The following is a 57,671-nucleotide window of genomic DNA, read 5'->3' as shown; positions in this document are numbered from 1 at the left end:
ACTGGTATGCAGTGGCTGCCCCTCCAGACAGACGATAGCCAGACTAATATGGCCTGGAATCCTGTGTTGCACTGGCTCGAAGGGCGGGCATTCGACCAGGCGGGTCAGCACCTCCGGCTGGTAATTGATACCGAAGCGTTTACAGTTCAATTTGTTGATGGACAGAACCGGGTTTTGGGCCTGTTTTCGCCAGAAGGCAAAACACCTGCCGATGCCCTGATGTGGTGGAACGATCAAATGCGCTCCTGGGAAATTTCGGCAATTCGGCCCCTGAACTACCATCTCGATCACGAACCCGTTGCACCCGATGCGGTGTATCAGCGACCATCGGCGCTGAGCGAGTGGAACCACTGGCGCACTGTAGCCAATGAATCCCTGCAAACCTTGAACCAGTGGAGTGACCAGCAAAGCGAAATCCGAATCTGGCCCCACCACTTCGATACGGGCGTTTATTACAGCCTGACCGATGCGCAGCAACACGAACGGGCGGCTATCTGGGCAGGCTATGCGATAGCGGATTCGATCTGTTCTGAACCTTATTTCTATCTGTCTGGCTACAATAGAACCCAGCCTATTAACTTCCTGAATGCGTCTACGCTGTCGGCAGGGGAATGGCGCACAGGAGCCGACTGGCAAGGTGCCTTGTTATCTATTTCGGGCACTCCTACCCACGACCGTATTGACGCTTTCTTCCGGGAAAGTTATGCCTGGCTTCATGAGTCCATTAACCCATAAATTGGTAGTTATGAAATCTCTTCTGTCTGTCAGTTTCTTGTATACATTGCTGGTTCTGGGAATCGGTGGATGCGTAAAAGACAAAGACCTGGTTCCGCTGGGGAGTTTGGGGATGCCTGTCAGTACAGTTGACCCCGTGCAGGTTTTTGACTCAACCGGCCAGAAGCTACTGGCCTCTGGCAACTTTCAGAACGGCGTTCATACCGTGAGCGGCCGGGTACGCCTGTATGGGCGAAACGGCAAACAGACGCTCGTTTTCGAGAATTTCAGGAGCGACACCGGGCCTGATCTGCGCATTTATTTAGCCAACGATACGCAAGCCAGCACCTTTACGGAAGTGAGTTTGCTGACAGCCACTGGCAACTTTTTTGTAGATGTACCGTCAACTATAACACTAAGCCAACAGCGTTATGTGCTGATCTGGTGTAAGCGATTTTCTGTGCATTTCGGGAATGCCGAACTGAAATAATCTGGAGTAATAAATACCTTCACTACCTATTTTTCTAAAAAGCTGATGACTAACTGCCTGACTTCTTTTCTAACGATATTCCTGCTTTTCGCCAGCCAGTTAACTACTCTGGCACAGGGGTGCAGCGACGCTGGCTTTTGCACCATTGGCGCACTTAAACAACACGCGACGGGCGATACGAAAGGCCAGAAAATCAGTCTCCTGCTTCCTGTTGGATTGGGGGACGAAGCGGTACTGGTTTTTGCACCAGGCCTTCAATACGACAATCAGTTGTCGGCCAGGTGGGCCGTTCAGGCAAAATTAACAGCCAATTATGCTAGTGGAAACTTAGGAAGTGCAGCCGGACCAGGCGACATTTTCCTGTCGGGTACATACACATTGCCAACGCAAGCCAAATGGGCAACGTCGCTCACTCTGGGCACAAAACTGCCCTTGAGCAACAGCAACCTAAAAGCCGATGGTCGTCCGTTGCCAATGCAATACCAGAGCAGCCTAGGTACGGTCGATCTGATTACGGGCGTTTCGGTAAGCAATCGCCAATGGCAACTTTCGGCAGGCTGGCAGCAACCCCTTACCAGTGCGAATAGCAACACATTTCTACCCAGCCTGAATGGCAAGCCCGAAGCCCCGGCCTATCCACCGTCCAACCAGTTTACCCGGAAAGCTGATGTACTGGTAAGAACTGCTTATACGTGGATGATAAACCCCAAATTTAGCCTGAACGGAGGTTTGTTAGGCATCTATCACCTGGCAGAGGACACCTATACTGATGCCAGCAGCAAATCGGTAAAGATCAATGGATCGCAGGGGTTAACCCTCAATGCCACCCTGGCCGGTTGGTGGAACCTAACGCCCAAAACGCGCATCGGCTTTACGGCTGGTACGCCACTGGTCGTTCGAGAAGTCAGACCCGACGGCCTGACCCGAAGCATCGTTTTTGCGCCCGAAATAAGCTGGCTGTTTTAACCCGTTTCTTTTACGTTTTTGGGTTCAGTATTCGCGGTTTTATAAGAGATAGCAACCACTACTCTTCACGTTGACTAATAGCCACCCCAACGGGCAGAACCTCTAAACTCCCCCGATCCAGTTGGGCAAGTACCTCCTCAAAACCATAGCGAGGTTGCCAATTTAAAGCAGTTTTTGCGCTGGTTCCGGCATAAACCCGGTCTATAGGTGTTGGTAAGGGCCACCCTCGCTCGTTAAAAGCCGTAAGTAAGGTTGGTACACGTTTGGCTAAGATCGTTGTGGGATTGGTTGCTAAATCGGCACAGTCTTCTGGCTGAAAAGGGGTATCTCCTGAGACGATAAATTCCTGATAAGCTTCTCCTTCATTGGTCAATGCAGCAACGTGAGCACGGGCCACATCGCGCACATCAACACCCCGCGTTAAGCGATAAATGGCCATCAGGTCGGCCGGTTCAGGAAAACAGCGCGACATACGGATCACACGAATAGCCAAATGGTCGTCGGCTACACGGCGAAGTAAAGCTTCAGCCTCCAGCTTCGTCCGATGATAAATGCTTCGAGGCTGAGGAATTGTTTCATCCGTCACCCAGGCAGAAAGACCATCCTCGATGCTCTTGCCAAAAATGGCGGTTGTACTGGTAAAGACAAGCCGCCTGACTTGTGTGGCCAAAGCTGCTTCTGCGACCAAACGGGTTCCATCAACATTAATCCGGGTAAACTCGGCATCGGATAGCACACCCACATGAGGAGCATGTAAGGCGGCCGTATGAATGACTGCATCTGCCCCCTTCATCACATCGGTCAGGAGGTATTTGTCAGCAAAATCAGTCACGATGCGCGTGGTTGAGAAAGCGGTTCGATCAATACCAACGACATCGTGTTCAGTGGCTAAAGCGTTATAAATAGCCCGCCCAACTCGCCCCGAACTTCCGGTCAATACGATTCTCATTACCTATTATAGCTTCTGGCACTACACTGTTCGGCTGAAAAGGCTCACCTACATAGTTTTGAAAGCTATATAGCGAACAGGTAAACTCATTATCTTTGTTATGAGTCAAATTAGCCCTAAACACAAGACGTATCTCCAACTGTATCAGAAATACCAGACTTTACCGCCTGTTTACCAAGCAGAGGTAGCTGACTTTGTTGATTTTTTGGCTACCCGTAAAACTACGGAGAAACCTCTTGAACGAAAAGCTCCCGTATTTGGGAGTGCCAAAGGCCAGTTTCAAATGAGTCCTGATTTTGATGCACCGCTGGACGATTTAGAAAAATTACCAGCACATCGCTACCTGCATGGACCGATCCAGCGGAGCCTGAGCCAGCGGCTGAACCGAATCGGTGTAAAGAATGAGCCAGTTATCGGCCTGCTCTAACCGGCCCCTCAGTTCAACCGAACGGCCTACATTGATTAATATAGATGCATTCAGTGGCTCTCCCATCGGTCCCACAACTAAATAGTAATTGCGCTGACCACTGCGATTCTGAACCGCCAGCAAGGGAGGAATACCCCCGGCAATGCAGCGCACGGCACACGACCGATGCGGGCGACCTTGGCCGGGTTTCATCACGCCAAGCATACACTTAGGGTCTGTAATTTCGCCGGTTAACCTGACGATACCCAAGCTACTCTGCCCCAGCGTTGAGGAAACGGGCGGTATTGATGACGGTTTTATACCAGAAACATCTATTAAAGCGTCGGCTTCCTCGGTCAGTTCAAGAGCAGCTTTCCCATCGTGGTAAATAAGCGTTCCCCGTACTTTCAGCCGTTTATTGGTCAATGGGCCGTATTTACGTTCCCATGCGTTCAGGGTTGAATCGGCCCCGCGTTTGTTGAAACCGATGAGTAATACCCGTTCAAAAAGTGGGGCATTATCGGCTGTTTGTTTCACAGGAACCCGCAAAAAAGGTACAGGCGTTCGGATCAGTTCACCTTCGAGTGTTGTCAGCGTACCATACTCGAATACAGCCCCCGAAAAACCGCGTTGCTGCCAGACGAGTAGCCCCGCCAGAATGGGCACAATTAAGGCTAGTGCAATCACGGCTCGCCAAACCACTTTTCGAATTGAAAGAGGTGCGTCGGACTGCCAGCCAATGTAAAAATCATCTTCTGGTTTCATAGCTATTAATGAAAAATTGATAATTAATAATGGGATTCTCTGCGGCATTATGCATTAGCCATTATTCATTGTCCATTAAGTAAAGCTGGCGTTTGGGGGGTGCCGGGTGGAGCCGGAGTTGGGTCAACCCAGACCCTTGTACTAATGCACTTTACAGCATAGGTTTCTACTTTTTCGGTGAACGGCGGGGGCGACTGACCATTGTGGGGCAAGTATTGATAACCATGCCAGGGGCAAGTAATGCAACCGTCGATGATCTTTCCTTCGCCCAGCGGCCCATTCTGATGCCGACACTGGTTATTGATCGCCGACACCTTGCCATCGTATCGAAACAGCGCAATGTTCTGGCCATTAATCATCAGGGTCTTTGCCCGGTTTTCGGCAATCTCATGCACATCACATACCTCCACAAACCCATCCATCGCCTGACCCAGCGGCCTACTATCCGTTCGCTGGCTGACAATCGCTGCGGCCAAATGCAAGCCAATTACCAAAGCCATGCCAATTCCTAGCACAACTGTGTAAACTGTAGCCGTTTCCTGCTGCAATACGCCAAGCAATACATGCATCACGAGGAGGCCATAAACGACATATACACCCATGTGCAGGGTTTTCCAGACTCGGGGGCTTAGGTTTTTTAGCCAGAAATCATGACTGGTGGCCGCCATCAAAAACAGAATCAGAAGGGCGAAAAAGCCCAGCGTCTGAAACGGGAATTGCGACAGGTGCTCATAGCCGGGTTCGGACGTAAAAAGCGACACCAGCGGATCGACATTGCCACGCGAATGAAACTGAATCACGCTGAAAATACCATGTACCGAAGCCACCAGAAACATGCTGACCCCCAAATGCCGCCGGTTATAAAGCAATGGCAAAAAACGGGTACTGAGCCGACACAATGGGCCAATAATCAAAATAACGTGAAGCATCAGAAAAGCCAGTGTACTGGTCGCCCGGATGATGATGGTTTCGGCAGTTACGTCGGGAAACAAAACAGCCTGAAGCCCACAGAAAATAACCAGATATACCGTGGCAAGTCCGGCAATGGTCCAATCATATAATTTTTTCTGACCATTCCAGGAAACGGGCAGGTAGTTTAGCGCCATACGATCTTAAAATTGAATGGTTTGAAGAACGCTGTGTTTGAGATCATCCACCAAGCTGATGGTTGGGTGCAGTGTTGAATCGGGTAACGCGAACCGATAGATACCCGCTACATCTACAGAGCCAATGGCCAGTTGGCGTGTGGGTGTAACCACGTTGACCACGACCGAAGGCGCTTCGTAAGGTTGGCGAACAACGAGTTCAAGCTGAGGATCGGCCGACTGATTACTACGGCGAAGCGTGGCCTGTATGCCCGGCTTTTCTACGGTTCTAACCACGATAGGAAGGGCGTCCGGCAAAGGCAAAGCAATGGTTTGTTGCTGGATAGGTGGGTCTCTGTCCAGGCTCAGTGTAGAAATAAACCCGATGGGTAACAGGATTGCCAGTAGCCCCCACATTGCCCGGTGTGTTTGTCGAAGTTTTGGTGTCATGGTCATACAGGGTTAGAATCAGTAGGTGAAGACGACCGATGCCGAAGTAGTTTTTGTAAAAGCAACGGCCAAAGGGCAACCGAACCAGGCAACAGCAACAGCCGAACAGCCAGGCTCATGTCTTTAGCTTCGTGATCAATACGGGCAGCTCCCCAGCCAATAAAATACACCCCAAAAACAACTCCGGCCCTTACGTAGCCATAAAACAGCATAACCAGTAGTTCAATCATGACTTTAGGGGTTAAGCCCGGTTATAGATTTTCACGACGGTTTCGCGCGTCATTCGGCCCGTATCGCTGATCAGAAAGGTAATCAGGTCGGCAATGCGTTCGGTCGGCACCCAGTGGGCCGGGTCGGCATCGGGCATGGCTGTCCGGTTGGCGGGCGTATCGAGGGTGCTGGGCACCACTACGGTGGCGGTCGTATGCGCGTGCTTACCCTCGGCATTGATCAGCTTGGCCAGTTCAAAAACAAGGGCTTTGCTCATGGCGTAGGCAAATACATCCTTCCCTTCAGTCGGGTTGAGCGTAGGGCGTGAACCGATCAGCACAAACTGGCCTCCTCCCCGTTGTTCAAAGCGACACATCAGCGGTTTGACGAGGTTAAAGGCTGACACAAAATTGAGGTCAATCATTTTTTCGAGCAGCCGAACGTCGGTTTGCTGAATACGTCCCATAGCAAATCCTCCGACGAGCAACACAGCCGCACGTATATCAAAATCCGACGTATCGGTCATGAAAGTTGTTATACTAGCTTCATCCAGCACATTGACCACGTAAGGGCGCACATTGGGCAGATGGTCATACAGGTGAAGGTCGCGGTCAGAACTGAACGTGGCCAGTACCAAATAGCCTTGCTGCTGCAAGTGTTCAACAACCGATTTTCCCAGATTACCGGCAGCTCCGGTTACAAGAATTGTTTTCATAAAGACTTGATTTCAACTGTTTTTAGTCGCTTTTGTCATGTTGTCCTAACTTTCATCTTCGCTCCACCAGAGCACTTCATACGTCTGGCAACCGCTTTTCTGGCCGGATAGGTGCATGGCCATTGTACGACACTCACCCTGCCGCCGTCGGTAACGGCGTCGGTAGAGCCAGCCTGCCAGCCACATACCCGTAATGGGACCGATGAAATAGAGCCACCAGCCTGCCCAGACCTGTGCCGACAAGGCCGAGCTAACGGTGCGGGCCGGGTTGATGCTCATCCCGGAAAAAGGAGCTTCAAACGTGATGTACAATGCCACAACCAGCCCCACAAAATAGCCCGTGTAGGGAGCCAGCCGAACCGAATTACTGAGGATCAATACCAGCGTGAGCATGCCAAAGGCCAGTAAAAATTCACACGCCAGCGCCACCCAAACACCCGTTGGACCGGGTTGTGTTGTTATAAAATTGACGGCTGGGTGCGCCATGTAGCTCGGCATAAGCCAGGCCAGCAGGGCAATAGCCAGCGAACCGCCCACAAATTGCGCCACGATATAAGCCAATGCATCAATGGTCGAAATCCGGTTCAGCCGCCACTGGGCAATGGTAACGGCTGGATTCAGGTGTGCACCCGACTGTTTGCCCCATCCCGAATAAATCAGCCCGATGGCCGTTAGCCCCATCGCTACGCCAATCAAGGCCCGCCGAACAATCGATGAATCAATAACCTGCCGAATAGGCGAAGCCGGATACTCGACGGCAATGACAACCAGCGAGGCCGACACCATAAACGTACCTAAGGCCCAGGCTTCAATCAGGTAGAGTGGCCAATTTTTTTGTAGTGTTTTCATCCTTTGTGCGCGGTAACCGAGCCGGGTAATCGGTCAATAGTTTGATAATGGCTCCCACCGACCAGGCCTGATTGGCAGTGCCTCGTCCGTGTTGCGGGTGCAAGCCGTCGAAAATTTCGGAGATACCAAAGAGGCAGTCGTTTTCGTAAAAGTGCTGTTTCAGCGTTGCCAGTTCGCCATTCATACGCTTTCGGGTAGCTACTGTGTCGCCATGTACCCGTACATAGGCGGTCCAGTATTCACCCAGCAAAAATGGCCATACGGTTCCCTGATGATAGGCCGTATCGCGCAGCCACTGATCGCCCCCATAAACCGCCACAAACGCCGGATCGTCGGGCGAGAGGGTTCGCAGGCCATAGGGTGTGTATAGATGAGTCTCTACCATCTTGAGAATTTGTTGTTGGTCAGTTTTGTTTAGCAAGGGAAATGGTAGGCTCAAGGCATAAATCTGGTTGGGCCGGATGCTGGCATCGGGTGCGCTGCCAGGAAGAACCACATCGTTCAGATAGCCTTTTTCATTCCAGAATGCCGACCGGAAACTTTTCTCAAACCGCCGAAGCATCAGCCCATACATATCGGGTTTTCGACGTAGTTGCTGGGCAAAGTAAATCGTGATTTTCAGCGCATTGTACCACAACGCGTTCACTTCAACCGGACAGCCGTGGCGGGATGTTACGACATAATCGCCTACGCGGGCATCCATCCAGGTGAGCTGGGCGGTGCCTCGGCCGCCGTACAACAGCCCCTCATCGGTCACATGAATACCGTAGCGGGTGCCGTTCTGATGGGCATCCAGTATGGTTAGCAACTGCTCATAATATTGCTCCACAAACGCCAGGTCGTTGAACCGTTGGTGGTATTCGTAGAGGGCCACAAACAGCCACAGCGTCGCATCGATGGTGTTGTATTCAACCGGGTCCTGGCTGTTGTCGGGGAAGCGATTGGGCAGCATACCATCATCCAGATACTGAAAAAACGTAGCCAGAATTCGTTTGGCCGTTTGCTGATGACCGAGCGAAATACACAGTCCCCGCAAGGCAATCATGGTATCGCGGCCCCAATCGGTAAACCAGTGATACCCGGCAATGATGGTCTCGCTACCTGTCGATTGCCGTTGTACAATAAACTGATTGGCGGACAGCACAAGGTCTTTCAAAAACGAGTCTGTTTGTGATTGGCGTAGGGCTTCAACTCGATTGATTTCAGCAGTACGTAAATCAACAGGGTTTGGAATCAGCAGATTTTCATCCATCGAAAACGTCAGAAAACATTCGTCACCAGCCTCCAGCCGTACCTCCACGTAACCTACTGAATACGCATCCTCGACAAAGTCCAGTCCCCGTTTCTGCTCTTCCCGATACGTAAACTGATGATACCACGCCCGACTTTCGACGAACGTTCCGCCCGAATAAGCCCAGTACACTGGCTGAGCGCCATAATGGGCATAGAGCTTCAGGTAAGGTTTGATCTGAGCGATGTAGTAGTCGTAAAAATCGGTCTGATGAAACAGGCTGTGGTAATCGCGCTGCACAAATAAGGGCATTAGTTGCAGGGTGACGGCAGTTTTGCCCCGGTTCTGATACGACACCAGCGTGGTGTTGGCGTTCTGAACCATCCATACGGTTTTGGCAATCTGGTGTTCGCCTACCTGAAAAGCCCAGGTTGGTAATGGCAATCGCTCAAACGAAACCAGATGCTGCCACCCCTGCGGATGCACAAACTCGCCATACCGATTGCTCGACAACGATACACTACCCTGTTCGGTCAGCACCGTTTCTTCTACCTTCGACACCACTACCTGACGGTCGGTTGGCGGATTGTGTGCCGCCACCAACAGTCCATGATACCGACGCGAATTGGCACCCGTCAGCGTACTACTGGCATAGCCACCCAACCCGTTGGTAACGAGCCATTCGCGGTCGGTGAGTTCATCAAAATTATTAAGGTTCATGAAGATAGTCTTTGGGTTATTCAGTTCACGATCCAATCAAATCCGCAATTACACCTGTCCAGCCGGTTTGGTGGCTGGCTCCAACACCCCGCGAGGTGTCGCCGTGAAAATATTCGTAGAACAAGACCAGGTCTTTAAAATGCGGGTCAGTGGCATATCGGCCTTCGTTGCCGTTGACAGGCCGATACCCGTTGGCATCGGGCCGGAAAATACCAACCAGCCGCTGAGCCAGCATAGAAGCCGCTTCACCCAGCGAAATTTGTTGCCCCGAACCAGTTGGAAACTCTACCTGCACCTGATTGCCGTAGTAGCTATGGTAGGTACGGAGCGCGCAAACCAGCAGATAGTTCATCGGCATCCAGATGGGGCCGCGCCAGTTGGAATTTCCTCCAAACAACCCACTCGACGATTCGCCGGGTTCATAACGTAACCCAAACTCCTGCCCGTCGATATGCACTGAGTAGCCGTGTTCGTGAATTTTGGAAATAGACCGGATGCCGCCCGGAGCCAGAAACTCACCTTCATCGAGCATGGCATGGAGTAGCCGTTCCAGCCGGTCCGGTGGAATCAGCGACAGCAGCAGATCCTGATTCTCGTCAATATCTTCGACCACAATGTGCATTTTCCCCTGCTTCTGATATTGCTGGAACCAGCGCATCCGCTTCGTAAAATCGGGTAGTTTGGCGAAGATGCTTCTCGGAATTTTCAGGACGGCAAAGAGCGTCGAAAGCCCCACCAGCGACCGAATTTTTAGCGGTATGTAGTGCTGACCGGGTAGTTCCAGAATGTCGTAGAAAAAGGCTTCGTTTTCGTCCCACGAACCATCCCAGTCTTCGCCCAGGCGGTTGAGCGATTCGGCGATATAGACAAAGTGCTCAAAGAACTTGGTGGCTACGTCTTCGTAAGTAACATCAGTTTTGGCAATTTCGAGCGCCATTTCAAGCATATTGAGGCAGTACATCGCCATCCAGCTTGTGCCGTCGGCCTGCTCTAATCGACCACCGCCCGGAATCTGATTGCTCCGGTCGAAAACACCAATGTTGTCAAGTCCAAGAAACCCGCCTTCAAATACGTTGTTGCCTTTGGCATCTTTGCGGTTGACCCACCACGTAAAGTTGAGCAGTAGTTTCAGGAAAACCCGTTTCAGAAAATCCACATCGCCCACGCCCGTCTGTGCCGCTTCGAGCTTGTACACCGCCAGACACGACCACGCATGAACGGGCGGATTTACGTCACCAAAGGCCCATTCGTAGGCGGGTAACTGCCCGTTGGGGTGCATATACCACTCGCGTAGAAACAGAATAAGCTGATTTTTGGCAAACTGGGGGTCAACCCGGGCTAACGGCACGCAATGGAAGGCCAAATCCCAGGCTGCATACCAGGGGTACTCCCACTTGTCGGGCATCGAGATGATGTCTTCGTTGTTGAGGGTTCGCCACTGGTGGTTCCGGCCGTGTTTGCGTTCGGCAGGTGGAGCAGGCTGGCCGGGGTCGCCGTCGAGCCATTGGGGTACGTCGAGGTAATAAAACTGCTTCGACCAGAGCATCCCGGCAAACGCCTGGCGCTGAATGTTTTTAGTTTCGGCATCAGCCTCCGGCGACTGAATGGTAGCATAAAACTCGTCGGCCTCCTGAACGCGCTGAGTAACTAGCTGATCGAACTCCGCACCAAGCGGTTTGCTGTTGGCACTGCGTGAGAGCCGCAGTTTGACCGTTACCGACTCACCCGCTGGTATGGTAAGCTGATAGACCGGAGCCGCTTTGGACCCTTCGACACGCTGGCTCAGACTATCGAACTCTCCGCCAATAATGGCCCGGTGGAAAGCGTCTTTGGTAAACGGATGGGCACTTGGATAACCAAAAACGCGCTCGGTGTTGGTCTCATTTTCGGTAAACAATACCGTTTGGGTCGGCTCAAAATAGAGCGTGTAGGGGCATTGTCCGGGATGTTCGGTCTGTAAGCTACCGGCCCCTTCGGTATCGGCACCACGTCGAATCCGGGGTTTGGCCGGAATCTGCCCAAACGACCAGTTGTTCCGAAACCAAAGCGTTGGCAACAGGTGTACAGGAGCGGCTTCGGAGCCGCGATTATGAACCGTAATCCGAATCAGAATATCCTGTTCCGACGCTTTGGCATATTCGGTAAATACGTCGAAGTAGCGGTTCTCGTCGAAAATACCTGTATCCAGTAGCTCATATTCGGGTTGATAACGGTCGCGGGAGCGGTTGGTCTCTACGAGGTCGGCATAGGGAAAAGCCCGTTGCGGATACTTATAAAGGTGCTTCATGTACGAGTGGGTGGGCGTGCTGTCGAGGTAATAGTACAGTTCCTTCACGTCTTCGCCATGATTCCCTTCGTTGCCCGTCAGCCCGAAAAGGCGTTCTTTCAAAATGGGGTCTTTGCCATTCCAGAGGGCGATAGAAAAACAAAGCCGTTGCTTTTCGTCGGAAATTCCGGCGATGCCGTCTTCACCCCAGCGGTAGGTTCTTGAGCGAGCGTGGTCGTGCGAGAAATACTCCCAGGCATTGCCATAGGGGCTATAATCTTCCCGCACGGTTCCCCATTGCCGCTCCGATAGGTAAGGCCCCCAGTGCAGCCAATCTTGTTTTCCGCTGTATTGCTCCTGCAACCGAACTCGTTCGGCCACAGTGTTTGGTTGTTTCTTTGTCGTTTTCATCGAGAGGTTGGTTAGCCGTTATCTTCAAAACCGGGGTACAGTGTCATGCCGCCATCTACTACCATCGTATGACCGTGAATGTAATCGGCTTCGTCGGAGCAGAGCCAGGCCACTGTTGAGCCAATGTCGGAGGTTTCGCCGATGCGTTTGTAGGGAATCAGCTTCATTAGGTTCGACAGAGCCTGTGGCGTTTCCCAGGCGGATCGGTTGATAGGTGTACGAATGGCGCCGGGTGCTACGCTGTTGACCCGGATCTTATACCCACCCAATTCCTGAGCGATAGACTTCATGAGCAGCATAACCCCACCCTTTGAGGCCGCATAATTGGAGTGACCCGCCCAGGGGATAATTTCATGCACCGAACTCATGCAGATAATCTTGCCGAGCGACTGCGACACCTCCGGCCGTGGCCCCCGACGCAGAAACTCACGGGTGGCTTCACGAGCGCACAAAAATTGCCCAGTCAGGTTTACGTCCAGCACAAACTGCCAGTCTTTCAGGCTCATGTCGATAAACTTGGCATCTTTTTGCAGGCCCGCATTGGCAACCAGAATATCGACCGTACCGAAGGCGGCAATCGTATCGGCAAACATTTTCTGTACCTGATCTTCCTTGCTCACATCGGCCTGAGCAAGCATGGCCTGACCGCCATTGTCCCGAATGAGTTGGGCGGCTTCTTCGGCTCCGACCGGGTTGCCGATGTAGTTGATTACGACGTGAGCACCTTCCATTGCCAGCGAAAGGGCGGTTGCTTTCCCGATGCCCGAACTGGCTCCGGTAATGATGGCCGTCTGGCCGACTAATCGTTGGTTGGGTTTTTGAAACATGTTACTGGATAGTTAAATAATGGTTTTACCAGCTTACCGCCGTTGACGGTTCTGATTTTATACAAGCCGGTGTGAGCGGGGAGGTATAGCGTCTTGGTATGATGAATATCCTGAATGTCCCGGTTGGAGACGTAGCGGTATTTTTCGTCAGGCGAAACGCAATGCCGTTAGGGCTGCCGAGGTTGGTAGCGAGTAGTTCAGCGGCCTGAAAAAAGGTATTGCCCATCCGTTCGAGGTAGAGCAGATGTCTGCCCGAATCCACAATGGCGATGCTACCGCCGGGTGCGCCGTTATCGACGGCGTATTTGATAGCAGCCGAAGCGGTGGTCATGGCCAGCAATACGGCCAGTACGGTGCGTGATGGTTTCATGGTTACGGGTTATTCTTCAGGCTACTTTTTGCTGACGGAGCAGGCTATACGCTTTGTCTATGTCACTCACCCCAATAGCCAAGTGCTGAAACCAGCGGTCGTTGCTCTGCGAATCGGTGGGTATGGAGTAGCCCGTTTCAGACTTACCGTCCGGCGGATCACTTCCCTAACTTCCTGCGCCTGTCCGGTCCAGAAAAACAAATTGAACAGAATCAGTGCACACCCAAAGTGGTTTTTTAGCAAATGGCGTTTCATAAAGTATCTTTATGGAATGCAGAATTGGAAATCGTAGCGAGTGAATAACCGGCAATAACCACGTGCCTATAGCACATTTTTCAGTAAATGATCGCCGACGCGCAGGGCATTGGCAACGGTAGTCAACGATGGGTTGTAAGCCCCCGATGAGGGGAAAAAGCTCCCATCGACCACGTATAGATTGTCGAGTTCATGCGCCTTACAATTCACATCAAGCACCGACGTAGCCGGGTCCGTACCAAACCGGAGCGTACCGCACTGGTGCGAAACCCCGCTGATTCCCAGATCGTAGCCTGCCCAGTATACGGTTTTGAGAGCGGGGTCTATATCGCCCAGTTTCACAAACAGATCTTTGAGTTTTTGTTTCAGGGCTTCAAAAGCGGCCACGTTATTCTGTTCGCGGTGATAGATGAGTTGGATAGCCCCATCGTGCGTGAGTGTTACCCGGTTTTCAGGGTCGGGCAAGTCTTCGGCGGTCAGCCAAAAGTCGATGCTGTGAGTCGATAGCCAGGCCGCGTCTTTGTCGGGCAGAAAATCAGCAGCCAGTTCAGCCACCGTGGGCGGGTCGTTTTTGCCCATCAACTGAATTTCACCCAATGGATACGGGTTTTCGGGCGTGGCTTCGTAATAGTCGCCGATGCAGAAATATTTCTGAAACGCAGCTGTATTCAGCTTGTCAGGCGTGTAGGCAATCAGGCAGCCGTTGATATGGGCCATATAATTTCGCCCGACTAGGTCGTTGCTATTCGCTAATCCGTTGGGGTGCTGCCCGTTGGCCGAGCGTAGTAGCAAAGCTGCTGAGTTGATAGCTCCTGCCGCCAAAATCACCAGACAGGCTTCAAACGTTTCTATTTGGCCGTTTCGCAGCACCTGCACAGCCGTAATGCCCTTGCCTGTATCATCCGTAATCAGTCGGGTAGCTACGGTGTTGGTCAGCAGCGTTACATTTGGGTATTGTAAAGCCACCCGGACACCCGTTACATGCGCATCGGCTTTGGCTTCAGACGGGTCGGGGAAGCCATCGAAATTGCCCAGCACCGTGGGCGCGTCAGGGCGTTCAGGTTTATCCTGCCCCAGCCGCACCGCCATCGGAATCGGAAACGGTTTCAATCCCGTTTTCTGGACGTTTTCGTAGAGTTCTTTGGCAAAGGGTTCGGGCGTAATGGGGGCATACGGATACGGCTGGCTGGTTGGGGGCTCAGTAGGATCGACACTTCGGATGCCATGCACGCTATAAAGCCGTTCGGCCTGATCGTAATAAGGCGCAAAATCGGCGTATGTCAGCGGCCAGGCTGGCGAGATACCCGTTTCGTGCTGTGTCTGTTGAAAGTCGGATTCGCGCAGCCGAAAACAGGCGGCTCCGTACATTTTGCTGTTGCCACCCACTACATAGTGCGTAAACGGCTTAAACGGCTGGTTGTCTTTATCGTACCAAACCTCGTCGGTGCGGTAGCGGCCATTGACCACTACTTGCATAACGTCCCAGTTCTCTTTCTCTTTGGGGATAAAATCACCCCGTTCCAGAATCAGAATTTTTTTCCCGGTTGGGGCTAAATGCTGGGCAATTGTTCCACCACCGGAGCCGGTTCCGATGATAATAATGTCGTAGGTATGTGTCGTCATGACTGGTATTGGGCCATTCGTTTTGTTTTCCGATGGTTCGGTGTACTGCCTTTAGCAGCCCATCGGATTTAAGAATGCCAACACCATACCAGTTGACCAGAAAGGCTCAAAATGCCATTTATGCCTCAAAAAGCCACTTTTTTGATAACCGGAGACAATGCCGATGGTAATTTAATTCCTGATATGTCGGGAGACTTTGGGCATATCGGGAGATGAAATTAAGTCTGGCCAAGCTATGGTATACGTCTGTATAGGGGTGGTTTAACAGCACAAAAAAGGCTAACGTGTACGCGATCAAACCGTGATTACCCTGGTTTATCGTGCTCCCAGCAATACGTTTTTGAGGTTTCCTTTTTCTTTGGCGACTTGATACAAGAGATAAGGTGCAAAAACAATAATACCCAGTATTGTAGCCACCAGGCCGACGACAATGGAACCGGCGGAGAATTTGTTTCGCCACATGATCCATAACCCCGATAATAGTAGATAGCAACTGAAATCAAGATTAAACTGCCCGTTCCAGTTGACAGCCTGAATGTTGGATAAAAAAATCCCTACTAGATCAGCACCATCATTTCTGAAGGCTAAAGCTGTGTAAATTAGTAGTAGTGTAGCTTGGGCTATAAGTAAGCCTTTCAGAAAATTGGTATTTCCCATCGTCAGTTTTGAATTAAGGTGTTGCCGGTTTCCAGAGCGGCCCCACGGCGATAAGTAGTATAAGGATGTTGATAAACGCATTGGACGGATTGCCGGAAGCAAGGCTACCGGCACTATCTAAAAAGAACCAGGCTAAAATTCCGGCCAATACAGCTTTCCTTACTTCTTCGGACGCTTTGTCGTAAACCCATTTTTGCAGAAACCAAACGCAAACGCCCCACCCAAACAGGAAGCCTCCGGTTAAAGCCGATAAAAACCGGGTGGTGGGCGCTTCGTAGTTCTGCACCCCATCGAGTGGTACACTCAACAGATCCAGCGTCCATCTGGCCGGTTCGGACGTGGGGAGCATTGTCCCGAAGAAAAAGATGGGCCCAAAAGAGCCGATGACGATAGCAGTGATTTTCAGGTAGAATTTGTGGGATTTGTGTGTCATTACTGAAGCTTTTCGCAAACGTAATCACACGACCTCTTACATTTTAGACGCTACCGTACAATGCCTATTCGAAGCGTTGGGCTATTTTTTTCAAGTTGATAAAATACGCTGTAAGCCATTCGACATTCAACTTGTCGTGGTTAATCTGAAGAAAGAAATTTTCTAAAGCCAGCTCGAAAAGCCCTTCTAGTTGTTTATGACTAAGCGTTAGATTCAAGTCTTTCGCCCAAAGCGCTACAAACCCGCGACCAATAATCTGATTGGACTTTGCCAGCGTTTTCTGATACAAGTCGATATCCTGTTTAATGCGAAGCTGTCGATTAAAGAGCAGGTCGATTTTGTGTTCCACTAAAATAGCGATCAATTCAGGATCAATTTTAGTGGCATTATTCTCCTTTCCAGCAATCACTCCTGATTGCGTTAAGTGGTAATCCAGCAAATGACCAACAAAGATGTCCATCTCTGCAAAGTGGTGGTAGAATGATGATTTGCTTATACCCAATCGCTTCGCCAATGTCTCAACTTTAAGCGCATTGTCGCCCGAAATGGCAAAAATTTCATACCCGGTCTTTATCCAGATTTCTTTCGTTTCCGTCATTCTGCTTTGTCAACATTACCTCTGGCCACACATCATATCATCTGCTTCAAATGTATAGCACTATCGCTCAGAAGCAACAGACTCCACAAATTTGCTGTTCAGTTTACCTACTCGCAAAGTCTATTAAGATTCACTAAAAAATGCTGAGTTCAGTTGAAAATTCACGATATATCATGATTATTCTGATATTTCGTGAACGAATCAGAACTTGACAGGTTGGATTTCTGGCGTATTTTCATAGGGAAATACGCATCTTACGCAACTAAGCCACTTACTGGGCCAACAGCTACAAGCGGAACGAAAATTGAGCGTATTCTCAGAGCGACTACGCTGTTTACATTACTAAAAAAACGTATTCGGTCATGGCAGACCGTATGAACACGGACGAGAAAGCCTTACACCTCTCGCACTTTACAGTCGAGGAGGCTCTTGAAGCTATTATTCTCATCGACCAACATGGACAAGTATACCGGGCTAATAAAGCCGCCGGGTTACTGTTACACTATTCGATTGATGAATTAAGGGGACTTGCCTTCCCTGATTTCAGCATCGACTATGATGCCGACAAATTTGCTGCACTGTGGCAATCGCTGGAAAACGTACAGACCCAGACGTTCGAGATCCGGATGCGCCGAAAAGACGGTAGCCTCCTGCACGCTGAAGTCGGCATCAATTTCATTTATTTCGAAGACGAGCAGTACCTATGCTGTTTTCTGCGCGATGTGACTGAGCGTAGTCAACTGGATGAAACGCTACGGCTGATTTCGGAAGGAACAGCGGGGGTAACGGGTATGGATTTTTTCCAAAGCCTGGTGCAACACATCACGGCTACGTTAGACGTGCGGTTTGCGCTCGTTACGGAATGTGCCAACGTCGAAAAAACGCGTGTGCGAACCCTGGCCTACGTTGAACACAGTCAATTGCTCGAAAACATTGAATACGATCTGGCTGGTACCCCCTGTAGCATTGTGATGCAGGGCCGGGATTTTTACTATCCCTACGATGTTGAGCTTAATTTTGTCAAGGACTCGGGTATTGAATCCTACGTTGGCGTACCCATTTACGACCGGGCGCAGCAGGTTATTGGGCATATTGCTGTCTGCGACCATCGGCCCCTGCTAAACCAGCAGAAGTATCTGAGTGTACTGCGTATTTTTGCGTCGCGGTCGGGGGCCGAAATCGAGCGAAAAGTGGCAGAAGAGAAGCTTCGCCACACCCAGGAGCAACTCGAAGCCACCGTGATTGAGCGAACCCGGGAGTTTCTGAAAGCCAGAGATGCCGCTGAAATGGCCAACCGGGCCAAAAGTGAGTTTCTGGCCAACATGAGCCACGAACTCCGTACACCCCTCAATGGCATTCTGGGCTATACACAACTATTTCAGCGCGACCTATCTCTAACCGACCATCAGCAGCAGGGCATCAACATTATTCATAACTGTGCCGAAAACCTACTGGTACTGATCAACGATGTGCTGGACCTCTCGAAAATAGAAGCCCAGAAACTGGAAGTCGACCACAAACCGTTCAATCTGAACGAACTCCTGACCAACATTGTCAGCCTTATTCGGGTTAAGGCTGAGCAGAAGAATCTGTCGTTTTACTTTCAGGCTCCAGCCTCCCTTCCCGAAATGGTTATCGGCGACGAGCGAAAACTTCGACAGGTGCTCATTAACCTCCTTGGCAATGCCGTCAAATTTACCGATCGGGGGGGCGTTTCGCTGAAAGTGATTCCGCAGCCCAACGATCAGCTAACGTTTCAGGTCGATGATACCGGTGTTGGCATCCCGCCCGACAAACTAGACCTGATCTTTTTGCCTTTTCAGCAAGTCCGGGACGAAAGTCGGTTTATCGAAGGAACCGGTTTAGGACTGACCATCACCGAAAAGCTTATTACCCTCATGCAGGGAACACTTCGGGTGGTGAGTACCCCCGGCGAAGGCAGTTCATTTCGGGTAACCGTCCAGTTGTCGCCTATTGTCGTATCCCGTCCATTGGGCTTAGACCGCCGGGAACCTCAGCAGATCAATGGCTACGAAGGCCGTCGGCGAACGGTGCTGATTGTGGATGACCATTGGGAGAACCGGTCGTTACTGACCAACCTGCTGGAACCGTTGGGCTTTCGAACTCTGGAAGCCGAGAATGGAGCTGTTGCGCTGAAGCGTGCCCACGAAAACCTGCCCGATCTGGTGCTTATGGACCTGGTGATGCCACGTATGGATGGGTTTGAGGCTGTTCGGCAGTTTCGGCGCGACGCAGCCTTTTCGAGCGTTAAAATCGTTGCCCTGTCAGCCAGTTTGCTCAACAGTCAGCAGGTAAGTCTCGATGCGGGTTGCAACGATTTTCTGCCTAAACCCGTCAATATGGACGAGTTGCTGAGTGTGATTCAGTTCCATTTACAACTAAACTGGACCTATTTCGCGGCTACCGAGACTAAAACCCATTCGGCAAAACCCCAGAGCAACCACCGGGCAACAATGGCCCAACTGCCTCCCATTCATTTGCTCGAAGACCTGTATGCTACCTCCTTAACGGGCGATATTCAGGGCGTACTCAGCCGACTGGATATGATGGCAACGACAACGAAGGAGTGGGACGATTTTATTCAGATCATCCGGGGAATGGCCCGTCAGTTCGATATGAAGCGAATGCGTGATTATTTGAAAGACAGTTTATCTGCTTAACTACGCTCCCCTTCTGAAAACACCTACTCGACCATTGAATCATGAAATTTACACTGCTGCATTATGTTGTCGGCTTCCTGATGAGCCTGCCAGCCATCGGGCAGGAAATGGGTAGCCCATTGATGGAGCATTTTAGTCCCAAAGACTACCAGGCACACCCCGAAAACCGAGCTATTGTACAGGATGGTCGAGGGATTTTGTATGTGAGCAATTACAATGGGCTGCTCGAATACGATGGGGCATCCTGGCAACTCATTGAGGTGCCGGGCCTGACAGTCAGATCGTTGGATGTCGATCAGCATGGAACCGTTTTCGTGGGTACCCAAACCGATTTCGGCTACCTGAAGGCTATGCCAACCGGCCTTATGAAGTATGTGTCGCTGTCGGATCAACTACCCGCTTCGGATCGGCACGTATCGCCCGTCTGGCGGCTGTATTGCACACCCGATGGTATTTATTTCTGCACGTTTGAGAAAATTATCCGGTATCGACCCCAACAACCGATGCGGGTATGGTATCCCAAGCGGCAGTTTCAGCTAGCACATTACGCCCGCCGAACACTACTGGTCCAGGATGAAGGCATCGGTCTGATGCAACTGGGCACCAACGAAACCTTTACGCTCGTACCCGGTGGCGCATCGCTGGTAGCTATGCCTATTCAATCCATTCTACCCTTTCAGCAACAGAAATTACTGCTAGTTACCCAGCAACAGGGACTGTGGGTTTACGATGCAGCCGATCTGCGCCAACCATCGGTTCGCTCATCCATAACCCCGCTTGTCACGTCGGAAGATCGCTGGCTTCGGCAAAGTGATATTTCTCAGGCCATCGCGCTACCCGATTCGGCTACTGGAGTGATGCGGTACGCCTTTGCGAGTTTACGAGGGGGTATTCGGATTCTGGACACCAAAGGGCAACTCATTCAGCGTATTGATGAGCAAAATGGTCTAACCAAAAACCGGGTGCATAGCCTGTTTCTCGACCACCAGCAAACCCTTTGGGCCGGGCTGGCCAATGGAATCGATAAACTGGAGATCAATAGCCCTATCACCCGCTTTGGCGAGAATATGAATATCCGCGCTACGGTTTGGGATGTGTATAGGCACCAGCGGCAACTCTATGTGGGTACCAATACGGGACTGGCGTATCTGGACAAACAGACCGGCATATTTCGGTCCATTCGCGGCTCGGAGTCCCCTTGCTGGGATATGCTATCGTTTGGGCAGGATTTGCTGGTGGGTTCAATGGATGCTGTATTGCGGGTTCGCGACGGGGTGTTGCAACAATCAGTAGCTATTCCGGGTGGTATGGCTTACGCATTGGCACGGTCACAAGTCGATACAACGGTTGTCTTTGCGGCCATGTTCGATGGGGTCAATGTTTTACGCTATCAGCAGGGGGAGTTTCAATGGATAGGCAAGTTGCACGGTATATCGGGTGAATGTTGGTCTATTACTCCCGATGCCAATGGAAATCTCTGGATTGGTACGCATCTACAGGGATTCTTTTATGTCGATCTGTCAAACGGTATTCGCTTAAATCCACCAATCCGGCACTATAGGCTATCGGACGGCTTAAATCAGCTAACCTGGAATTACGTGGTGCCAACCTCCGAGGGATTATTTTTCACTACAAAAAATCGTATTTATCACTATTCATCTCGTTCTGACCGGTTCGACGAAGACACTCGCTTTGCCCCGCTCTTTCGAAACCCAAAAGTAAGTTCACCTTTTTTTGCACAGGATAAGCAACGCACCCTCTGGTTTGCTAATCCACTGGGTGTTTTGCGGCATCGGGGTAAGGGGGCATTTGCCTACGATAGTCTGAGCCTGTTGCCAATTCAGCGGAGTGGGTTTGCCATTCTGCCCGAACCCAATGGCATTGTCTGGATTGGTAACGACGAGGCTTTGTACCGCTACGACGGTACCCATAAACAACCGTCAACACCGTTTGAGTCGATCATTCGTGGGGTTCGCCTTACGCAATCCGATTCATTATTGCCCTTAACGGCCCGACAATCCGGCATTCAGCTTGCCTATGCCGACCGGGCTATAATGTTTCAGTTTGCTGCCGCTAGTTTCCTGGGAACCAGTGACAACGAGTTTCAATATCGGCTGATGGGGCACGGCCTGATGATGGACGATACGAACTGGTCAAAATGGACGAAAGAGCTTAAAAAGGAATATACCAATCTGCCCGCTGGCATGTACACGTTTTTCGTGCGTGCCCGAAATCCATACGGGCAACTCAGTCGCGAAAGTACCTATGTTTTTGTTGTACTGCCGCCCTGGTATCAGACAAAACTGGCTTATCTGGTTTATAGCCTTGCCACTGCCCTGTGCATTATCGGGATTATTCGTTTCTACACACGCCACCTTACCAATGAAAAAATAAAACTGGAACAACTGGTTCAAGCTCGAACTGCACAGGTAGTCCAACAGAACGAAGCGCTAGAAAAACAAGCCGTTGACCTGAAAGCCGCCAAAGAAGCCGCCGAGACGGCCAACCGGGCTAAAAGCGAATTTTTGGCCAATATGAGCCACGAGTTACGCACACCCCTCAACGGAATTCTGGGGTTTGCGCAACTGTTGCAACAGGATACGTCGCTGAATGAAACCCAGCAGAAAGGCGTTCGGGTAATTCAGGAAAGTGGTGCCAACCTGCTAACCCTGATCAATAAACTCCTGAATATTACTCGTATCGAAGGGCTGGAGGATGGAAAATGGAGCAATCCCACCAATATATCGGCCTCTGATGTGCCCCATGAGAACAGGGTGGCTGAACCTGGTCCACTACCGCCTTTATCGTATTTACAAACCCTACATGAATTGGCTATGACAGGTGATATTCAGGGCATTTTAGCCCAGCTTCAACAGATCGACTCGCTCGATTCAGCTTATTCACCGTTTGCACGAAAAGTTCGTGAGATGGCCGACGTATTTGATACAAAGCAAATCCGAGCTTACCTTAAAACTTGCCTAAAAACCTATGATTAACGAGAATGACCGCATACCCGCCAATATTCTGATTGTTGACGATACCCCCAATAACATCAGTATCCTGTTCGAAACCCTGAGCAGTCATGGCTATAAAGTGCTGGTGGAGCGGGATGGCAAAAGTGCCATCGAACAAATTCGCTATGCCCGACCCGACCTGGTCTTGCTGGATGTAATGATGCCCGGCATGGATGGCTTTGAAACCTGTCGACGACTTAAACTTGACCCTCAAACCCGCGATGTACCCGTTATTTTCATGACGGCCCTGTCCGAAACCATCGACAAAGTCAATGGTTTCAATATGGGTGCTGTCGATTACATTACCAAGCCCTTTCAACTTCAGGAAGTTCTCTCACGCATCCATACCCATTTGAGTATCCGACGGTTACGACTGGAGTTGCAGGAAGCTAATCAACGCTTGGAACAACGTGTGGCCGAACGGACCGAAGCCCTCTCCAAAGCACTGGCCGAGGTCGAACAACTTAAAAATCAGCTTCAGGCCGAGAATAGCTACCTGCGGGAGGAGATTAAATCGAGCAGTAATTTTGAAGAGATCGTTACCCAGAGCAAACCGTTCCAGAAAGTACTGCGGCAGGTGGAGCAGGTAGCCCCAACCACTACCACTGTGCTGATTCTGGGCGAGTCGGGCACGGGTAAGGAGTTGCTGGCCCGCGCCGTGCATAACCTGAGTAGTCGACGAAACCGGTCGCTGGTCAAGATCAATTGCGCCGTTTTGCCCGCTACACTTATTGAAAGCGAATTATTTGGGCATGAAAAAGGGTCTTTTACGGGCGCAACGGGACAGAAAATCGGTCGGTTCGAGTTAGCTGACGGTGGTACTATTTTTCTGGATGAGATTGGCGAAATGCCCATCGAACTACAAGCCAAGCTGCTGCGGGTATTGCAGGAAGGCGAATTTGAGCGGGTGGGCGGCAACAAAACCCTGAAGGTAAACGTTCGGGTCATTGCGGCCACGAACCGGGACCTGGAAAAAGAAGTGGCAGGAGGTCGATTCCGGGAGGATTTGTTCTACCGGCTGAACGTGTTTCCAATCCAGAGTTTACCCCTTCGCGACCGAAAAGAAGATATTCCCTTGCTGGTGCAGCATTTCTGCACCAAACACGGTCCCGGCATCGGTCGCCGGATTGAGGTCATCAGTCAGGACGTAATCGATACCCTTATGGCCTATAACTGGCCCGGCAACATTCGCGAACTGGAAAACATCGTTGAGCGATCGCTAATCATTTCGCCGGGCCGCAAACTCGAATTAGGGGACTGGGTAAGCCGACGAAGTACGCTTGATAAAAAGCTAAGTCCCATCACCCTGGAAGAATGCGAACGGGCACACATTCTGTCTGTGTTGGAAACAACGCGCTGGAAAGTAAGCGGAAAAAACGGCGCAGCGGCCATCCTGGATGTTATTCCCACTACCTTGGAGTCGAAGATGAAAAAATTAGGCATCAATAGAAATGCTTGACTATAGGATGCTCACATGCTGGGTGTTAGTAAAAATTGAACGGATAGGAATAATGCAAGTAGAGCAGCGCTGGACTTAGGCAATGGATGGCCGGTTGAAGCGGAGTTTGACCAGCGTCCCATTCTGGTTTTCGTAGGTCAGCATACCATCGAGCTGGCGGGTAAGCAGCTCCACCAACTGGGTGCCGAAGCCCGTTTCATTGACAGCTTCCGCAGGCTGTTTACCAATACCATTGTCGGCGACCATCAACAGCAACGAATCGTCGTCCATCCGTGTCAGGCTGATGTGAATTGTACCGCTGTCCTTATCGATAAATGCATATTTAAGCGAGTTAGTTATTAACTCATTGGTTATTAACCCTATGGAAACCGCTGTGTCAATATCCAGTACTAGCTCGGGCATCGAACAGTAGATGGTGATACGCCCGGCCGCATCGAACGAATCGAGAATGCTTTCGCTGAGGTTAAGAAAATAATCTCGCATCTCAATCGCCCCTAACTGCTTACCCTGGTAGAGTTTCTGATGGATGATGCCCATACTCTGCACCCGGTTCTGACTGGCCTGTATGGCTTCCTGTACGTTGGGGTCAGTAACTTTAGCCGATTGCAATGCCAGCAAACTTGATACCACTTCCAAATTATTCTTGACCCGGTGATGAATCTCCTTCAGCAGGAGTTCGTTCTGGGCGTTTTTCTGAGCAATCTCGTCGCGCTGTTGTTTAATGACTACGGCTTCCTGCAGGGCCAGTTCGCGGGCTTGTTCACGCAGACGAACCTTCAATAAGTACCAAAAGCCGAGTAGCAGCAGCAACGCATAAGCCGCATAGGCCCAAAAGCTTTGCCACCAGGGTGGGCTGATGTGTATGCGAAGGGGCGCCAGACTTGTCCAAATTCCGTCGCTATTGCGGGCTTTCAGGTGGAACAGGTACGTTCCCGGCTTCATCTGGGCAAAATCAACGGTGTTTTTCAGACCGATACTTACCCATTGTGGCTCGTCATCCAGTCCGGTCAGGGAATAGGCATAGGCACGACTGCTGGTGTTGCGGTAATCCAGCAGCGCAAATTTTAGTTCCAGGGTGTTTTCCCGGTGCGACAATGCCAGCTCATTGGCTCGCCAGCGATCCGGGGACATGGGCCGCATGGTTTGCGTTCCGTCGGTATCGAAGCAGGAAACGCTCACCAATCGCAACGGTGATGAGGCTTTAGGAATGTTGTGGATGGTATCGTTGGGCCCAAATCTCCGTAAGTTGTTCTGGCAACCGAAATAAATCTCGCCGGTAGTAGCCAGTGCTGTAATGGGTGTAGAGTAAACCGAGTTGCCTACAAACTGCGGAAACGTGGTTACGCGCTCCGTAAGGGGGTCGATACAGGATACCACCTGATGCTGGTTGAACCAGATTTTGCCGATTTTGTCGAGGGTAGCGTGGGCAAAATAATTATCCGTAAACCCGTTTGCTGCACCATATTTTTTGAATCGTCCCGTTTTAACCGAAAGTTTCTGTAAGGGAGCCGCATACCCGCTCGTTATCCATACATCACCCTGCTTATCAATCACGGGCGCAAAGGTGTAGTTGCTGGCCAGTCCATAGGGATCGCCTTGCCGGAGTACAAATCGCTGCACTTGCCGGGTTCGTTTGTTTACCCGACTAAGGCCGTGAGCGGCTCCACACACCCACACCGTGTTCTGCGCATCGACCGCAATCTTTTGCAGCGTGTTCGACAATAGGCTGTTGGCATTGGTAGGGTCGTTTTTCCACTGTTCATAGGTACTCACCAGCCCCGTCTCGACCGATAAGCTGCCCTTTGGAATGCGGAAAAGCCCTTTCCCCCAGGTTGAAATCCAGAGGTCGCCATCCCCATCAATAACCGAATCGATGGCATTTGGGATCGTCTTACTCCCTGCCTTATCTAAACGGACAGGTATGAGACGACCCGTCTTCTTGTTGTAAACGAACAGGCCAGCTTCCGCACCGACTAGCAGGTATGGATCGTGGCTGGTTCTAACCGAACCTGGCAGGGGGATGGTGAAATAGGTGAGTGGTTGTTTCAGTTCAATCTTCATTTCATTCTGGACCGGCTTGTATCGAATCAGGCCCAGATCGGTACTGATCCAAAGGAACCCTTCCGGGTCTGGCATGAGGGACTCCGTTGCGGGTCGGGCCGGAACCCCACCAGGGGTGTTAGTAAATTTTGGCAGTGGAATGTTGGGGTGGCGTTCCTGACGGGGGTCGAAAAAAAGCGGATTTTTGTCGCTCGCCCTCTCCAGCCAGATTAATCCCTGTCCATCTTCGTACAGGGTTACCAGTTCCTTGAGTTGTTCCCCATTGCTGATGGCGACAGGGGTGCATTGCTCCACGACGGTCCGGTCGGCTGAAATACGGAAGATGTCGTTATCGCAGCAAAGCCAAAGCCGCCCCGCCCGATCTTCCAGAATCACTTTTGGAAACGGAATGGGTTTGCCATCGGCCGTTCGACCATCGAACCAGTTGATTTGCCCTGTTTTAGGGTTAAAAACCCGCAGCCCGGTTTGGTCCGGAACCCCCATCCAGATCAGGCCCCGACGATCTTTGCAGAGGCCGTTAATCACATTGAGACCATCCGTGGCGTTGATCACGGGCACCCCGGATTTATTTACCGTCGGAAAGCACCGCCAACGGTTACTTGTTCGGTCAAACTGCTCGAACCCGGCGGTTGTGCAAACGTAAATATGGCCCGGCCTGGATTGGCCCAGCCTGGATTGGCCAATCCAGGCCGGGCCCGGTTCGACCAGAATGGGCGACACCGGATTGCCCTGCAACTGCCCTGGCTCGCCTGGAATGGGCAAAAAACGGACAGTACGGCCGGTTTTGGGGTCGAACCGATTCATGCCATAATCGCTGCCGATCCAGAGATAACCGGATTCATCGCGTTGAAGAAACCGGAGCTTATCCGACGATAAACTGGTTTTGTTGGTGGGCAGGTGCTGAAAATGGGCCACGTTGCCCGTTCGCGGATTATAGGCATTAAGGCCCCCATCGCGGGTGGTTATCCAGAACATGCCTCGCTCGTCCTGAATTATATCCGCCACCCGCGCCGAGGAGAGGGAGTTCAAATTTGCCGGATCAGAGCGCACCGTTACAATCTCATGACCGTCGTACCGGCTCAGGCCACTGCCGGTGACGAACCAGAGAAAATCGTCCCGGTCGGTAAAGAATCGATTGATGGTTAATTGATTTCGGTTGCGACCCAACGTCTCTTTGGGGGGTTCGTCGAAGTAAAGCTTCGTGGATTGTGCCTGCCCGTCTGGTACAGACAGGCACAATAGCAGGAAGAACCACCCAAAAACAACGTATCCATTCATGTTGACTTGTTTATTAGCCCAAGCTACTTCACTTGCCTTTTTGATCCTCGTTGTTAATATCGCGGATGCAGATAAACTTTCCGTCGCGTTTTTCAAAAATACCCATGTATTTGCCGGTGCTCACTACGTTGCCAGCCGCGTCTTTAATCGTTGTCTTCCCGACTTCAGTCACTAGATTGTCATCGCCGTATACGTCCATCGTCTCGTAGAAAACCGTAGTTCCGGTTTGGCGCGCTTTCATACTTTTGAGCAATACCTGCCGGATAGCAGCCTTTCCTATACACATGGGTTCGTCGTCGGCCATTTCTACGGCATCGTCTGCGTAGAGTGCCATTACTTTGTCGATGTCCCTGGCTGTTGTGGCGCTGGCCCATTGGGTTTCGATGGCTTGTATTTCCGTTTTGATGGCGGCCATATCGGGTTTAGCAGCTACCTGCTCGGTTGCAGTTTCCTTTTTTTGGGCGGGGGCGTTGCAACCGGTAACACAGACAGACGTTATGGCAACAACGGCCAGAAGTAGGGTAAATGGATTGGTTTTCATTGGGTTTTTGATGGTTAGACGATTTAGGGAACTCTCACTAAGCGACGGTAGAGTTCAACGGCTTTTATTTTCTCGTACACCATACCCAATTTTTTGTCTGCTTCCTGAAACGATTTGTCGTCGTGGATTTTCTGGTACGCGTTGGCATTGGGCCAATTGCCCTCGAAGTAGTAGCGGTATTTGTCGGCTCCTTCTCCCTCTACTTTGTAGAGTGTGTATCCGGCATTACTGTACCCCAACCGTTTAATGATCGTGTTCAGCTCGCCAATCACCGCCGACAGTTGAGCCTCCGTTACCCCCGCTGGCATATCGAAAAGGTGAATACTTTTGAGTTGAGTCGTTGCCGTTTGCTGAGCCTGTGCAGATGACGACATGCCGAGGCTAACCAGCAGCCAAAGAGCAGATAGGGAAATCAGGAGTTGTTTCATGGGTTTGATTGGTTGATTTGACTGTTTTTAAGAGCGATTCACCAGCACCATAGGCTGGGCTTAGCTGTGCTTATCCGTTCGGATTTAGGTAGTGTCGTCGGTTAAATCCAATTCCATAAACAACAAATAGTCTTTAAATTCTGCGGGGATTTCCATTTCCGGATACGCGTCAATGTCATGAAATCCAACACTTCTGTATAAGGAATGAGCTGCTTCCATAAACTTGGGACTGTCAAGCCGAAGTTTTTTATAGCCGACTTTTTTCGCTTCAAGTAGAAGTTCTTCGAGGATCGCTCGTCCAGCCCCAATTCGTCTGGTAGCTGGATCAATAAACATTCGTTTTATTTCACCGATTTCGGAGTTGATACGTTTTAGGCTTCCAAGTCCACATAGTTTACCGTCATAACTAGCCAGGATTAGCTGTCCGTAAGGCGGTTGAAACTTGCCAATCTGTTGGATATCCTGTTCAACAGCTTCTTGGGGATTATGGGGATGGACGCCATAGAGTTCCTGCATTTTGTCGTTCCCCCAAACTAAATAGTCAAACCATAATTTTTTTACGGCTTCCAGGTCGTCAGGAATGACAACCGTTCTTGTTTGCACATTTTCACTTTTGTTCATTTCCTGAATAGATTTTGATTGTTTACTTTCTGTGGTAACCTTGATTACAGATAGCTCAGCCACCACTGCTCTTTGTGCGTTGTTTTGTAGGCATCAAACCAGCGACACAGGGGATACAACGACGCGACAACGGCTAGCCAAATGAGATAAACCACCCCAAGATCGTAGCCTCCATCGCCGGGAAGCACAAACCGCATTGGTATGATTTGCAGCGACTTATCGGCCTCCGTCATGGTATGACCAGCGGCAAAAAAGACTAGCATGCGCAGGGTATGCAGCATATAAAAATGGATCGTGTAATAAAAAAAGGCTGTTCGTCCGTAGGTGCGCAGCACGCCCGTAATGCGATTGTGTACATTCTCCAGCAACGCCAGGCCCAACAGGCCCGGGCCTACCGTAATGCACATATACAGCAGCGAGGGTGGGTATTTATGCACCTTCAGGAACGAGAACAATGTGGTGAGGCCGTCTTTCTGGACGCTCCAGGGGAAGGGGTCGCCGTATCCATTCAGCAAACGCAGCACAACAAATAACCCAATGGCTCCGGCACCGAGATAAACCAGCCACTGTTGACGCTTCGTGGCCGAAACCGCTGGCTCAAACAAACGACCCAGGCAGTAGCCCAGCATCATTAGCCCCAGCCAGGGAAGAAACGGGTATAGTACCACAATGACCCGACCGGGAGCGTAGTCAAACACACGGTGACTGCCGCCATGAACCAGCGCCCACCCAAAACCCGACGTAAATCCCGGTGCCTGTTCCACCGCATCCAGCAGATTATGGCCTAAAACGATCGCTAAACCAAGGCTCAGTATGACCCGGAACGGCAGCCAGGTCAGCCCGACCATGAACACCATACTGATGCCCAGCGACCAGAAAACAACCAGCGTGATGGGATTAAACAGGGTAAACGTATCCGCCGGTGCAATCAGGAGTACCTCGGCTACAATGAGCCATAGACCCCGTTTCAGCAGGAACAAACTCAACTCGCTGCGCGATTTTCGTAAGCCCTGCAGGTAGATGGACGTACCGGATAGTAAGGCAAACGTAGGGGCGCAGAAGTGGGTAATCCAGCGGGTGATGTACAGGACCGGTGTGGTCGTATCGAGATTGAGCGGATCGTCGGTATAGGCCTGAGCGTGAAAGAAATCGCGCGTATGGTCCAGCGCCATAATGATCATAATCAGACCCCGCAGTACGTCGATGGACTCGATGCGGCTTTTGATGAATGAAGGCGCTGGATTGAGGGAGCCTGCGGTTGCCGATTTATGGGTGAGCGGAAAGGTCATTTCGCTATAACGGCAAAAACTAGTCTACGTGTCATGAGAGATAGGGGCCAGGGCAGGAATCTGTAAAAAACGATGAGGGTCATCATCGAATCCGATTAAACAAATTAGCGCACTTTATAGGCTTCTAACTCAATCTCAATCAACTGGCCGGGCAAGGCTAATTCCTTTACGCCAAACCACGACCCAGTCGGAAACTGCTTTTTGTAGATCGTATTCCGGTAAGCCGACTGGTTCACAAATTCGGGCATGTTCGTGGTCAGAATATTCTCCACTACAACGTCGTCCCAGGTGTAGCCATAGTGCTTCAGAATTTTGTCCAGATCGGCGTAGCAATTTTTCATTTGTTGTCCCAGATCACCTTTCGCCGTCAGGTTTCCTTTCTCGTCCATACTGACCGCACCCGATATTTTCAGTTCATTGCCAATCCGAACGGCATGGGAATAGCCATACGCTTTTTCAACGTCGGGCCGTAACAGGAAGTACTCCGGTGCATCGGATTGAGCCGCTGGTTTCTCATCTGCTTTTTGGGGAGCGGTATTGCAGCCGACGGCAAACAGGGTCAGGGCGGCAAAAGCGGCCAGCATCATGGTGAATTGATTGGCTTTCATTGAGGTTTGGTTGGTTAATGTGAAGAGATCAATTCCCTTTTTTCAGAAAGGATATCAGCCCGGTGAAATACGTTTGCTGATCGTCATACATCGCGAAATGGCTACCGTTGGGGCATACTAGAAACGTACCATTTTTCACTTGCCCGGCCATCCATTCCATGTGTTTGGGGTCCATCGTGTCGTAGGTGGCCCCGATAACCAACGTCGGCACAGTAATTTTGGGCAGGTCTTTGCTACGATCCCAGTTTTTTAGATTGGCATTGCCCGCCATGCCAAACTCGCTTGGCCCCTGCATGGTCACGTACTGCTCCTGATTGAGTTTGGCAAACCCCCGGTTCAGCGGTTCGGGCCATTGTGAAGCTGGTATACGGCAGATGTGTTTTTCGTAATAATTGGGCAGCAACAGTTCCATATAGTGCGGGTCGGCGAAGTCGCCTTTGGCTTCGAGTGCTTTGATCTCGGCCAGCACCTTTGGGTCCATTTGTTTGGCCAGTACCTCGTTGGCATAGCGGCTGTAGGCGGGCGCACTGCTCATCATGTCTGAGATAATTAATCCCCTGAGGTTTTGCCCGTATTTGAGTGCGTACTCGATGCCCAGAATGCCGCCCCACGAGTGGCCATAGAGGTAAAAATTGTCTTTATTTAGCCCTAAAGCGACCCGAACCTGCTCCAGTTCGTCGACAAAACGGGGCAGCACCCACAAGCTCTTGTCGATTGGGCGGTCGCTGTTACCCGCGCCGAGCTGGTCGTAATAAATGAACTCGATGCCTTCTTTGGGCAGAAAACTCTCGAATACCTCGTAGGCCTCATGACCTGCACCGGGACCGCCGTGCAGAATCAAAACCTTGACCGTTGGGTTGTTGCCAATCCGCTTCGTCCACACGTTGAATGTGCCTTTCGGAGTCTTGATCGGGATTATTTTCACACCCCCGGTTTGTATACCCGTATCGGCGGGGGCAAAGTAGGTTTGGCGTGCGTTAGCCTTGTCGGCGTTTGGTTTTGGGTTACAGCCTGCAACGGTCAGGCCAATGAGCAAAACAGCAAAAGTGGCCGGTAAGAGCGAAGAGAGAAATTGACTGATCTTCATGGGTCTATCGAATAGAAAAAAGGCTGCGAGGATACAGGTTTTATAGGCGCTCAATGTGCTCTCATTGTTGTTAGCTGAAATGAATTATTTTTTGTGGCCATACAACACCCTGAGTGTTCGACTAATCATCGCCGGCACTACCGACATGTGCGTTTCATCGTCAAATATGTGCGTAGTGAGGGTTAACCCTTTGTAATTTCTGCTCTTTAGCGTATCTGCAAACGCAGTCATTACAGGCGTCATTGATTTGCCTTCCATGCTGCCAACAGACATGAAAATTTTGACGGGTAACGATTGATTTTTTGCTGAAAATGTTTTTTCAATTTTAAACAGTTCTTTACTGTTCCACCATAAAGAGGGACTATTTATGCCATACTTATCGAAAAGATCTGGGGCCATAAAAAGACAATAACTCACAAATAGTCCGCCAAATGAATGCCCTGAAATACCGCGTTCTGTTGTGGTTTTATAGTGCTTATCAATAAATGGAATAATCTCTGTTTTGATTACATCTAAAAAAACAGGAGCTCCTCCAGATGATAAAGAACCTTCAGTCAAACCAAATGCTTTTGTGTACGTAGGACTTGCATCAAATGCGGCATCTTTGGTCGGTGTGTAATCTTTCCATCTATTTGTCATCCAAGATGTTAGTGACTGTTTCCATTCGTACTCAATTCCTACAATTATCATTTTATCCAGATCGCCAAACATGTCCATTGACGTTCGGGCAGCATGGGCAATAGGAAAAGCTAATCCTCCGTCCAGAATATATAATACAGGATAACGAACTGTGTCTTTTGGAGAATAATGCTGAGGTAATGAAATAGATAAATGATACGTAGTCCTGTTAATCGTTGATTGTAGAATATGTTCTGCTTTTTGATTAATAACGGGTGTAGAATTTGCCTGACCCATTAATTCGTGAACGGTTGCCGATGCTAATAAAACTGATAAAGTAATTATGATAAGGAGTGAATTATTTTTGTACATATTCTTCATCTAATGCAGGTAGTTAATTAAAGAGTACGGCTTTTTTTGCAGTATCAGTACTCAACAATGTGCCGTGAATGACTTTGCTTTTTTTAAATACGGCTACTTAACGGCTACCGGTGCCGCTGCCGACTCGTGGTAAAACGTCGCTTTCCACGCACCATTGATTTTGGTAAAGAGCATCGTTCCCGCTACGTGCTCAAACTTCATTTTCTGGCCGGTTTTGAGCGTTGCATTCTGTTCCATCGAGAACGTATAAAGCACCAGCGAGTCAGTCAAAACCCGAATCACTTCCTTAGCTGGCACGACACTCAACGTCTTCATCTGGCTAAACCCGTCTGCGTTCAGTTTTTTGAGGGCATCGTAGTCGCCCAGGGTGCCATCGGGATTGACGGCCTGAAAATCAGGTGTATTTTCAAAGTATGTCATGCACGTTTCAATGTCCAGTTTTTCGACCTGTTGGAAGAATTCTTTCACAAGGGAAGAAATTTCCTGTTCAATCGCCTGCTTTTGTTCAGGTGTCATTGCCGACGCGTCGGTCGTTTGGGTAGCCGTTTCCTTTGCGGGCGTATTGCAACCTGTGGCAAACAGGAACAAGGCCATAACAACGGCCAGCATCTTGGGTACTTGATTGGTTCTCAATGTTTAGTTTGATTGGTTATGGAATTTTGGACTGACTGAATAAAAAGGGCGAATGTGGTGGGGCAGAACCGATTATTCCTTGCTCATAATCAGCATAGTAGGCTTACCAATAACACCATCTTTCCGCATTGTTTCCGCCAAATCCGGGCGAGCAAAAAAAGCCTTCGGTGCGTCGGGCGAGGCCCACTCGCTGATGATACAAACCGTGTTGGGGTCGTCGGCCAGCGTACTGACTTCGGCACTTAGTTCGCCTGCCAGCATTCGTTCGTTATAAAACAGATCGAAGCCTTTTTTCCAGGCGACATAGTCGGCCACTTTGTGATAAACCACCGTTTTGACGAGTTTGGATTGTGTGTTGCGGCTGATCTTCCACTGCCCGTTCTCTTTGACAGCCGTGTTGCTATAAGCCCCTTCTCGCACGATCCGCTCTCCTTTTGCCGACCGCCCCGTTAGGTGATAGGTTCCCGTGAAAATCACGCTGCCATCGAATTGCGGGCTAACACTGGCCAGCGAAATGACGTTGGTCACGTCAGCATCGACAAACCCCTGTGTGTAAAAATCAACTATCGCAGCCCCTTTTGTGGTGGTGCCGTCCGTAGCTGTCCGCACGGCATCGGCGGTGAACATCATTTTCAGGGTCGCTACGTCCTCGCGGTTGTAGGCATCCTGAAATCGCTTCATCAGGTCGCGCATCTCAAGCCCAATCGTGTTCATAGTCCACTTGACCTGACTGATTTTCCACTGTCCGCCGACCTTGCCGATCAGCATCTCGTAGGTGCCCGCTGTAGGGTTTAGCTTCGCGCCGGTTTTCCGCACAAAATCGTAGCCGCTGACGGTCGTGCCGATTTTCACCTTGCCGTCGGGCTGGGCCTCGGTGCTGACCACCGCGAAGTCCATATACGACCCGGCCGTTTCGCCGAAATCGCGTACATAGTCGGCTTCTACATCGGCTTTAGAACCGGGCGTTACACTGCCATCGGGGTTTACCCAGCCAACATTGTCGGCAAAAAGGGTCATCAGCGTGGGCCGGTCACCTTTGTTATAGGCAGTCTGGTAGGTTTTGGTAAAGGCAACCGCTTCGGGGTTGAGGCCCTGAGCGAGGGTGGTGGCTGCGAAAGCCGGGAGGAGCAGCAGCGTCAACAGCCGGGCCATGAGGAAAACTAGATTACTGGTTTTCATGGGTGTATAGGTTATGTGAGTTGATCGGGTGAATTCCTGAGCCAGCCTTCTACACGGCCTGCTGTAACGTTTCCTGTGCCGACCTGAACGCTACGCCAAGGTCATTGGTCGCCAGGGTGTTGCTGTATACAAGTGCAGCTTCGACTGCGGGCGGTTGCTGGTTCAGCATAAGCGACAGATCGGAGATGCGGTAACTTTCACTCGAAAGGAGGTAGTTTTTGCCGTGCAAGCCCGACCGGGTAGCTGCCTGAAAAACGGCCTCGGCCACATCGCGCACATCCACCACCGAAAAGGCTATATCGTTGGCAAACAGCATCTCGACGAATGGGTTGGGGGCGAACTTGTTTTTAAACAGGTGGAGCATACCCATCGACGTTGAATCGGCGCGGGGCGACAAGCTGGTGCCAATGACAAAAACGGGCGAAACGGTAGTGATCTCGAAGGGTAAATCCGGGTTGTCCTCGATGAATTTCCGTACGACCTGGTTGGCCAGAAACTTGGCTTGTCCGTAGGGATGGTCTTCCGCACTGAACCAGGGCGTATCAGCTTCGGAAAATACCTGACCGGCGGGGTGGTTAGGGTGAGGCATTGGAAACGAAGTATTATAGGACGCCACCGAAGCGATGAACACCACACTTTTGAGCCCCTCGGTTCGCTTGGCGATGGCCAGAAAATTTTCTGTACCCCGGATGGTGGGGTCTAGCAGGTCGCGCTGCGGGTCTTCTACTGCCAGTTGAAAAGGTGTGCCGCCGTGTACCACAATCGTGCAGCCCTGCATAAACAACTCAAGTGCAGCCACATCGCGCACATCGCAGGTCACCAGCATCAGGTTTTCGGCCCTGTTGAGGGTGCTCAGGTGAGCGTACTTTTCGGCGTTGGCCGGGTCAGAAGCCGATACTTTCACGACATATCCTTCGGTCAGAAATTTTTGGGTGATGTAGCTGCCAATGAAGCCAGCACCGCCAAGGATGCCTACCGTTTGCATAAAGTTTTGGGTTTAAACCACCGCGCCATTTACAGCCCAGTGATGGCATGAACAGAATCGGTTAAGGAGGAAGCGGTAATTAGCTCGCAGCCGAATAGGTCAAAATCGGACAGGAGGTGACTCGTTCCCGATTCTATTCGCCAGATGAGGGGTTTCTGTTTTGAACCGCGCGTATAACTTACCCTGATGCTGTGGTTCGTATAAGTGGTAATCGTAGCCACGGTAGGCCTGCAAGATGGCAGCGGGCATGATACACAGGAAGCAAAAAATCGCCGGCGAACGAATAGTGGCAAACGGGAACGGCATGGTTAAACATAGTTTGGCTGTGGTCTGAAACGGAGCGGCCCAATCAGCCCGGCAAAGCGATTTGGCTGATAACGGATCTAAACTATCGCCCTCGTATTTCCCAACCTAGTTCGCCCGGACGAGCGTATCCTTTTACTGTCCGAAAGGGGGGATTTTCTTACCGGATGTGTGAACGGTAATGCCGGTTTCGCCCGGCGGTCTCAAATGGTCTGAATTCGTTTCAGTAGTGTCTCGCGCAGGAGGTGGCTGAGCGGAATTGTTTTACCCCCAATTCCGATATGACCTTCGCCTACCTCATCAACCTGCGTCAGATTGGCCAGATAGGAGCGGTGTACACGTACAAAAAAGTTGGCCGGGAGTTTGTCTTCCATCACCTTCAGGGTCGTTGTCAGCAGATATTCTTTGTTGGCCGTGTAGAGGTGGCAATAGTTGCGGTCAGCTTCCACGTAGAGAATATCGGCGATGAAAATCTTGACGATCTTTTCGCGGTGCCGCACAAAAATCCGGTCACTGAGCACAAAGGGTGCGTCGGGGGCAGGGTTGGCAGCGGTGGGAGGCTCGTCGGCCAGGCGGCTCATGGCCAGCTCGATAGCCCGTTGTAACTCAATGGCCCGGATCGGCTTGGCGATGTAAGCGTAGGGATGTGTTTTTTTTGCCCGGGCAAAGGTAGCCTCGTCGGTATTGGCCGTGACGTAAATAATTGGGATGTTCCACTGCTGGTGGATAGCATGGGCGGTATCGATACCGTCGAGTGAGCCTTTGAGACTGATATCGAGCAGAATCAGGTCAGGCCGGTTGGTTTCAGCATGTAGGATGGCTTCTTCGCCCCTGGGCACAATCCCGCTGACCTCATAGCCAAGTCTGGTGAGTTGCAGGGCGATGTTGGCGGCAATGATCATGTCGTCCTCCACGACGAGCAACTTCAAAGGGGTGTCCATTCTATTTGTTGATCATTCGTGAAGTAATCATTACGCGCCTACCGAAGGCGGAACTTGGTACCGCGTATCCTCGGTAGCGCTGGCAGTGTAATCAACACTATAAATCCGCTACGAAGTAAACTCAAATTTTATAGTTATGAAAATCAATGACTTGATTAAGTGAAGCCATTAGGCTAAGCAGGAATTATGCCATTCCGTAAACCTATCAAAAGATTAAGTTTTATAACCTGTCATGTCCTGATTGGAATCGGCCAATAAACGGACTATTCTTCGTAGATGTAGTGTTTTACCATATTCCAACACAACTGAGTAGGGAAATGTAGACTTGATTTAGTTTCTGGCTCAGCGGAGTTTGCCTAAGTCCTCGGCCCAGCTTTACAGTCGGTCTAAATCTGTCTATAGTTAAAAATACATCCGTGCCGTAGTAGCCCTGTTGGCAGTGATGGACAGGTTTCAGTATTCCATCAGCTAACTAACGGGTAGGTTAGCTGATGGAATACTGGAGAAGAGAAATCCTTTTTCCAAGCTAGCGCCTGGAACACGGCCATCCTTAATAGAGCCTCAAATGGCACGGTTTACAAGCTCGCTATGGGACATAGATTAATTGGGATCGATTTTTTCCTAGGGCCTATCGGTCCGAATACCCTAGTCAAACGCCTTCAGATGCTTCTGGAAAATAGCATCGTACTTGGCCGTTGCAACGGGCTGGTTTGCTTGTTTACAGGCCTCAACAATCGTTTGCAAAACATACAGGTCGCCGTTTGGGCTGCTGAATGTGCTCTGGCTGGTTTTGGCGTAGGTTAGGTTCTGGTCGGCGCGATGAACCATCGTATCCGCCAATGACAGGGCCTTTTTAGCATCATTGACCGCAAACAGACACGGCACATAGTTCGCTACTATCTGGTCGTAGGGTAGACTCTTGTCGGGCATCACCTTGAGCGAATAGTCCAGCACCTGACGTGCTTTGTCCAGTTGGCCTTCTCGTAAAAGCTGGTCCGTCAATCGCAGGAACGCCAGGCGAGCCGAAATGACGGGCGGCCCTTTGTAGGTCTCATCGTAGTACACCTCAGGATTATTGAACTCCCGCCAGAACGTCTTGTGCATCATAGTGTCATACATCACCTCGGAGTTGACGTAACCGTCGGTGGCTCCCGGAACCGCTACTGGCATTAACCGGTACGCGTACCCTTCTAGCTGCAGGTAATTTTTTAGGTTTAGGTAATGCTCATTGGCCAGCGTACTGGAAAAATAAATGGGGCGCTTCCAATTGTTGGTGGCAATCATATCGAGCATCACCAGATCTGGTTTTAGCAGATCTTTTTTACCAATGGTCCATTGCATGGTGTCTTTCAGCAGCGGACGTAGAGAAGCCGGAACAAATTTTGCCTGATCCACCGCTTGTTTGTCAATGGGTAGAAACAGGACGGATGAAGGCAAAATATTCGTCATTTCACCCGTCGTCAAGGGCACCTGAATGGCGGGATTGTTCGCTTTAACCAAACTGATGTATTGCTTCAGATCAATCCCGTTTTTGACCCCGGCGATCTCGTAGAAGGGAACAATATCATTCTTGCCTTTACTAAATTGATCGAGCTCTAACGACATCGGAACTGCATCTGACTCATAGGTCTTCCGCTTCATCTGCTGAATGTACCAGTCTGTACCCAGCAGACTCAGATTACACACCCGTACATCGCGCCGAAAGCCTTCCACTTCCTGGGCATACCAAAGGGGGAACGTATCGTTATCGCCTTCGGTAAACAGAATCCCATTGTAGGCGCACGAGTTGAGCATGTTCTTGGCAAAATCAACCGAGTGAAAGCGGTGATCCCGATTGTGATTATCCCAGCTTTTGACACACATCATGATTGGAATCAATAGGCACATTCCCAAGACAAATTCATGGCGAAACGCTACAGACTGAAAGCGCGCGATGATTGCACGGACGAAATCGACCATAGCCACCACGCCCAGTCCAAGCCAGATGGCAAAGAAATAGAAGGACCCCACGTAGATGTAGTCGCGTTCACGGGGTTCGGAAGGGGGAGAATTTAAGAAAATCTGGAGTGCAATGCCCGTCAGCAGGAAAAGTATGCCTACCGTAACAAAATCGGGTCGACGATGCCGATACTGAACCACCATCCCCAACAGGGCCAGCAGAAACGGCAGCATGTAAAAGTTGTCGTGGGCTTTGTTGGTTTTTAGTAGATCGGGCAGGTGTTGATTCGATGACCAAGGCAACAGATATGTAGCTCCTTCCACATCGCTTTCCCGCCCGGCAAAATTCCACATCAGGTAGCGCCACCACATGTGATTGAGCTGATAGGTAAACAGAAATCTCAGATTATCCCCCATGGTCGGCTTCTGCCCTTCGGCCAGTCCAAGCAACTGTCGGTATAATTGAGGATGGTTCAGGTGCGTACTATAGATACGGGGAAACAGCATTTGGTCGCCAGGAGCGTAGATGTATTCGGGGTAATAATCGACGATGATATATTTATCCTTATCGCGCTTCCAGATGGGCGCACCCTTTTTTGAGTCAATGGGTCGTGCCGTAAAAATGGGGCCATACAGCAAGGAACGGCTTTCATACTGCTCCCGATTCTGATACGCCCGGAATTTGAGGATATCACTGGGATCGTTTTCATTGATGGGCGGGTTATAGCCTGCCCGGACCAGCACCTGCATGTAGGAAGCATACCCAATCAGTAGAAAGGCAACCGCAAGCAGCGCTGTATTCAGCAGCACCTTTTGGCGACGTATGGACCAAACCAGACCATAGGTCACGGCTCCGATCATCGCTAGTACAAATAAAATCGTACCGGAGTTGAAGGGTAACCCTACCGTGTTGACACCGAATCGCTCTACCACGAAAGCCATGGCCGGAAGCCCAGGAATCGATGCATTGATCAGTCCCAATATAGCTAGCCCAACGCCTATTGCCATTACGCCCCCCCAGAACGTTGGTTTAGACCATTTGCGGAAGTAATAAATAAGCGTCAGTGCAGGTAGAATAACCAGATTGAGTAAATGAACGCCTATCGAGAGGCCAACCAGATAGGCAATCAGGATAAGCCAGCGATTGGCTGTAGCCTCGTCCTCAATACGTTCCCAAGTAAAGGTAGCCCACACCACAATAGCCGTAAAAAACGAAGACATGCCGTACACTTCGGCTTCAACAGCAGAAAACCAGAAGGTATCGGAGAAGGTATACGCCAAGGCGCCTACAGCGCTGGAGCCAATAATCAACCGGCTATCGGCCGGACTGTACTCGCTGCCTGGCTGGCTGGCGTATCGAGTGGCTAACAGCTTTTGCGTGAGCAAGCTAATGGTCCAGAATAGAAACAGAATCGTGAAGGCGCTGGCAACGACCGAGACCATATTGATCCAGTAAGCTACTCGCGTTAAATCCCCTAGCGACAGCATGGAGAAAATCCGGCCCAGCATCAGAAACAACGGAGCGCCGGGTGGGTGAGGAATCTGAAGTTTGAACGAGGAAGCAATGAACTCACCACAGTCCCAGAAACTGGCTGTGCGTTCGACGGTCATGGCATAGGTCACGAGCGCAATGGCAAATATGAGCCAGCCCACAAGCCGATTCAGGCGTTTGAAAGAAAGCATATAGCGGTAGATTTAGCCACATGAATAGTTTGTAAGAACTCGCCAAAACTACAGGGTATAGCTGCTTCCTTCGCTGAGTACACTTGTTAAGAAGTGTTAATAACCGCCTGTTTTATAGATATTTAACATTTGAAACAAAATTCAGGCTAGAACTAGTTTTTTGGTCACCAGGATAAGACTGCGTCGTGCGGATAAGGGTGATTCGTGAAATCACCTATCCTCAGATAGCTTCCAAATACACACAACTTTAAGTGATATTGCCGAAACATACCGATATATCATCATTCTACGGCCTATAAAAACATTCATCCACTTTCATTTTACATTTTCTAAACACTGGTTCAGAAAATGACAATAGTTATAAGCCTAATTTACCCGATGCGCTTATGTACTATCGGTTAGGGACATTGGACCAGCCATCGCCACTGAGTTACGATCATTACGAATGAATTGAAGGCCATTACTGATCCAAAAAAAATAGCGACATCGGCCGTCCGACTGTCATGCTGGCGTAGTCCCCTTTGAGTATTCATCTGGTCAATACAGGTCAAACCTACTATAGAAATCGAAGCGGTCCGTTTTTACAGATTTACCCATATTTGTCTTTCACCAACTCTTCAGGATACCGAATTCTGACCAATTCCCGGCTTTCGGCCTGGTGAACAACGTCTTTGAGTGGCTTTCTGAATAGATCGTCAGACGTTTGAGCCACTGTAGCGATACTACTGATCAGCAGCAGAACAGCAGTGATTTTTCCTGCGTTGCCATATGCTGTACGTTTCGACGTACCTTCTGCCAGCTTTGCTTTCGACTGTTTCCGCCAGCCGCTATACAGCAAATTAGCGTCCAGTTCGGGTTTAGGAAAAAACAGACTGGCAACATATCCCACGCCAATCACGATCAGGTGACTGTATACGCCCAGCATCAGTTTGTGGTGTGTGAAATTATACACTCCGAGGTCAAGCAGGAGTTTTTTTCCGTCGCCATAACCGATTTGGGTGGAGGTCAGAAAGGCATAGGCCGTAAACAATATGCAGACGACTATGGCCATGTTAACACCCTGTTTGTTGGCCCGTGCGCTGAATATACCCAGCAGAAAAATACCGACAATACCGCCCGAAAAAATGGCGTATAGCGTAAAGACAATGCCCAGAACGCCTTCGTTACCGGCCTGCAAATAGATGGCTCCGATGCCAATGGCAATCAGGCCCGATACGACGACAATCGTTTTGCTAACAGTCAGGTACTCGCGGTCGGTACGGGTTGGCCGTAATTTTTTGTAGAAATCTTCCAGACCAACAGCAGCCAGTGAGTTCAGATCGGCGCTAAGGCTACAAATAGCGGCTGAGATCATGGCCGCCAGAATGAACCCAACCACGCCCGTCGGGAATCGGGTCATGATAAAATACGGGAACACCGCGTCCGGGCGCATGCCTTCTGGAAGTGGCTGCTGCTTGTAATAGACGAACAGAGCGGTGCCAATAAACATAAACAACGCCCAGACCGGAACGGTCAGCGAAATGCCCAGTATCGACGCCCGGATGGCGGCTTTGTCGGTTTTGGCAGTCAGGTACCGCTGCACTACCGTCTGGTCGGTTCCATATTTCTGGATGGCGTAGAACATACCGTTGATGGCCATTACTACGAAGGTCAGCTTCGTAAAGTCCAGATCGTACGGCCCGAAGCCGGTTCGTCCGTTGGCCGAAGCGACGTTGATAACCTCCGAAAAGCCGCCCTTGACCGAAAGCAGAATGACCACGACGCAGAGAATACCACTCGCAAAGAGCATAAAGCCCTGAAACACATCGAGCCAGATAACCGCTTCGATACCGCCCAGCAGGTTTACAGTGATGATGATCAGGCCGACGACAACAATGATGTAGAACGTGTCGCCACCGGTCATGTTGGTGAGGGCTACCGACAGGAGAAAGAAAACCGTTCCCATCGACGAAAACTGCCTGAGGACGAACGCTGTGGAGCTATAGTAGCGGGCAAACGCACCAAACCTTTTTTCGAAATATTCGTAGGTACTCAGACCGATTGCTTTACGATACAGCGGAACAATGAACCAGATCGTTCCGAGCAGCACGATAGGTACCATCAGGCCCTGCACCAACAAAAGCCAGTTCGATGAAAAGCCTTCGCTGGGATACCCCAGAAACGTAACGCTGCTGATCAGCGTCGCCAGCAGCGACATCCCGATGGCCCAGGCAGGTACCCGGCCACGAGCGGCAAAATAGGTTTCGGTTGTGCGCTGGTTGCGGGCGTAGCGAAGCCCGAAATACAGATTGATAATCAACACGGCGCCAATTATCAGGAAATCAATTACGTTTAAGGTCGGGTTTGACATTTAAATCGTCATTTAGTGTCATTAATGGCATGTCATTCTATACATTGTAATAAACGTTTTCTGTCATTCCGAGGAACGAGGAATCTTCGGCTAAGCATCGTGTTTTCTTCCTCGCCCGAAGATTCCTCGTTCCTCGGAATGACAGAAAAAAAGATAGAAAACGTTTATTATGCAGCATTCAATGACCATGAAATGCCCATAAATCAGTTGGCCAGCGGTAACTGCCTGGCTTTACGGTTATATGCAAATGGCTATTGCCAACAACAGCACTTCGGACAACACCAGCGGCCAATTCCTGCGTTGGAGACAGCCGATTAACGCCCATTTCGCGCAGCACAGCCGATGCTGTTGAGCCACCTTCGATAATCAATTCGTCTACGGGAATCTGGCCAAGCACGCGCTTTACAGCTTTTGCCAGGGTTGTCCGTAACTGGATTGCTAATCCCTGCGTATCAACGTTCGAATCGGCATTAATTGCCATAATAACCTGCTCATGCCGTTGAAAACATGTAACAATACTGGACACCCAATCGGCTAATTCGACGGGGTGCTCGTCGGCGGATGCCATCAGAGCATCTGGCATATAACAAACGAAATTTCCGGCCATGGCTGCATTTTTTACCAGCTCAACACGGTGTCCAAAGGCGCTTCCACACACATAAAGTCTGCATACGCCCAATGCTCCCGACAGACGAGCCGTTTTTTTGAGGGCGTAACGAGCCTCCAGAATAGCGGTAAAAAAACCAGCTCCACCAGCCGGTAGGGTCTGTTCGTCAAGTCGGTTAGCCCAGGTCATCAGATCACCCTGCGTGCCCACCTCACCAATGACAATCCCCCGTTCAGGCAACGTTGCTGTAGCAGATTGAACAGCCATTGGTGCCTCATTCACCGCTAATCGCTTCATGACATTCGATTCCGTTATCGGGAATTCCGGGTCTTTTGAAAAATGGGTCTGGTGGATCGGTTGCCCCTGAACGTAATAATGCCCGTCGATCAGGATTCTACCCAAGGCCGGATTGGCCGGAACAATAAATGCCCGTTCCAGACCAAGAACCGTCAACTGCGCTTTCGTTTCGGCAATGACATGTCCACGAAGTACCGAATCAACTTTTTTAAAAATCAGTTCGGGATTCATCATGCGTAAAGCTGCACTCACACCCGTCATTTCCCGAACGGCCTCCTTTTCCGAAACTGAACGGGCATCGGTCGAAATCACCAGCAAATCCGCTTTTGATCGGAGGTTGACGAACATGGCAAGTTCTACGGTCAACCCATAAGTAACGCCAATCCCCGCCAGCTCAGCGGCTCCCGTCAAATCATCAGCAACAACAGCAAGCATAGTTTAAAGAGCGATAGAGTGAAAGAGCGAAAGCGTGGATTGCTGAACGATAGAAAAGATTATACCAACTGCCGCTCTTTCGCTCTTTCACTCTTTCGCTCTTTTGATAACCTCACCGCCGACTCAATGGCTAACACCATGGCATCGGGGCTGGCGACGCCTTTTCCGGCAATTTCGAAGGCGGTTCCATGATCGACCGACGTGCGGATGATGGGTAAGCCCATCGTAATATTAACCCCTTTTACGCTGTCCATCTGCTTTTTTTCGGCGTTCCATTTGAAGCCGGTCAGCTTGAATGGAATGTGTCCCTGGTCGTGGTACATGGCCACAACACCGCCGTAATAGCCCGTTGCTGCTTTCGAGAATAGGGTATCGGCCGGAACCGGACCTTCCACATCAAAACCACGCCGTTTCGCTTCCAGCACGGCTGGCAGAATTTCCTCGTCGTCTTCTGTCCCAAAAAGCCCCGAATCGCCCGCGTGTGGGTTCAGACCCGCTACGCCAATTTTCAGATTGGTTTCGCCCAGTGAGATCAGCCCGTTGTGCAGTAACTCGATCACTTCCAGAATCCGGTCTTTTTTGACCAGATCACAGGCTTGTCGAAGCGATACGTGGGTTGATACGTGAATCACTTTCATTTGGTCTTCCACCAGCAGCATCCCGTATTTTTTGGTGTTGGTATAATGCGCGTAGATTTCGGTATGCCCCGCAAAATGATGCCCCGCTTCGTTGATGGATTTCTTGTTGATTGGCCCGGTTACGGTCGCGTCGATTTTGTCGGCCAGGGCCAGCTCGATCACGGTTTTGACGGAAGCAAAAGCTGCTTCTCCGGCCATCGCCGATATTTCGCCGAATGTCAACTGCGCCAGATCGACATTCGCCAGATCGTATACATCGACCGTACCCAGTTCAAATTTTGCCTCATCGACAGCCTGAACTGGATTGATGAGGGCATTGAGGGCTAGCCGTTCGGTAATATCCCGAAAAACGTCCGCATCGCCCACCAGAATAGGATTACATAGCTCGTAAACAGCAGGATTCAGCAGGGCTTTCACAGCGATTTCGGGGCCAATGCTGGCCGGGTCACCCATTGTAATGCCGATTATCGGTTTATTAGTTGTGTTCATCGTGTAATGCGGGTGGAAACCCGCTAACTTTAGAAATCGCGGGTTTCCACCCGCATTACTGACAACAGTTTTAGCATCTGCCAACCGTAACCCGAAGGCTGTAAACGGCGAACTTATAGTTGTATCTCTTCCTTAACCAGCAGGTCGGCGAAGGCGGTTTTTAGCTCGGTTTCTTCCTGTTCGGAAAGAGGTTGCAACGGGGGCATCATGGTCGTACCGCAAAGGCCATTCTCCTGCATCAGCACTTTAAGCGCCCATAATGACTCGCCCAGCGTTCGACCCGACTGGTACACGTGGCCAAACAGATCGGACTGGTTCTGATAATAAAACGCCTTCTCTTCGTCGCCCTCTTCGACAGCCTTCAGCATATCGCGGTAGATGCCGGGAAACAGATTTCCGGTGCTGGGAACAAGTCCATCACTGCCCGCCAGTAAAGCATGAGCCGACCGGGCCGCCCAACCCATAAAATGGCTGAAATCAGGCCGATCAGCCCAAAGCGCAACAGACTCGGCAAGTCGTTCTGTACTACGCTCCGAATCTTTAAGCCCAACGATGTTTGGATGGTAGCTTAACTCGTCGATGAGCGAAATTGGAATCGACATGCGTGTTGTAGCGAAGATATTGTAGATGATCAATGGACCGTTCAGTTGATCGGCCAGTTGTTCGAAATACCGCTTCATCTGGGAATCCGACAGAGCGTAATAACTGGGCAGCGTAGCACATACCGCATCGACGCCCACATCAAAACAGTAATTCGACAGCTCGACAGACTCTTCCAGACAATTTCCCGAAATACCGGCGTATAGCAACATGTCGGCCGATTTGAGCCGGGCAGCTTCGTTGGCATACGCCTTCTTTACGGACATGGGAAGCGATGTGGCTTCGCCCGTTGTGCCTAGTACAAAGGGCATCGCTTCGGCAGCCTGCAGGTTGCCCATCATTCGTTCAACGGCCGCTACATCCAGTCGATACGTTTCGGTCAGGGGCGTAACCAGCGGAACAACAACACCCCGGTATTTCTTTTTCATACGTTAATAAGCGGCTGTATAAATAGCTATAGCATCCGCGCGGGTTATGTCGCGCGGATTATTTTTCAGTAATCGGGTGATCGTCAACGCATCGTCGGCCATCTGCGGAATGGCCTCATAAGGCACATTCACATCCCGCAAGCGGGCCGGAATGCCGCATTCCCGAATGAGTTCACGAATTTTCTGGACACCACTCGCGGCTGTTTCAGCACAGGAGTCTGCTCGTTCGCAGCCCAGCGCAACCGCCACCTGTGCATACCGACGAACCGAGGCTGGTATGTTGAACTCCATCACATACGGCAGCAGTAAGGCATTGGAAAGGCCGTGTGGCAGATGGAACAGGCTGCCTAACGGGTACGCCAGCGCATGAACCCCCGCCGTATTGACCGGCCCCAGGCAAAAACCACCGAGCAAACTACCCATCGCGACCTGTGTCCGGGCCTCTTCATCGGCCCCATTACGGACCGCCTGAACAATGTTATCGGCAATCAGGCGCATGCCCTCGTAGGCATACATGTCGATATACGGCTGCGCGAACTTGTTGGTGTATGCCTCCAGACAATGCGTGAGCGCGTCGATACCCGTTGCCGCCGTGATGGATGCCGGTACACTTAGCGTCAGCAACGGATCGACGTACACGATGTCGGGAACCAGAAATGGGCTGATGATGCCTTTCTTCTGATTATCGGCCTCGTCGACCAGGATGGCATTGGGCGAGGCTTCGCTGCCTGTTCCTGACGTAGCAGGTGCGCAGATCAGTTTTTTTCGGCGTCCGTTCAGGTTGCCGATGCCCAGCATATCGGTTAGCGTCTGGTCGTTTTCGAGTTGAGCGGCTACCAGTTTGGCAACGTCCAGCACACTGCCACCTCCAACACCCAGCACAACATCCGGGTTAAACGGCCCGACGGTTTGCATCAACGTCTTGAAGTCGGCAAACGACGGTTCCTGAACAATGCTGGTATCGATTTGTACGGCAATACCGTTCGCCTTTAGCGTTTCGACCAACGGGCTAAGCTGCGCTAACAGCGGCACGATGGTTATTAGCAAAACGCTTTGGGGCGACAACGCTCTGATTTCGTCGGCCAGACCCGCCAGAGAGCCCTTGCCGAAAACCAGTTTACCGGGAAAATGTATGGTTAAGTTCTGTGTCATTCGTTATTGTCTTGTTCAAATCAACCCCACCCCAACCCCTACCCTGATTTCAGGGGAGGGGCATAATGCGGAATCCGAATAGTCTTTTGTCTGTTTTCCAGAGGAAGGCCATGAGATGGACTCCAAAAAGTCCCTCCCCATATGTTAAGGGGAGGGATTAGGGTGGGGTATTTTCTACTCTTTCGTTATCTCGTTCGCTACAGGCGCTATGTAGCCGTCCAATGCAGGCCAGATACCGTTTTCAATGGGTTTTAGTTTTAGCTTTTTAGGGTCAATGACCGCGTGCTTGATCTTCTGCCGACGCCAGGTGTAGATCACATGGATCATTCCATCGCTGGTCTGAATCACGGAGGGGTACGAATACTGACTGATGGGAGAATCTTCCAGAATGACGGCTGCCAACCAGTTTTTACCATCGTTCGATACGGCTAAGTTCAGGGGCGTACGTGGCCCTTTCGCCAGATTGCCCGGTGGCAATACATGGTTATAGACCAGCACCTGCCGACCATCTTTCAGGGTGACTGCATCGGTGCCGGAGTTGTTGTTGGGCAGCGATGTTTTGGCCAGTGGTGACCAGGTTTCACCGTTATCCATCGACCAGGATTCAAGAATAGCCCGGTCTTTGCTGCGTGCCAGAATTTGTAGTTTACCGTTCCCGTACGTCAGAATGCTCGGCTGGATGGCATTCAGCGTTCGGTCGGCGTTGATCGGACCGATTTTTCGCCAGGTTTTACCGAAGTCGGGGGTGATTTCAAAATGTAGTTTCCAGCCGTCGCCTTCGGTACTGCTCGGGCAGAACAGATTTCCGTTGGCGAGTAGAACGGGTTTATTCTTGACCGGGCCAAGGTAGCCGTTGGGTAGCTTACGTGCGGTCGACCAGGTACGGCCGCCATCTGAGGAAGTTTTCAATTCTCCCCACCATTTCGAGGGACTCGGACCGACTTTGTAGAACAGCATCAGATCACCTTTCGGAATTTGATACAACACCGGGTTCCAGCAGGCATACCGAAGCGTATCATTGATGATGCCGTTGGCTACGTTTTGCGGAGGTAGCCAGTGCCCTTTTTCCTGCCGACTCACCCAGATACATACATCTGGATTACGCTCTTTAGTACCGCCAAACCAGGCCGACACCAGCCCCGTCGGGGTTTCGACAATCGTAGCTGCATGGCTTTCCGGAAATGGCGGATTTTCGACCACAAACTCATCCACCACCAATCCCGACTGCCATTTAGCCAGTTGCGCTACTGACGAGCTAAGCAGGGTAAGACAGAAGAAAAGGGTTGTATAGAGGGTTTTCATCGTCATTTTTTTATCTCTTTTTTTTTATTCCGACTGGTACGCCTAGTCCCCAGGGAGGAATCTCAAATTATCCTGATAACTAACGTGAACAACGGATAGAATCTGCAATTTTCCACTGATTGTCAGTTGTTTATACTATTGTTTTTTGTCATCCCGACCTAAGGAGGGATCTTCGGTAAATAGTCCCTTGCCCAAGATCCCTCCTTAGGTCGGGATGACAAAAAACGAGTATTATTCTATTCGTAAATCCTCCATTATTCACGTTAACTAATACCCCTTACGGCTTCTTCTCGGCGGCTTTTTTGGCTTTGATGGCTGCAGTGTAGGCACTATACATCTCCCGCCAGTTGCGGCCGTTGGCGTTCAGATACTGTTCTGATTTGGTTTTGTAGATCTCGAAAATGGCCGAGATTTCTTTCATGCTTTTGTAATCGACTGCCTGTTCGCGGGCCTGCTCCAGAAAGCCCAGAATCGTTGCTTCTTCGGTAGGAGTGATATTGGGGACAATAGCCCGGTAGCCGTTCATCGTGAAAGCCACTTTACCGATGGTGTATTTGTCCAGAATGGCGTTGACCTGGTTTTTATCCAGATCGTTTTGCAGCCCCATCATCAATGCCTGATGAACCGTTGCCGGAATGGCCGAATCGGCAATTAGTTGGCGGTCAAGCTCGGATAGCGGTTTACCCGTTAGAGGATTAATGCCTGCCGGAACCGTACTGGCCGGATGCTCATTATGCCAGTCGCGGACGGCTTTCAGATGCGTTGCGACCACGTTGGTCAGGCGACTTTCTTTTTGCGCATCGTTCAGGTTCAGCGAAGCAATCCACTCGGCCGCTTTCTTATCCAGTTCGGCATCTGCCTTGATTTTGGCATCAGCCGAAGGAACGGCCGGTTTGGTTGATTGCTCCTGACTGTAAGCGGGAACGGTTAGGGCAATAGCAGCCACCAACACACAAAGGGTGAGTGTCTTTTTCATTGGTTGTTTCGGGTTATTGATTGAGTCGAACGTCCGTTCCGACGATCCGACGTTGCTGAGCGATTATGTTCCAATAGGCGCTTACCCTTGAGCGGATTATCCGTTCGAAATGGCCGGGCGGGAAGCCCTTCTTTATTGAACAGATTTGGTTGGGCGGCTTCGTCCCAGGCAAAACGAACGGCTATCGGATGCGCCACACTGGGAGACGAAACAAGCACACGTTTGCCGTCGATACGCGCCTGAGCCGGAACAAAAACGCTATCGGCCCCAGCCACCGTAAAGCCCGTAAGCGGTTGACCGTCTTTGCTAACCAGACCACTACCGATTTGCGAGAACGTCAGCTCAGCGGAGCGTCCTTTTACCGTCATCTTGTCAAAGACAGGCCCTTCGGCAACGATGTCAGCTTTGTTGTAGGTGTTGGCTAATGCCAGCAGGGCCAGCCGCCGACCGATTTCCCATTTGAAAGGCGGATGAATATCGGACAAGTCAGCAGCCAGATCGGTTGTGGTAATCATGCCTGTGTTGGGCATGGTCAACACCCATTCCTGCGCTTCGCGGAACTCGGGCAAGGTTTCTTTGCTCAACACAATCTTCTGCTTCGATTCGGAGTACTTGAACGGAGCCAGCGAGACGTAATAAAACGGTAGTTTCTGATCTGACCAGGCAGCTCGCCAGCTTGTAATCAGCGTTTTGAGCTTGTGCGAATAGGTGACGGTTTCGTTCAGAAAACAATTGGATTCGCCCTGATACCACAGAAAACCCTTTATGGCAAACGGCACCAGCGGATGAATCATCGGCTCATAAAATTTGCCCGGTTCTCCGTCAATCTTCTGATTCGTGTAAAAAATATCTTCACGAAAAGCAGTCTCCGAAATCCACGGTTCAATCCGGCTACCCGGTACGGCCGACGAGATGACACCAATTGGTACGTTCAGGTTTTTGTAAAGCTCTTTGGCGAAGAAATAAGCGGGTGCGGAGAACGACCGTAACGCTGAATCTGCTGCCACGCCCCACCCGCGATGGAGTGAATCGGGCTTGCTCAACTCTTTGCGGTTGACCAGAAAAATCCGAATCTGTGGATTGTGCGCAAAGGATAACTCTTCAACGGGATTGTGTCCATCGACGGGTTGAGTAGCCAGTGCCGGGTTCACTTTGCTGTTTTTCCGCATCGTGTACTCCATGTTCGACTGCCCGGAACACAGCCAGACTTCACCCACCAGAATGTTTTGCAGTCGGATCGTATTCGTCCCGGAAATGACCAGTTCAGCTGGTATGGCCGACGCTTTGAGCGGTTTCAGGGTAACGCGCCATGCCCCGGCGGCATCGGCTGAGGTTGTGAGATTTTGCCCGGCAAACTGAACCGTTATGGTCTCGCCAGCCGCAGCTTTTCCCCAGATAGCCAAGGGTTTTCCCTGCTGTAGCACCATGTTATGCCCCAGAATGCGCGGCAATACAATCTCCGCTTTCAGTTGTGGTGAAAGGAGGAAGAAAAAGGTAGCTAACAGTTTATGGAACACAGATTTTTATGATGGTTATGATTTATTTTTTAGTTAAAAAACTGATTATCAATAGACACAATGGCAAATCTTAATTGATCATAACCATCATAAAAATCTGTGTTCTATTCAGCGCGTGACGGCAACGAACTCGTTTTGAATGACTTGATTACAAACACCGCTTCGGCTTCCAGTTCGCCCGCTTTGGGCAGATCGTAGTTCTGATCGGTGGGTGTATCGGCATCGGGAAACCGGCGAACCCCACCCGTTCGGAAAACTACCCGGCGAAACGAAGCCACCGGCGCGAAAAATAGCCTGGTTCCTTTAGGCTGGCCGTTAACGAAGGCTGTAAACATCCGTTTGTCGCGGTCCAGCTCGATCCGTACGTCGTACTGTTTAGTAGCTTCATATTTCTGAATCCCCGAATCACGGTAGCCAACTTTGGCTTTGAACAGGCTATCCGCATCGAACATCAGTCGAACGGCCGCGTTGCCTTTGGCGTCCTGAAATTCAATCTGGAGTGTGCCTTTGTTGGCTTGCTGAGGGACGACCGTAAACTCGACAGCCAGCTTCTTCGAATCAGGGATTACTCGCTCGGCTTTGGCGTAATCGAAGGGGTCTTTGTCCCGAAGCACCAGCGCTCTCGCACCTGCTACCGATTCGATTTTTGCCGACGCGTATAGTGGACTGTAGAGGTTCCAGTATGTCAATTCATCACCGGCAGGCATCAGCGCAAAGGTTTCGTTCGGGTGAGTCGATACATCACCAGTGATTGATACCGGAATTTTCGATACCCAGATATCCTCCTTGTTCATGCTGTAGGTCACCCACAGATTACCGTCGGGGGCGTACCGTTGCCTTCTTCAATACCTCGTACATACTGGGGACCGTATGATTTATACGCCCCACCGTACCGCATCGTCGTGATCTCGCCATTGACCAGCAGCAGATTAGTATAGTTCAGCCCATCCTTACTGGTTGAAACGGCCAGCGGCCAGCGAAATTCCGACGGATTATAGACAGTGGCGAATAGCCCATCGGAGGTGCGTTGCCCCCAGATTTTGGCGTTGCTGTTCACAAAGCCCGGTGCCCGTAGCGGATTGTAGAGCCAGGTTTTACCCTCATCCTTGCTGATGCTGGTCAGGGCGTGTTTCCAAAGCCCCACCACCCGATTGTCGGGCAAATGGTAGTAGCTGAATGCCTTTATGTCTTTTTTGAGCGGAATAAGCGGATCGTTGCGGTCGGCCTCTTCTACCCACTGCTGCATCATCAGCGGATTCGCCAGCAGTTCGTTGCAGGCCTCCACAAACCCCTTGTCTTTCGAACGGGTATAGAACGGATATGCCGATTTCGCCTTGTCCCAGGATGAATTGTATCGAATGAAGTAAATCGGCCCAAACGTGCCATCTGCATAAATTTCACGCACCACCCGACCAATGCCGTTGCCGTCGTTGGGATCATCTTTGGGCCCCATCACGATACCGTAGAAAGCCAGTGTCAATAGCCTGCCATTCTTAGCAGTGAAGAAACCCATACGCTGGTGCATGACCGCATACAAATCGTTAGCGACTTCCGGGCGACCTTCTTTCTTCCAGCCATCGGGAATTTTATACGGGGGAAAAATAATGGTCGGTTTCGACCAGGAATACCCGTCTTTTGAAGTCAGCAGCAGCGTTTGCCCCGGTGGAACGTGTTCACCAACCGGATTGCTGAGGTATTGCAGGTAGAACGTCTGGTTCCAGTATGCCAGCATAGGCGCATGGTTGTAGGTCCAGTTGGTACCACCCGCTAGTTCAGGGTGCTCCCGATTGGCCCGAAACACCTGAATGTTATGTACACCCACCGCCGGACTCAACTGCCCGTGGTGATAATCGACATTGGATAAGGTGGTGCCGACATAACGAACCGTATCCTGCGCGTAGGTTTGGATGAAGAGAGCGAGTACAAAGGTTAGGGTTTGGACACTAATCCGCCCTACCTTTTTTGTCCTTCCGACGATAGGAGGAATCTCAACGCTACGAATAGGAAGGCTTGAGATTCCTCGTTCCCCGGAAGGACAAAAGCGCGTTGCTGAGGTTTTATTTATGCTGAAAAATCTCATAGCCCTTTACTTTTTTTTACCCAAATCACCTCAGGTCCGTCGCTCTGTTTTTTCAGACTAACCATACCGCCCCCTTTTACAGCCTCTTTCGATTTGGTTAAAACGCCCGTTTTGGGGTTGATGTAACTCACCGAAAATGAACCGACCGATTTGGTCAGGTCAAGCTCAACAGGGGTATTACCTTCTACGTAGATGATGTAGCCCGTTTTTTCGCTGCCCATCGCCCATTGATTAGCTGGTTTTTGCGGCAACTCCATTGGCTGCATCTGGGTGGCATCGGTCAAAAATTGCGGATCGGTTACTGGGGGCACGTTTGGCATGGAGCCGCCCGCCATCAGCACCGCCCAACCCATTGAGTCGTAACTATCAGAGGCATAGGTGACGGCTTTTTCGGGGAATTTCTGACGGTATTCACAAACCGCCCGGTACACCTGCTCGAACGATGTTTTTTTCGGAGGAGTCAGTCGGGCGTGTTGGCGCGGAGCCAGATTTTGCCCACCTGCCGGTGCATAGGCCGTACCGTTGGCCTGGTAATACCAGTACCGAATATCGATCAGATTAACCAGCGACGCCCGCTTGACATCCGCCAGAATCGCATCCTGAACATCTTTGGTCGTGCTCAAGCCAATCGTTGCTTTTCGGCCCGTTTCCTTCTGCCATTCACCGATTACGTCGAGCCAGAACTGGACGAAAGGCAGTGGCCCGGTAAACTCGGCACCGATCAGTTGCACCACCCCCGTATTGCCCGTGAAGTTGTCGAGGCATTTGCGGATATAAGCCCGATGCAACGCCCGACGAACCGGATGCGAGACATCGTAAAACTGCTCGGCCATGAAAATTCGCTTGTCCCCGGCATACGGTACTGGCTCCGGGAATCCCGTATGATTGATGTTGTTGGCCGGTCGCCAGGGGAAATCGGCATAGTGCGCCCCCGCTTCAATAATATTGTGCTGGAAATAATTTTCGTGAATGAGTATCAGTCCTTTTTGATCAGCGAGGTCAGCGTATTGCCTCAGGCGATTCCAGTACCAGGCATTGTATTTCGTCAGATCATATTTGCTGAGGCCATCCCAGGCGGTTTCTTTGCCGCTACGGGCGAAGGGTAGTTCATAAAACGGTGCCCACACGTCGCCATCCATCCGACGAATCCGCTCGTGATCGTCCCGGCGACGGTCGTACCAAAGGCCATAGTTGTGGTCGATAGCCAGAATATTATCGGCCTTCATCGAATCGGTCATGGCATCCAGATTGTCGGTCAGGCCGCGCCCCGTCATACCGGGTACAAATCGGGTAATGTGCGGTTTGGCATTCGGTAGGCCATAAGGTCGTGCGCTACCGTTCCACCAGGTGACTTCCTGCCGTGTACCAGTCAGGAGTTTGGCTCCCCGAACGAGTTTTCCGTGCAGAACCTGCATCGGCTCGGCCGGTCGGCGGTCCGACTTTGCAGCAGCCGTTTCTTTGGGAGTGCCAATGGCGTCGATAGACGGAGCGTTCGACGCTGTTGAAATGGCTTGCCGACTGGGAGCGGCCATGATAAAATCGTACAAAGTTGGCGCCGGACTGACAGCCTGTTTAGTCAGTGCCGCAGCCACTTCAATTTTCGGGCTACTCGATGCTTCGGACTCTACCGGCAGCAGGATGGCTCTATCAGCTACCTTATCACCCAGACGGTCTTTCAGTTGCGCATAATACAAACTCCGGGGTTGAATATGCTCGTTGGCATTGTCCCAATAGCCATCCCCCGCAAACTGCGCCCAGATGCCGAACGCCCAGTTTTGTGCCGTTGGGGGCTGGTAACAATCGACGCGGGCGGCTGTCGACTGCCAGAAAACGCTGTTAGCTGCATTCCAGCCAGCGCCCTGCTCGTCCTGCCCACGATTGGCAAAGCGCAGGGCATTACCATCGATCGTTACAACATCGAACAGCACCCCCGATGCCCAACTGTCGATACTGCCGCTGAAACTGTACGGCAAATGGGATTCGCACTGCACAAAGGCATTAGGGCCAGCCGCACAGAATCCGACGGCAAAATCATGGTAACCCGATTCGGCATATAAACGCTGACAAAGAACCTGTTGGCCACGCACAAAAAACGTATTACGACGTTCGCCACCGATTTCGGAAACGGGAGCCAGCGATTGGCAATCTTCGACGGTGATGCGTCGGGCGGTTTCCTGAATGTTTACCGCTGAGCCAGCGAAATGTCGAAAAACAACCTGCCTAACCCAGGCATCCTGAACATTTTCGAGTACAACAGCCATCCAGCGATGATCTTCGTCTTTGGGATTAGCCTTGTCGTAGGCAGATTCGAGTTGGAGATTTTCGACCCCCGCCTGGGTGATCCGGCCTGGCCAGTTGTAGCTGGCCAGCGTACCTCCGCCATAGGTCGAATCCAGGGCTGTTGTAATGGGTGCATCGAGGGTCAGTTCCGTGCCGTTGATGGCCATAATCTGCCGATCCCAGTGCAGATCGCGTTGACCCGGTTTCCAGCCTAATGCCGAAAGGCCACCGCCAAACGTATCGGTGCCGAGTTTCTGAATCCACTCTTTAGTAGAAGGTCGCCGTATCTGCACGAAACCCCCAACCTTGAGAGCAGTTGGGTTCGTTACGTGCATTTTTGTCGCATTGACCGGCACGCAGGCGTCTGAAATGGTGATTGCTGTTGCTGATTGCCGATCTGCTTTTCCCGAAATAGTAAGTACGTTGTCGCGGCTGGTTCCTGTGCCCAGAAGGGTGGTTCCGCCAGCGTTCATGCCGCTACCCCGTAGCACCACGCCCGAAGCGTTGATACGCAAGCTTCCGGCTACTTCGTACACCCCTTTTTCGAGTAAAACCGCTCCCCGGAACCCATCATTGCCCAGCGGTAGCGATGCCACATAGTCTAGTGCGGCCTGAATACGCCGGGTCGCATCACCTTTCCGAACCGGCACAACTACCCTGATTGCTACGTTCGGGATGACCTCGTTACCTGCTTTATAGCCGCAATACGAAAAGTCGGGAATGCGATTGCCGCGCTCGTCGGGAGTGTACGTCAGGTGCCCATCATTTCCTACTGCCACCGGTTTAGCGGGAACCGGTTTGTTCTTTTGCGCATACACGTCTGCCATTCGCCCAAAAATGGCGGCAAGCAGTGTAAGCAGAAGAATGAATGAGCTAGACTTAAGCACGGTGATTTAGGCTAATTGGCTACTTATGTATTTGTGACGTCAGGTTTAAGAACCTACGTCACAAAAGGGTACTCCAAACGCACGGACTATACTACGTTCGTGGGCGTACGGTCTGAACGGCTACGACACTGTTCAGAAAATCTTCGATGTTGGTATAGCCGTCTTTGTTTTTATCCTGGCTGGCATCAGACGGATCTTTCGGATTCAATCCATTTTTGGTTTCCCAACTATCGGGCATACCGTCTTTATCTGAATCAACGTAGGGCGTTCCTTTATATTCGGGATACCCCCCTACCTGAATCGGGTCAGTGATGATGCCGTTTTTGTACGAATCAATCGGCAATCGACGGTGCTTGAACTGCGTTTCGGGCAATTTAACACCTTCTTTGTAGGCGATTTTGCCGGTACGCGCCTGCTCCACAACCCGCGTATCGACCGGATCACGTTTGGGTAGGGTTGCCCCTGCATTAGCCAGAACAAATTCATAAGCCTGTTTGGCCGACAAAATAGTCAGTTTAGGCATCGGGAGAGGTTCGTTCCACTTCATTTTAGAGGCATATTCACCCGCATTGGGCATATCTTCTACCTGTACGCCACCATCCCAGTTGTCTTTTGTCACTTTATCATTCCCCTCTACAATGTTACCATTGACATAAGCCCGTCCGTAGACCCGGTAAGGCAGTTTGCTCCGGCCCGATTCGGGTTTTAAAATCCGATAAGCCAGGGGCGAATCTTTGGGTGTTTGTGGGCCAGGCTTGTAGTAGTTGTTGATAATATTGTACATAGCCGTATAGTCGCCCCCATCGGTAGACCGGTGCACCCAGTTGAAGATCACATTATTGGTAAAGTTGAAAATACCGTTCCAGCCGATTGACGGATTCCGGCCTGCATTATCGGCCCAGAGGTTGCGCATGA

General features: G+C 50.9%; 48 protein-coding genes (2 of these 48 only partly in view). 7 read left to right on the top strand and 41 right to left on the bottom strand.

The genetic code is table 11. The annotated features are described in order from the left end of the window. The 3 genes in view from B5M13_RS11380 to B5M13_RS11370 are tightly spaced (at most 45 nt apart) and all read left to right on the top strand, a layout consistent with a single transcriptional unit that may run on beyond the window. Positions 1-735: the 3' portion of a hypothetical protein gene (locus tag B5M13_RS11380; protein ID WP_080055784.1), read on the top strand. 60 nt of this gene lie to the left of the window's left edge; only the last 735 of its 795 coding nucleotides appear in the window; the start codon falls outside the window, past its left edge; the stop codon is at positions 733-735. A 10-nt stretch (positions 736-745) separates the two neighbouring features. Continuing rightward, complete coding sequence (locus B5M13_RS11375) at positions 746-1,204, top strand: DM13 domain-containing protein (protein ID WP_170061119.1); 459 nt, start codon at positions 746-748, stop codon at positions 1,202-1,204. 45 nt (positions 1,205-1,249) lie between these two features. Continuing rightward, on the top strand, positions 1,250-2,170 hold the full coding sequence (locus B5M13_RS11370; protein ID WP_080055782.1) for a hypothetical protein: 921 nt from the start codon (positions 1,250-1,252) through the stop codon (positions 2,168-2,170). 58 nt (positions 2,171-2,228) lie between these two features. Here B5M13_RS11370 and B5M13_RS11365 read toward each other — a convergent pair whose 3' ends face one another. After that, the gene (locus B5M13_RS11365; protein ID WP_080055781.1) at positions 2,229-3,119 is read right to left on the bottom strand and encodes an NAD-dependent epimerase/dehydratase family protein; all 891 of its coding nucleotides are present in this window, start codon (positions 3,117-3,119) and stop codon (positions 2,229-2,231) included. A gap of 100 nt (positions 3,120-3,219) precedes the next feature. Here B5M13_RS11365 and vapB point away from each other — a divergent pair, with 100 nt between their 5' ends. Next, on the top strand, positions 3,220-3,546 hold the full coding sequence (gene vapB, locus B5M13_RS11360) for a type II toxin-antitoxin system VapB family antitoxin (protein ID WP_080055780.1): 327 nt from the start codon (positions 3,220-3,222) through the stop codon (positions 3,544-3,546). On the opposite strand, the gene B5M13_RS11355 is transcribed toward vapB, so the two are convergent. The 15 genes from B5M13_RS11355 to B5M13_RS11290 all read right to left on the bottom strand — a co-directional run bounded on the left by B5M13_RS11355 (position 3,445) and on the right by B5M13_RS11290 (position 16,990). Beyond that, a complete protein-coding gene (locus B5M13_RS11355) occupies positions 3,445-4,290 on the bottom strand; it encodes a hypothetical protein (protein WP_080055779.1) in 846 nt (281 codons plus the stop codon). The two genes, vapB and B5M13_RS11355, sit on opposite strands and share 102 nt — an antisense overlap. Positions 4,291-4,355: 65 nt before the next feature. Continuing rightward, on the bottom strand, positions 4,356-5,396 hold the full coding sequence (locus B5M13_RS11350; protein ID WP_080055778.1) for a Rieske 2Fe-2S domain-containing protein: 1,041 nt from the start codon (positions 5,394-5,396) through the stop codon (positions 4,356-4,358). Between the two features lie 6 nt (positions 5,397-5,402). After that, the gene (locus B5M13_RS11345) at positions 5,403-5,825 is read right to left on the bottom strand and encodes a hypothetical protein (protein ID WP_155297233.1); all 423 of its coding nucleotides are present in this window, start codon (positions 5,823-5,825) and stop codon (positions 5,403-5,405) included. 2 nt (positions 5,826-5,827) lie between these two features. Beyond that, positions 5,828-6,055, bottom strand: coding sequence for a hypothetical protein (locus B5M13_RS11340; RefSeq protein WP_080055776.1), 228 nt, complete (start codon positions 6,053-6,055; stop codon positions 5,828-5,830). A gap of 11 nt (positions 6,056-6,066) precedes the next feature. Continuing rightward, complete coding sequence (locus B5M13_RS11335; RefSeq protein WP_080055775.1) at positions 6,067-6,750, bottom strand: SDR family NAD(P)-dependent oxidoreductase; 684 nt, start codon at positions 6,748-6,750, stop codon at positions 6,067-6,069. 45 nt (positions 6,751-6,795) lie between these two features. Further along, on the bottom strand, positions 6,796-7,599 hold the full coding sequence (locus B5M13_RS11330) for an MIP/aquaporin family protein (protein ID WP_080055774.1): 804 nt from the start codon (positions 7,597-7,599) through the stop codon (positions 6,796-6,798). Beyond that, positions 7,559-9,550 (bottom strand): amylo-alpha-1,6-glucosidase, encoded by a 1,992-nt coding sequence (locus B5M13_RS11325; protein ID WP_080059885.1) that lies wholly within the window; start codon positions 9,548-9,550, stop codon positions 7,559-7,561. Before B5M13_RS11325 ends, B5M13_RS11330 begins: the two co-directional genes overlap by 41 nt. Before the next feature lie 25 nt (positions 9,551-9,575). Continuing rightward, positions 9,576-12,227, bottom strand: coding sequence for an MGH1-like glycoside hydrolase domain-containing protein (locus tag B5M13_RS11320; RefSeq protein WP_080055773.1), 2,652 nt, complete (start codon positions 12,225-12,227; stop codon positions 9,576-9,578). An 11-nt stretch (positions 12,228-12,238) separates the two neighbouring features. After that, the gene (locus B5M13_RS11315; RefSeq protein ID WP_080055772.1) at positions 12,239-13,054 is read right to left on the bottom strand and encodes an SDR family oxidoreductase; all 816 of its coding nucleotides are present in this window, start codon (positions 13,052-13,054) and stop codon (positions 12,239-12,241) included. A 25-nt stretch (positions 13,055-13,079) separates the two neighbouring features. Beyond that, positions 13,080-13,424, bottom strand: coding sequence for a heme-degrading domain-containing protein (locus tag B5M13_RS34110; RefSeq protein ID WP_080055771.1), 345 nt, complete (start codon positions 13,422-13,424; stop codon positions 13,080-13,082). Positions 13,425-13,490: 66 nt separating this feature from the next. Next, positions 13,491-13,679 carry a hypothetical protein gene (locus tag B5M13_RS33795; protein ID WP_155297232.1) on the bottom strand — a complete coding sequence of 63 codons (189 nt, stop codon included), beginning with the start codon at positions 13,677-13,679 and terminating at the stop codon, positions 13,491-13,493. Between the two features lie 66 nt (positions 13,680-13,745). Further along, positions 13,746-15,302, bottom strand: a complete 1,557-nt coding sequence (locus tag B5M13_RS11305; protein ID WP_080055770.1) for a GMC oxidoreductase — start codon at positions 15,300-15,302, stop codon at positions 13,746-13,748. Between the two features lie 315 nt (positions 15,303-15,617). Then, a complete protein-coding gene (locus B5M13_RS11300; RefSeq protein WP_080055769.1) occupies positions 15,618-15,959 on the bottom strand; it encodes a hypothetical protein in 342 nt (113 codons plus the stop codon). A 13-nt stretch (positions 15,960-15,972) separates the two neighbouring features. Beyond that, complete coding sequence (locus B5M13_RS11295) at positions 15,973-16,392, bottom strand: hypothetical protein (RefSeq protein ID WP_080055768.1); 420 nt, start codon at positions 16,390-16,392, stop codon at positions 15,973-15,975. 64 nt (positions 16,393-16,456) lie between these two features. Further along, positions 16,457-16,990 (bottom strand): TetR/AcrR family transcriptional regulator, encoded by a 534-nt coding sequence (locus B5M13_RS11290; protein WP_080055767.1) that lies wholly within the window; start codon positions 16,988-16,990, stop codon positions 16,457-16,459. A 362-nt stretch (positions 16,991-17,352) separates the two neighbouring features. On the opposite strand from B5M13_RS11290, the gene B5M13_RS11285 reads away from it, so the two are divergent. The 3 genes from B5M13_RS11285 to B5M13_RS11275 are packed head-to-tail and all read left to right on the top strand — an operon-like array spanning position 17,353 to position 24,144. Further along, positions 17,353-19,671: a PAS domain-containing hybrid sensor histidine kinase/response regulator gene (locus tag B5M13_RS11285; protein ID WP_080055766.1), complete on the top strand. Its 2,319-nt coding sequence runs from the start codon at positions 17,353-17,355 to the stop codon at positions 19,669-19,671. 41 nt (positions 19,672-19,712) lie between these two features. Beyond that, positions 19,713-22,667 (top strand): ligand-binding sensor domain-containing protein, encoded by a 2,955-nt coding sequence (locus B5M13_RS34105; RefSeq protein ID WP_080055765.1) that lies wholly within the window; start codon positions 19,713-19,715, stop codon positions 22,665-22,667. After that, positions 22,660-24,144 carry a sigma-54-dependent transcriptional regulator gene (locus B5M13_RS11275; RefSeq protein ID WP_080055764.1) on the top strand — a complete coding sequence of 495 codons (1,485 nt, stop codon included), beginning with the start codon at positions 22,660-22,662 and terminating at the stop codon, positions 24,142-24,144. Before B5M13_RS34105 ends, B5M13_RS11275 begins: the two co-directional genes overlap by 8 nt. Positions 24,145-24,219: 75 nt before the next feature. Here B5M13_RS11275 and B5M13_RS11270 read toward each other — a convergent pair whose 3' ends face one another. From B5M13_RS11270 to B5M13_RS11150, 25 genes are all read right to left on the bottom strand, one after another. Next, entirely contained in the window at positions 24,220-27,483 is a 3,264-nt protein-coding gene (locus tag B5M13_RS11270) for a histidine kinase dimerization/phosphoacceptor domain -containing protein (protein ID WP_080055763.1), read from the bottom strand. Positions 27,484-27,511: 28 nt separating this feature from the next. After that, the gene (locus B5M13_RS11265) at positions 27,512-28,024 is read right to left on the bottom strand and encodes a YybH family protein (RefSeq protein WP_080055762.1); all 513 of its coding nucleotides are present in this window, start codon (positions 28,022-28,024) and stop codon (positions 27,512-27,514) included. A 23-nt stretch (positions 28,025-28,047) separates the two neighbouring features. Continuing rightward, on the bottom strand, positions 28,048-28,452 hold the full coding sequence (locus B5M13_RS11260) for a hypothetical protein (protein ID WP_080055761.1): 405 nt from the start codon (positions 28,450-28,452) through the stop codon (positions 28,048-28,050). Between the two features lie 84 nt (positions 28,453-28,536). Continuing rightward, positions 28,537-29,073 carry a GNAT family N-acetyltransferase gene (locus tag B5M13_RS11255; protein WP_080059884.1) on the bottom strand — a complete coding sequence of 179 codons (537 nt, stop codon included), beginning with the start codon at positions 29,071-29,073 and terminating at the stop codon, positions 28,537-28,539. A gap of 44 nt (positions 29,074-29,117) precedes the next feature. Beyond that, a complete protein-coding gene (locus B5M13_RS11250; RefSeq protein ID WP_080055760.1) occupies positions 29,118-30,362 on the bottom strand; it encodes a DUF1624 domain-containing protein in 1,245 nt (414 codons plus the stop codon). A gap of 104 nt (positions 30,363-30,466) precedes the next feature. Continuing rightward, the gene (locus B5M13_RS11245; protein WP_080055759.1) at positions 30,467-30,970 is read right to left on the bottom strand and encodes a RidA family protein; all 504 of its coding nucleotides are present in this window, start codon (positions 30,968-30,970) and stop codon (positions 30,467-30,469) included. 28 nt (positions 30,971-30,998) lie between these two features. Then, positions 30,999-32,057, bottom strand: a complete 1,059-nt coding sequence (locus tag B5M13_RS11240; RefSeq protein WP_080055758.1) for a proline iminopeptidase-family hydrolase — start codon at positions 32,055-32,057, stop codon at positions 30,999-31,001. Between the two features lie 84 nt (positions 32,058-32,141). Next, positions 32,142-33,056, bottom strand: coding sequence for an alpha/beta hydrolase (locus B5M13_RS11235; RefSeq protein ID WP_080055757.1), 915 nt, complete (start codon positions 33,054-33,056; stop codon positions 32,142-32,144). Between the two features lie 93 nt (positions 33,057-33,149). Further along, positions 33,150-33,689: a nuclear transport factor 2 family protein gene (locus B5M13_RS11230; RefSeq protein ID WP_245859951.1), complete on the bottom strand. Its 540-nt coding sequence runs from the start codon at positions 33,687-33,689 to the stop codon at positions 33,150-33,152. 72 nt (positions 33,690-33,761) lie between these two features. Continuing rightward, positions 33,762-34,868: a nuclear transport factor 2 family protein gene (locus B5M13_RS11225; protein ID WP_080055755.1), complete on the bottom strand. Its 1,107-nt coding sequence runs from the start codon at positions 34,866-34,868 to the stop codon at positions 33,762-33,764. A 49-nt stretch (positions 34,869-34,917) separates the two neighbouring features. Next, on the bottom strand, positions 34,918-35,853 hold the full coding sequence (locus B5M13_RS11220; protein ID WP_080055754.1) for an NAD-dependent epimerase/dehydratase family protein: 936 nt from the start codon (positions 35,851-35,853) through the stop codon (positions 34,918-34,920). Positions 35,854-36,359: 506 nt separating this feature from the next. Continuing rightward, on the bottom strand, positions 36,360-37,097 hold the full coding sequence (locus B5M13_RS11210) for a LytR/AlgR family response regulator transcription factor (RefSeq protein ID WP_080055752.1): 738 nt from the start codon (positions 37,095-37,097) through the stop codon (positions 36,360-36,362). Between the two features lie 645 nt (positions 37,098-37,742). Beyond that, positions 37,743-40,718, bottom strand: a complete 2,976-nt coding sequence (locus B5M13_RS11205) for a protein O-mannosyl-transferase family (protein ID WP_080055751.1) — start codon at positions 40,716-40,718, stop codon at positions 37,743-37,745. Between the two features lie 589 nt (positions 40,719-41,307). After that, positions 41,308-43,068, bottom strand: coding sequence for a sodium:solute symporter (locus tag B5M13_RS11200; RefSeq protein ID WP_080055750.1), 1,761 nt, complete (start codon positions 43,066-43,068; stop codon positions 41,308-41,310). A gap of 178 nt (positions 43,069-43,246) precedes the next feature. Beyond that, positions 43,247-44,407: a four-carbon acid sugar kinase family protein gene (locus B5M13_RS11195; RefSeq protein ID WP_080055749.1), complete on the bottom strand. Its 1,161-nt coding sequence runs from the start codon at positions 44,405-44,407 to the stop codon at positions 43,247-43,249. A 59-nt stretch (positions 44,408-44,466) separates the two neighbouring features. Continuing rightward, positions 44,467-45,534, bottom strand: coding sequence for a 4-hydroxythreonine-4-phosphate dehydrogenase PdxA (pdxA, locus tag B5M13_RS11190; protein ID WP_080055748.1), 1,068 nt, complete (start codon positions 45,532-45,534; stop codon positions 44,467-44,469). A 113-nt stretch (positions 45,535-45,647) separates the two neighbouring features. After that, complete coding sequence (locus B5M13_RS11185) at positions 45,648-46,562, bottom strand: dihydrodipicolinate synthase family protein (RefSeq protein ID WP_080055747.1); 915 nt, start codon at positions 46,560-46,562, stop codon at positions 45,648-45,650. Between the two features lie 3 nt (positions 46,563-46,565). Continuing rightward, the gene (locus B5M13_RS11180; RefSeq protein ID WP_080055746.1) at positions 46,566-47,714 is read right to left on the bottom strand and encodes an iron-containing alcohol dehydrogenase; all 1,149 of its coding nucleotides are present in this window, start codon (positions 47,712-47,714) and stop codon (positions 46,566-46,568) included. Positions 47,715-47,888: 174 nt separating this feature from the next. After that, positions 47,889-49,022 carry a sialidase family protein gene (locus tag B5M13_RS11175; protein ID WP_080055745.1) on the bottom strand — a complete coding sequence of 378 codons (1,134 nt, stop codon included), beginning with the start codon at positions 49,020-49,022 and terminating at the stop codon, positions 47,889-47,891. 271 nt (positions 49,023-49,293) lie between these two features. Continuing rightward, a complete protein-coding gene (locus tag B5M13_RS11170; RefSeq protein ID WP_080055744.1) occupies positions 49,294-49,992 on the bottom strand; it encodes a DUF3826 domain-containing protein in 699 nt (232 codons plus the stop codon). Continuing rightward, positions 49,989-51,509: a sialate O-acetylesterase gene (locus B5M13_RS11165; protein ID WP_218919489.1), complete on the bottom strand. Its 1,521-nt coding sequence runs from the start codon at positions 51,507-51,509 to the stop codon at positions 49,989-49,991. The genes B5M13_RS11170 and B5M13_RS11165 overlap by 4 nt, the downstream gene beginning before the upstream one ends. Before the next feature lie 104 nt (positions 51,510-51,613). Next, a complete protein-coding gene (locus B5M13_RS34100; RefSeq protein WP_245859949.1) occupies positions 51,614-52,303 on the bottom strand; it encodes a hypothetical protein in 690 nt (229 codons plus the stop codon). Positions 52,304-52,311: 8 nt separating this feature from the next. Next, positions 52,312-53,589 carry an exo-alpha-sialidase gene (locus B5M13_RS34095; protein ID WP_245859948.1) on the bottom strand — a complete coding sequence of 426 codons (1,278 nt, stop codon included), beginning with the start codon at positions 53,587-53,589 and terminating at the stop codon, positions 52,312-52,314. After that, the gene (locus tag B5M13_RS11155) at positions 53,586-56,756 is read right to left on the bottom strand and encodes a DUF6298 domain-containing protein (protein ID WP_245859946.1); all 3,171 of its coding nucleotides are present in this window, start codon (positions 56,754-56,756) and stop codon (positions 53,586-53,588) included. The genes B5M13_RS34095 and B5M13_RS11155 overlap by 4 nt, the downstream gene beginning before the upstream one ends. 91 nt (positions 56,757-56,847) lie before the next feature. After that, on the bottom strand, positions 56,848-57,671 hold the 3' portion of the coding sequence (locus B5M13_RS11150) for a pectate lyase family protein (protein ID WP_080055743.1). The gene runs 820 nt beyond the window's last position; only the last 824 of its 1,644 coding nucleotides appear in the window; its start codon lies beyond the right edge, outside the window; the stop codon is at positions 56,848-56,850.

The sequence above is a fragment of the Spirosoma aerolatum genome, assembly GCF_002056795.1.
Classification (GTDB): Bacteria; Bacteroidota; Bacteroidia; order Cytophagales; family Spirosomataceae; genus Spirosoma; species Spirosoma aerolatum.
This window is presented reverse-complemented; position numbering and strand designations above follow the sequence as displayed.

What these genes read in the sequence shown, in the direction of transcription:
- B5M13_RS11375 (WP_170061119.1), top strand. Translation starts at nt 746, where the DNA reads ATGAAATCTCTTCTGTCTGTCAGTTTCTTGTATACATTGCTGGTTCTG.
- B5M13_RS11370 (WP_080055782.1), top strand. Translation starts at nt 1,250, where the DNA reads ATGACTAACTGCCTGACTTCTTTTCTAACGATATTCCTGCTTTTCGCC.
- B5M13_RS11365 (WP_080055781.1), bottom strand. Translation starts at nt 3,119, where the DNA reads ATGAGAATCGTATTGACCGGAAGTTCGGGGCGAGTTGGGCGGGCTATT.
- vapB (WP_080055780.1), top strand. Translation starts at nt 3,220, where the DNA reads ATGAGTCAAATTAGCCCTAAACACAAGACGTATCTCCAACTGTATCAG.
- B5M13_RS11355 (WP_080055779.1), bottom strand. Translation starts at nt 4,290, where the DNA reads ATGAAACCAGAAGATGATTTTTACATTGGCTGGCAGTCCGACGCACCT.
- B5M13_RS11350 (WP_080055778.1), bottom strand. Translation starts at nt 5,396, where the DNA reads ATGGCGCTAAACTACCTGCCCGTTTCCTGGAATGGTCAGAAAAAATTA.
- B5M13_RS11345 (WP_155297233.1), bottom strand. Translation starts at nt 5,825, where the DNA reads ATGACACCAAAACTTCGACAAACACACCGGGCAATGTGGGGGCTACTG.
- B5M13_RS11340 (WP_080055776.1), bottom strand. Translation starts at nt 6,055, where the DNA reads ATGATTGAACTACTGGTTATGCTGTTTTATGGCTACGTAAGGGCCGGA.
- B5M13_RS11335 (WP_080055775.1), bottom strand. Translation starts at nt 6,750, where the DNA reads ATGAAAACAATTCTTGTAACCGGAGCTGCCGGTAATCTGGGAAAATCG.
- B5M13_RS11330 (WP_080055774.1), bottom strand. Translation starts at nt 7,599, where the DNA reads ATGAAAACACTACAAAAAAATTGGCCACTCTACCTGATTGAAGCCTGG.
- B5M13_RS11325 (WP_080059885.1), bottom strand. Translation starts at nt 9,550, where the DNA reads ATGAACCTTAATAATTTTGATGAACTCACCGACCGCGAATGGCTCGTT.
- B5M13_RS11320 (WP_080055773.1), bottom strand. Translation starts at nt 12,227, where the DNA reads ATGAAAACGACAAAGAAACAACCAAACACTGTGGCCGAACGAGTTCGG.
- B5M13_RS11315 (WP_080055772.1), bottom strand. Translation starts at nt 13,054, where the DNA reads ATGTTTCAAAAACCCAACCAACGATTAGTCGGCCAGACGGCCATCATT.
- B5M13_RS34110 (WP_080055771.1), bottom strand. Translation starts at nt 13,424, where the DNA reads ATGAAACCATCACGCACCGTACTGGCCGTATTGCTGGCCATGACCACC.
- B5M13_RS33795 (WP_155297232.1), bottom strand. Translation starts at nt 13,679, where the DNA reads ATGAAACGCCATTTGCTAAAAAACCACTTTGGGTGTGCACTGATTCTG.
- B5M13_RS11305 (WP_080055770.1), bottom strand. Translation starts at nt 15,302, where the DNA reads ATGACGACACATACCTACGACATTATTATCATCGGAACCGGCTCCGGT.
- B5M13_RS11300 (WP_080055769.1), bottom strand. Translation starts at nt 15,959, where the DNA reads ATGGGAAATACCAATTTTCTGAAAGGCTTACTTATAGCCCAAGCTACA.
- B5M13_RS11295 (WP_080055768.1), bottom strand. Translation starts at nt 16,392, where the DNA reads ATGACACACAAATCCCACAAATTCTACCTGAAAATCACTGCTATCGTC.
- B5M13_RS11290 (WP_080055767.1), bottom strand. Translation starts at nt 16,990, where the DNA reads ATGACGGAAACGAAAGAAATCTGGATAAAGACCGGGTATGAAATTTTT.
- B5M13_RS11285 (WP_080055766.1), top strand. Translation starts at nt 17,353, where the DNA reads ATGGCAGACCGTATGAACACGGACGAGAAAGCCTTACACCTCTCGCAC.
- B5M13_RS34105 (WP_080055765.1), top strand. Translation starts at nt 19,713, where the DNA reads ATGAAATTTACACTGCTGCATTATGTTGTCGGCTTCCTGATGAGCCTG.
- B5M13_RS11275 (WP_080055764.1), top strand. Translation starts at nt 22,660, where the DNA reads ATGATTAACGAGAATGACCGCATACCCGCCAATATTCTGATTGTTGAC.
- B5M13_RS11270 (WP_080055763.1), bottom strand. Translation starts at nt 27,483, where the DNA reads ATGAATGGATACGTTGTTTTTGGGTGGTTCTTCCTGCTATTGTGCCTG.
- B5M13_RS11265 (WP_080055762.1), bottom strand. Translation starts at nt 28,024, where the DNA reads ATGAAAACCAATCCATTTACCCTACTTCTGGCCGTTGTTGCCATAACG.
- B5M13_RS11260 (WP_080055761.1), bottom strand. Translation starts at nt 28,452, where the DNA reads ATGAAACAACTCCTGATTTCCCTATCTGCTCTTTGGCTGCTGGTTAGC.
- B5M13_RS11255 (WP_080059884.1), bottom strand. Translation starts at nt 29,073, where the DNA reads ATGAACAAAAGTGAAAATGTGCAAACAAGAACGGTTGTCATTCCTGAC.
- B5M13_RS11250 (WP_080055760.1), bottom strand. Translation starts at nt 30,362, where the DNA reads ATGACCTTTCCGCTCACCCATAAATCGGCAACCGCAGGCTCCCTCAAT.
- B5M13_RS11245 (WP_080055759.1), bottom strand. Translation starts at nt 30,970, where the DNA reads ATGAAAGCCAATCAATTCACCATGATGCTGGCCGCTTTTGCCGCCCTG.
- B5M13_RS11240 (WP_080055758.1), bottom strand. Translation starts at nt 32,057, where the DNA reads ATGAAGATCAGTCAATTTCTCTCTTCGCTCTTACCGGCCACTTTTGCT.
- B5M13_RS11235 (WP_080055757.1), bottom strand. Translation starts at nt 33,056, where the DNA reads ATGAAGAATATGTACAAAAATAATTCACTCCTTATCATAATTACTTTA.
- B5M13_RS11225 (WP_080055755.1), bottom strand. Translation starts at nt 34,868, where the DNA reads ATGAAAACCAGTAATCTAGTTTTCCTCATGGCCCGGCTGTTGACGCTG.
- B5M13_RS11220 (WP_080055754.1), bottom strand. Translation starts at nt 35,853, where the DNA reads ATGCAAACGGTAGGCATCCTTGGCGGTGCTGGCTTCATTGGCAGCTAC.
- B5M13_RS11210 (WP_080055752.1), bottom strand. Translation starts at nt 37,097, where the DNA reads ATGGACACCCCTTTGAAGTTGCTCGTCGTGGAGGACGACATGATCATT.
- B5M13_RS11205 (WP_080055751.1), bottom strand. Translation starts at nt 40,718, where the DNA reads ATGCTTTCTTTCAAACGCCTGAATCGGCTTGTGGGCTGGCTCATATTT.
- B5M13_RS11200 (WP_080055750.1), bottom strand. Translation starts at nt 43,068, where the DNA reads ATGTCAAACCCGACCTTAAACGTAATTGATTTCCTGATAATTGGCGCC.
- B5M13_RS11195 (WP_080055749.1), bottom strand. Translation starts at nt 44,407, where the DNA reads ATGCTTGCTGTTGTTGCTGATGATTTGACGGGAGCCGCTGAGCTGGCG.
- pdxA (WP_080055748.1), bottom strand. Translation starts at nt 45,534, where the DNA reads ATGAACACAACTAATAAACCGATAATCGGCATTACAATGGGTGACCCG.
- B5M13_RS11185 (WP_080055747.1), bottom strand. Translation starts at nt 46,562, where the DNA reads ATGAAAAAGAAATACCGGGGTGTTGTTGTTCCGCTGGTTACGCCCCTG.
- B5M13_RS11180 (WP_080055746.1), bottom strand. Translation starts at nt 47,714, where the DNA reads ATGACACAGAACTTAACCATACATTTTCCCGGTAAACTGGTTTTCGGC.
- B5M13_RS11175 (WP_080055745.1), bottom strand. Translation starts at nt 49,022, where the DNA reads ATGACGATGAAAACCCTCTATACAACCCTTTTCTTCTGTCTTACCCTG.
- B5M13_RS11170 (WP_080055744.1), bottom strand. Translation starts at nt 49,992, where the DNA reads ATGAAAAAGACACTCACCCTTTGTGTGTTGGTGGCTGCTATTGCCCTA.
- B5M13_RS34100 (WP_245859949.1), bottom strand. Translation starts at nt 52,303, where the DNA reads ATGAACAAGGAGGATATCTGGGTATCGAAAATTCCGGTATCAATCACT.
- B5M13_RS34095 (WP_245859948.1), bottom strand. Translation starts at nt 53,589, where the DNA reads ATGAGATTTTTCAGCATAAATAAAACCTCAGCAACGCGCTTTTGTCCT.